The sequence below is a fragment of the Cellulosimicrobium sp. E-16 genome (genome assembly GCF_049913115.1).
GTDB lineage: Bacteria > Actinomycetota > Actinomycetes > Actinomycetales > Cellulomonadaceae > Cellulosimicrobium.
On record NZ_CP183974.1, the window covers coordinates 907354 to 964581 of the forward strand.

Sequence of the window (57228 nt, forward strand, 5' to 3'; positions counted from 1 at the left end):
GTACGCGACCAACTCGTCGGAGGCGTTCCGCGCCGTGAACTGCCTCGACGGCCGCCAGGACGACGACCCCGACGCGATGCAGGCCCAGCTCGAGCGGCTCGAGGAGGCCGCGCCGACCATGGGGTTCTTCTTCGCGTTCGGCGGCCTCACGTGCGACGGCTGGGCGTACCCCGTGGTGGAGCAGGAGTTCGACCTGCACGCCGAGGGCGCCGCGCCGATCGTCGTCATCGGCACGACCAACGACCCCGCGACCCCGTACGTCTGGGCCGAGGGCCTCGCGGACACGCTCGACTCGGGTGTCCTGCTCACCTGGGAGGGTGAGGGGCACACGGCCTACGGCCGCTCCAACGCGTGCCTGGGCGACGCCGTCGACGACTATCTGGTGGACGGGACGGTGCCCGAGGACGGGCTGCGCTGCTGACCCGGGGAGCGTCCGACGGCGGCCCACGAGGCCGCTTTGGAATCTGACCCGGTCGTTGGGTACAGTAGGCGCTCGTTGCCAGCGGTTCGCGGAGCGGACCGGGAGGTAGCACGCCGCCTTAGCTCAGTCGGCAGAGCGATTCACTCGTAATGAATAGGTCAAGGGTTCGATTCCCTTAGGCGGCTCCGACACCGAAGCCCTGACCAGCGGAAACGCTGGTCAGGGCTTCGTCGTTCCCAGGAGGTGGTGCGTCGTCCGGCTCGCCGTGCCGGGTGACCCTCCCGTCGCTGTTCGTCGCCGCGCGTCCTGCGGCAGCACCGCACCTCTGAAGGACACCCGGCCGGCACGGGTCGCGTCGGCCGGGCGCCGTCAGGCAGGAAACGAGCCCGGATTGTTGCCGCCCGGTGGCGAGCCCGCGCAACCGCCAGGGCTCCGCCGACTGTTCGTCTGCTGGACGGACTCTCGTCACCGGCCGGACGCGTTCCCGGGCTTGGCTCGTGCCGATGCCACCCGACGAGACGAGGCCCACGATGGTCGAGAGCCCGGCGACCCTCCGCGAGACCGACACGCCGACCCCGCGTGCCGCCCGTCCGCTGAACGCGCGCGCCGCACGCTTCCCGCGCCCCGCCGTCGCGGCGCACGACCCGGCGGACCCGGACTACACGGCGGGGGACGTCGACGAGCTGGTGCGGTGGCAGCGCCGCGCGGCCAGGAGCTCCGCTCCGCGCACGCGCTGAGCGCTCAGCCGACGCGGCGCAGCAGCAGGATCGCGCCACCCGCTGCCGCGGCGACGAGACCGCCGACGCCGACCACGGCGAGCGTCGGGAACGCCTCGTCTGCGGGCGGGGGAGGCGCCATGCGCTCCGCGGCGGACGTCAGCGGCGTGCGCGACGGCTCCGGACGGGGCGTCGTGGGCGTCTCCGTGGGAGTGGGCTCGACGGGGGCCTCCGTTGTCGGCTCCTCCGTCGGCTCCTCGGTGACCTCCGGCTCAGGCGCGTCCGCCGTCTCCGCCGGTCCCTCGACGACCGGTGCCGGCGCTTCGACCGCCGGTGCCTCGACGGGCGCCTCCGTCGCGGGAGCGGGGGGCGGCGTCGTCGGCGGGGGCGTGGCGGCGGCCGTGCAGACGGCGGCGTCGCCGTTCCACCCGGCGAACTGCCGGTCGATGCCCGTCACGAGGACCCAGCTGACGCAGTACCCGTCGCCGTACGGCCCGCGCTGCGGGACGTCGAGCTCCAGGACGCCGTCGGCCGCGTCCTCCCGGGAGTACCGGTCGCCGAGGTTGCGCGCGTGCGACCCGTCGGGCGCCGTGACGATGTAGCCGAGCCACCCCGAGGAGTCGCGCAGCCGGCTCGCGTCGAACGACACGGAGTCGACGGTGACGGCGAGCCCGCCGCCGCCGTCACGGTCGTCCGCGACCGCCGGGGACGCGGTGAGCGCCGCCGTGACGACCCCCAGGGTCGTGAGGGCGAGCAGTCGGCCAGCGGCGCGCATCATCACCTCCGGGTCGGCTCGGGCGTGCTCCGCGGCACATCGTACGCAGTCCTGGCCCGCCGTCGGAACGTCGCCGGTGAGCCGACGGAGAGGCGACGGAGAGCCGACGGAGAGCCGACGGAGAGACCTGTCACGAGCCCGGACAAATCGCTCGACGACGACGCTCGCGCCGTCCTAGCGTGGCCGCCATGTTCTTCATGACGATGGTGCGTCGTGGCCGGGTCGGCCTCTCGACGCGAGTGGGGATGGCACCCGCTCACCGCTGAGCACGCGGCGCGCGTGGTCGACGACGCGGGCGTGCGTCCCGGTCAGCTCGTCCTCGATCTCGGGGCGGGCGAGGGGGCGCTCACGCGGCACCTCGTCGCCGCGGGCGCGCGGGTCCTCGCCGTCGAGCTGCACCCCCGGCGGGCCCGCGCCCTGCGCGAGCGCTTCGCCGCCGCGGACGTGACGGTCCTCGAGGTCGACCTCGCCGACCTGCGCCTGCCGCGTCGCCCCTTCCGCGTCGTCGCGAACCCGCCGTTCGGGCTGACGTCGCCCCTGCTCGCCCGCGTGCTCGCGCGGGGATCCGCGCTCGTGGCGGCGGACGTCGTCATGCAGCGGCAGGCTGCGCAGCGCATCGCCGCGGGCGAGGGCACGGCGGGGCGCGCCGCGCGGGGCTGGTCGGTCGAGGTCGGGCGGCCCGTGCCGCGCTCGGCGTTCCGGCCGCCGCCGCGTGTCGATGCGGCTGTGCTCCGCGTCCGGCGAGGGCGGCGCTGAGGCGCGCCTACGGGTTCGGTCGGCCGAGCGTCCCGAGCCACGCGACGAGCGCGTCGCAGACCGCGGTGTCCTGGCCCTTGAGGTCGTGCGCGCCCGGGAGCTCGACGCGCGTGACCGGGCCGGGGATCGCGGCGGTGTGCTCGGTGAGCTCGTCGGGCGTCGCGAACGGGTCGGTACGCCCCGACACGAGGAGCACGGGTACGCGGAGGTCGGGGAAGTGCTCGGTGCGCAGGCGCTCGGGCTTGCCCGGCGGGTGCAGCGGATAGCTGACGAGCGCGAGCCCGGCCGCGGGCAGGCCCTCGGCGACGGCCATCGAGCACATGCGTCCGCCGTACGAGCGGCCGCCGAGCACGAGGCGGTCCGTCGTCGTGCCGAGCTCGGCGGCGAACGCCTCGGCCTCGGCGCGCACGTGCGCGATCGCGACGGGCGGACGGTCGGGCATCCGCCTGCCCGCGGTCCGGTACGGGAAGTCGACGCGGCGCACGGGGACGGGCGGGTCGAGCGCGGCGAGCGCGTCGTCGATCGCGACGAGCGCGCGGTGGTCGCGGCTCGCGCCGGCGCCCGGCGTGAGCAGGACGCCGGCGACGGGCCGGTCGGCGGGGGTCGGCGTGGTCACCCGCCCAGTCTCGCAGCGAGCACGACGTTCCTCGCGGTCGAGCACGACGTGGGTGCCGCGAAGGCGCTCAGAGCGACACCCACGTCGTGCTCGGCGGTCAGAGCTCGGCGAGCAGCGAGCGCATCGTGTCGATCTCCTCCTGCTGCGTCGCGACGATCTCCTCCGCGAGGGCGCGCACCTCGGGGTCCTCGCCCTCGGCGAGCACGTCCTGCGCCATCGCGACGGCGCCCTCGTGGTGCTCGACCATGCCCTCGAGGAACAGGCGCTGCGCCTCCTCGGCGGGCGCGGCCTCGAGCGCGGCGAGCGCCTCGTCGTCGAGCATGCCGTCCATGTGGCCGCCGTGGTCGCCGCCGGACGGGTCGGCGCCCCAGCGGTCGAGCATCGCGGTCATCTGCTCGACCTCGGGGGCCTGGGCCGCCTCGATCTGCTCCGCGAGCGCGACGACGCGCTCGTCGACGCCGTCCTTCGCGAGCACGATCGCGGACATCTCCACGGCCTGCTCGTGGTGCGGGATCATCATCTGGGCGAACATCACGTCGGCGTCGGACGCCGTCGTGACGCCCGCGGACGTCTCGCTCGACGAGCCTGCCGCGGGGTGCTTCTCGTGGTCGCCCGTGCCGGCGTCGGAGCAGCCGGCGACGACGAGCGTCGTGCCGAGCGCGAGCGCGGCGAGGGTCGTGCGTGCGGTGCGTGTCATGGTCGATCTCCGTTCGTGGGGTGCAGCGGGCGCACGACGGCGCCCGGGGACGGGGCCGGCGTCGGCCTACGTCCTGCTGATCCCCAGCGCGTGGAGGTCGGGTCGTCGGTTCCGGACCGGGATCCGGAGGTCCTCGGAGGCGCGCGCCGCTGTCCCCGGCGGGTGCCAGGGTGCCCGACGGCGCAGCGCCGCCCGCGCGGCCAGCGTCACCAGCGCGACGAGCACCATGAGGCACAGCGGTCCCGCGCCGCTGTCGTGCGCGTCCGCTCCGGCCGACAGGACGGGACCCGGCCCGGCCTCGGCCGTGCCGTGGCCCCGGCCGAGCCCGGTGCCGGCGTACGCGGGGTCGCCGTGCGCGGAAAGTGTGCCGCCCGCGGACGACGGCCGACCTTCGAGGAGGGTGACCGGACCGCCGTGCCCGGAGCCGGCGTCGGGCAGCACGACGACGTGGTGCGTGCTGCTGCCGGCGAGGACGTGCATCCACAGCACGGCGGCCGCCAGCATCCCCACGAGCGCGACCGCCGACCACGACCCGGCGCGCCCGTGAGCACGAGGGTGCTGTCGTTCTCGCGCGGAGAACGACAGCAGCCTCGTGGTCGACGTGGCGGTCACCGGGAGGCGAGCCGCGCCGGGTCGAGGTCGATGCGGCGCAGGAGCTGCGCGTTGAGCGCCACGATGACCGTCGAGGCGGACATGAGGATCGCGCCCACCGCCATCGGCATGACGAACCCGACCGGGGCGAGCACGCCCGCCGCGAGCGGCACTGCCGCGATGTTGTAGCCCGCGGCCCACCACAGGTTCTGCTGCATCTTGCGGTACGACGCGTGCGACAGCTCGATGATCGACAGCACGGCGCGCGGGTCAGAGCTCGCGAGGATCACCCCGGCCGACGCGATGGCGACGTCCGTGCCGGCGCCGATCGCGATGCCCACGTCCGCCTGCGCGAGGGCAGGGGCGTCGTTGACGCCGTCGCCGACCATCGCGACGACGCGGCCGTCGTGCTGGAGCTCGGCGACCTTCGCGTCCTTGTCCTCGGGGCGCACGCCGGCGAACACCTGGTCGATGCCCAGCTCGCGGCCGACCGCGCGGGCGACGGGCTCGGCGTCGCCCGTGATCATGACGACCCTGATGCCGCGGCGGTGCAGCGCGTCGACGGCCTCGCGCGACTCGGGGCGGATCGCGTCCGCGAGGGCGAACGCGCCCACGACCTCGCCCGTCGCTTGGTCGTGCCCCGCCTCGGGCGCGACCACCACGTGCAGGACGGTCGCGCCGTCGTGCGCCCAGGCCTCGGCGTCGGGCAGGGGGTCGAGCCCTCGCTCGCGCAGGAGCGCAGGCCCGCCGACCGCCACGCGCTGCGCGCCGTGCGGCGTGGGCACGGTCGCCTCGACCCCGACCGCGGTGAGCGACCGGAAGTCGGTCGCCTGGGAGACCTGGACGTCCCGCTCGGCTGCGCGGTCGACGATCGCGCGAGCGAGCGGGTGCTGGCTGTCGGCCTCGGCCGCGGCGGCGAGCGCGAGGAGCTCGTCCTCGGTGGTGCCGCCCGCGGTGGCGAGGTGCGCGACGACCGGCTCGCCCGCGGTGAGCGTCCCGGTCTTGTCGAACAGGACGGTGTCCACCGTGCGCATGCGCTCGAGCGCGAGGCGGTCCTTCACCAGGACGCCGGCCTTCGCGGCCCGCTCGGTCGAGAGCGAGACGACGAGCGGGATCGCGAGGCCCAGGGCGTGGGGGCACGCGATGACGAGCACGGTGATCGCGCGGATCAGCGCCTGCTCGGGCGTGCCGAAGACGAGCCACAGCCCGATCGTCAGGGCGGCCGCACCGAGCGCGTACCAGAACAGCCAGCCGGCGGCGCGGTCGGCGAGGCGCTGCGTCTTGGTCGAGGATGCCTGGGCGTCGGCGACGAGGCGCTGGATGCCCGCGAGCGCGGTGTCCTCGCCGACGGCCGTGATCCGTACGCGCAGCGCGTCGTCCGTCGCGACGGTCCCGGCGACGACGGCGTCCCCGACCGTGCGGCGCACGGGGCGCGACTCGCCGGTGATCATCGACTCGTCGACGTCCGCGGACCCGGCCGTCACCTCGCCGTCCGCGGGCACGCGCCCGCCCGGCCGGACGACGACCAGGTCGCCCACGCCCAGGTCGGTCGGCGCGACCGTGGTCACCGACCCGTCGTCCGCCACGCGCTCCGCCTCGTCCGGGAGGAGCGCGGCGAGCGAGTCGAGCGCCGACGCCGTCTGAGCGAGCGAGCGCATCTCGAGCCAGTGGCCGAGCAGCATGATGACGACGAGGAGCGCGAGCTCCCACCACACGTCGAGCTCGTGCGCGAGCAGCCCGAGGCTCGACCCGAGCGAGGACACGAACGCGACGGTGATCGCGAGCGAGATGAGCGTCATCATCCCGGGCTTGCGCCCGCGGAGCTCGCTCACCGCCCCCGTGAGGAACGGGCGTCCGCCCCAGAAGAAGATGACCGTCCCGAGCACGGGGGAGACCCAGGGCAGCCACGCTGCGTCGGGCAGGTCGTAGCCGAGGAGCATCGCGAACATCGGGCTCAGCGCGACGGTCGGCACCGCGAGCACGAGCATGACCCAGAACAGACGTCGGAACTGCCCGACGTGGTCGCCGTGCCCGCCGTGGCCGGACATGTCGTGCCCGGCGTGGCCGGACGCGTCGTGACCCGGGTGGCCGGACATGTCGTGCCCGGCGTGCGCGTCCGGGCTCGCGTGGCCGTGGCCGGCGTGCGTGGTGTGGCCTGCGTGGTCGTGGCCCTCGTGCCCCGGGGCCGGGCCGGTCACGGTGGGCGCGTGCCCGTCGTGGTGCGCGGGCGACCCGTGGTGCGTGTCGCCGGTGCTCGGACCGGGCTCGTGCCCGTGGTCATGCTCCGTACGGTGGTCCACCGTTTCTCCTCCCAGATACCCCTAGGGGGTATGTTCCGCTCACGATCATGCACCGCCGTGTCCGATTCGTCAACCCCTCGAGGCCGTCGGGGCGCAGGTGCGCGACAGCCCGTACGCCGCTCGGCGGGAGGGGGCCGAGCGGCGCACGGGCTGCTGGGGAGACCGGGTCGTCGTCCGGTCGTGCGGGGGGTTCCGGCGCGGCGGGCGGCGACCGGTCCGAGGTCAGGCCGAGGTCAGGTAGGGCAGGACGTGGCGGGCGTAGCGGTCGGCCACGGTCGCGACGACGGTGCGCGGGTCGTCGTCCCAGATCTCCTGGTGGAAGATCTCGGTCTCGACGTCGCCCGCGTACCCGGCCTCGGCGACCCACCGGGTGATGGTCGCGAAGTCGACGTACCCGTCGCCCACGTAACCGCGCGAGAGGAGGGGGTCGGCGGCGAGCGGGAGGATCCAGTCGCACACCTGGTAGCCGGCGATCCGTCCCTCGGCGCCCGCGCGCGCGACGCCCGACCGCAGGTCGGGGTCCCACCACACGTGGTACGTGTCCACGACCACGCCGACGACCGCCGGGTCGAACGACGCGGCGAGGTCGAGCGCCTGGCCGAGCGTGGAGAGCACCGCGCGGTCGGCCGCGAAGATCGGGTGCAGCGCCTCGAGCACGAGCCGCACGCCGTGGTCCGCGGCGAACGGCGCGAGGTCGGCGAGCCGGTCGGCCACGCGCCCGCGCGCGGCGACGACGTCGCGGTCGGCCGGTGCGGCGTCGGCCCGCGGCCCCTGACCGGGCGTGCCGTTGGCCGGCAGGCCACCCACGACGAGCACGAGCTCGCGCGTCCCGACCGTGGCCGCCTCCTCGATCGCGCGCCGGTTGTCGTCGAGCGCCGCGGCGACGTCGTCCGCGCCGGTCGCGGTGAGGAACCCGCCCCGGCACAGCGACGACACGCGCAGCCCGGCATCGGCGACGACCTTCACGGCCCGCGCGGCGCCGATCTCCTGGACGCGGTCGCGCCACAGCCCGACGGCCCCGTAGCCCGCCTCCGCGGCGAGCGCGACCGCCTCCTCGAGCGTCGCGCGCTTGACCGTCGCGGTGTTGAGCGAGCACCGCGAGAGGTCGGGCGCGGCAGCGGCGGTCACGACGCCGCCCCGTTCGCCTCGAGGAAGGTGCGCGTGCGACGCGCGGCGAGGTCCGGGTCGAGCAGGAGCCCGGCGCGGTCGGCGAGGCGGACGAGCGCGACGAGGTGCGCGACCGAGCGCCCGGACTGGAGCCCGCCGACCATCTGGAACGCGGGCTGGGTGCCGTTGAGCCACGACAGGAACGCGATCCCCGTCTTGTAGTAGTACGTCGGCGCGGCGAACACGTGGCGCCCCAGCGCCTCGGTCGACGCGAGGATCGCGTGCGCGCGGTCGGGGTGCCCGGCGTCGAGCGCGCCGAGCGCCGTCGACGCGGCGGGGTAGATCGCCGCGAAGATGCCGAGCAGCGCGTCCGAGTGCGCGCGGCCGTCACCGACCACGAGCTCCGGGTAGTTGAAGTCGTCGCCCGTGTAGAGGCGCACGGCGCCCCCTGCGGCGGGGTCGAGCGCGGCGAGGCGGGCCCGCAGGTCCTTCTCGTGCGCGGCGTCGAGCAGCGACACCTTGACGCCGTCGACGCGGCCCTGGTGGGCACGGACCAGGTCGACGAACACGTCGGTGGCCGCGGCGACGTCGTCGCCCGTGCCCCAGTACCCGGCGAGCGCGGGGTCGAACATCGTGCCGAGCCAGTGCAGGATCACGGGCGCCTCGGCCTCGGCGAGCACGGCGTCGTAGACGCGCGCGTACTCCTCGGGGGAGCGGGCGACGCGGGCGAGCGCGCGCGACGCCATGACGATCACCTGGGCGCCCGCGGCCTGGACCACGTGCACCTGCTCGCGGTAGGCGTCGGTGACGGCGGCGAGCGCGGCGGGGTCGCCCGGCTCCCAGCCCGCGACGACGGCGGGGTCGAGCTGGTCCGTGCCCGCGCCGCACGCGACGCGACCGCCGACGGTCCGCGCCTCGGCCGCCGAGCGTCGCACGAGCTCCTGGGTCGCGGCCCAGTCGAGGCCCATGCCGCGCTGCGCGGTGTCCATCGCGTCGGCGACGCCGAGCCCGTGCTCCCAGAGCCGGTGCCGGTAGGCGAGCGTCGTGTCCCAGTCGACGACGGCGGGCGCGCCGGGCACGTTCTCCGCACCCACCTGCGGCACGACGTGCGCGGCCGCGAAGGCGACGCGCGAGCGGAACGGCGCGGCCGGCGTCGTCCACGGGCCGGGGACGAGCAGCTCGCGCACCTCGGTCCCGGCGACGCGGCCGTCGTCGGCGAAGCGGGGCAGGCGCACGACGGCGCCGCTGCCGTCCCGGTCGCGCAGCTCGCGCGCGCCGGGAGCCTCGGTCGTCGGCGCGGTCACAGCACGATCTCCGGCACGTCGAGGCGGCGGCCCTCGGCGGACGAGCGGAGCCCGAGCTCGGCGAGCTGCACGCCGCGCGCCGCGGAGAGCAGGTCGTAGCGGTGCGGGCGGCCGGCGGCGACGTCGCGGAGGAACTCCTCCCACTGGGCCTTGAAGCCGTTGTCGAGGTCGGCGTTCGCGGGGACCTCGAGCCACTGGTCGCGGAACGGCTCCGTGACGGGGAGGTCGGGGTTCCACACGGGCTTGGGGGTGTGGGCGCGCTGCTGCGCGACGCACCGGCGCAGCCCGGCGACCGCGGAGCCGTGCGTGCCGTCGACCTGGAACTCGACGAGCTCGTCGCGGTGGACGCGCACGGCCCAGGACGAGTTGATCTGCGCGACGACCGGGTCGCCCCCCGGCGTCTCGACCCCGAAGATCCCGTACGCGGCGTCGTCGGCGGTCGCGGCGTACTCCGCGCCCTGCTCGTCCCAGCGCGTGGGGATGTGGGTCGTGGTCTGCGCGGTGACGGTCTTGACGGACCCGAGGATGCCCTCGAGCACGTAGTTCCAGTGGCAGAACATGTCGGTCGTCATGCCGCCGCCGTCCTCGGCGCGGTAGTTCCACGAGGGGCGCTGGGCGGCCTGGTGGTCGCCCTCGAACACCCAGTAGCCGAACTCGCCGCGCAGGGACAGGATGCGGCCGAAGAAGCCCTCGTCGACGAGCCGGCGGAGCTTGACGAGGCCGGGCAGGTAGAGCTTGTCGTGCACGACGCCGGCGGTCACCCCGGTCTCCTCGCGCAGCCGTGCGAGGTCGATCGCCTCGGCGAGCGTCTCGGCCGTCGGCTTCTCGGTGTACACGTGCTTGCCGGCCTGCATCGCCTTGGTGAGCGTCTTGGCGCGCAGCGCGGTCATCGAGGCGTCGAAGACGACGTCGGTCGCCGGGTCGACGATCACGCCGTCGAGGTCGGTGGTCCAGTGCTCGACGTCGTGCTGCGCGGCGAGCTCGCGGAGCTTGGTCTCGTTGCGCCCGACGAGCACCGGCTCGACCTGGAGGCGCGTGCCGTCGGGGAGGTCGACGCCGCCCTGCTCGCGGATCGGCAGGATCGAGCGGACGAGGTGCTGGCGGTACCCCATGCGGCCGGTCACGCCGTTCATCGCGATCCGCAGGGTTCGGGTGGTGGTCATCGATCGGCTCCGTCGTCGGTCGGGCGCCCGGCGGGCCGCCGAGCGCGGAATGCGCTTTCCGCGAGCGTAGGGGAACCGTTTTCCCGCGTCAACAGGGATCAGAGCCGGGGCGTGGACTCGCGGAGCACGACCTCGCCGCGGACCTCGACCCGCCGGGGCTCGGAGTCGTCGTCGAGCGGCGCGAGCGCCAGCGCGAGGGCCTGCTCCCCGACCTCCGTGAGCGGGATGCGCACCGTCGTCAGGGCGGGCGTGACGTCGCGCAGCGTCACGATGTCGTCGAAGCCCGCCACGGCGACGTCCTCGGGGACGCGCAGCCCCGCCTCGCGCGCCGCGGCCATCGCCCCGACGGCCATGACGTCGTTCACCGCGAAGACGGCGACGGGCGGGGTGCCCGCTTCGGGGCGCTCCGGCCCCAGGCGGTCGAGCAGCGCGCGCATCCCGCCGTGGCCGCCGTCGCGCGTGAACGCGCACTCGACGACCGCCTCGCCGGCGACGGGCGAGCCCAGGGCGGCCAGCGCCTCGGTGAAGCCACGCGCCCGGTCGAGCGCGGTGCGGTGGCCCGCCGGGCCCGCCAGCACGCCGAACGCGCGGTAGCCCAGGCCGTGCAGGGCGCGCGCGAGGTCCGCGGCGCCGTCGGCGTTGGCGATCGCCACCGCGGGCAGGTCGCCGAGCGGCTGGCCCACGAGCGAGACCCCGCCCCCCGACGCGCGGTAGCGCTCGAGCGCGCCCCGCAGCGCGCCGTCGGCGTCGTCCGCGAGCCGCCCGCCGCCCAGCACGACCGCTCGCGCCCGCTGGCGGTCCATGAGCTCGACGAACGCGCGCTCGCGCTCCGGCGAGTGCCGCGTGCTCGTGAGGGTGACGATGAGCCCGTCGCGGTCGGCCGCGTCGGCGACGCCCGCCGCGAGGGACGAGAAGTACGGGTCCGCGATGTCGTGCACCACGAGGCCGACGCTCGTCGTGCGGCCGCGCGCCATGGCCTGCGCGCTCGGGTCCGGCGAGTAGCCCAGCCGACGGGCCGACGCGAGCACCCGCTCCCGGAGGTCAGGGCGCACCGTGCGGTTCGCGCTCCCGTTGATCGCGCGGGAGGCGGTCGCGAGGGAGACGCCGGCGTCGCGCGCAACCTCGCTCAGAGTGGGTCCGGGCACGGACCCAGGCTAGCGGGACCGCTCCCGCAGCCCGGGTGGGCCGCGCCCGGAGCGGTTACGTTCGACGAGACCGCCACCCACCGCACGGCCGACGTGCCGCAGGAGGAACCCATGACGTCTCACGGTGCAGCACCCACGCCCGGCACGACGGCGCTCCTCGCCCGGGCGCTCGCGCTCGGCGTCGCCGCGGGGTCGCGCAGCAGCCTCGGCGCCGCGGCGCCGGTGCTCGGGGGGTGGGTCGGGGGCGGGTCTCGCGGCGGGTCCGGCGGACCCGGCCTGCTCGCGCGGGCCGGCGCCGTCGCCGGGGTCGTGGGCGAGATGGTCGGCGACAAGCTGCCGCGGACACCGAGCCGGCTCGACCCGCCCGGGCCGGTGCTCCGGCTCGGGAGCGGTGCCGCCGGAGGGATCCTCCTGGCCCGGCACCGCACGGGTCCCGCGGGCGTCGTCGCTGCCGCGGTGGCCGGTGCCGCGGGCGCGGCCGTCGGGACGTGGGGCGGTGCGGCGTGGCGGCGCCTCGCCGTCGGTTCACGCCCCGACTGGCCCGGCGCGGTCGCGGAGGACGTCGTCGCGCTCGCGCTCGCGGCGTGGGCCGTGCGGCGCTGAGCCCGCCGCTCAGGCGTTCGGGACGCTCGTCACCGTGGTGAGGAGGAACGCCGAGTCCTCGAGCGCGCCCACCGCGTGGCGCTCGTGCGTGAGGACCCGGAGCTCGCCCGCGCCCAGCTCGACGTCGCCCTCGCCGAGCGCCGTGACGCGGACACGCCCGCGCAGCACCTGGATCGACGCGGCGGGCGGCGAGTTGTGCTCCCCGAGCTCGACGCCCGCGCGCAGCGCGAGGATCGTCTGACGCAGGGGGCCGTCGTGCAGAACGACCTCGGCGCTGCGCCCGTTCGGGGCGGTCCGGGCGTGGGTGAGGTGGGCGTCGGTGAGAAGGTCGACGTTCGTCATCGGGGCTCCGACCTATGGGGGGAGCTCCATCATGCCGCGCCCGGCGACGCGGTGCCCGTCCCGGGGCGCGCCGCGGGTGTGGTGGTGATCCGCGGCACCGTCCGGAAGAGTGGCGGTCATGCAGGTCGTCTCCGGATTCTTCGTCGGTCTCGTCGGCATCGTCTTTACCGTCGTCATGCTCCTTCTCCTCGCGGCGACGGCGCGGCGCGTCATGGGGGCGGCGGTCGGCTGGATCCGTTCCGCCGTGGTGGCGTTCGCCATGCTCTCCGTCACGTCGTGGGTGCTCACCAACGGCCTGCTCGACGTCGGCTGGTCGCGCTCGGACGGGACGCTCACCGTTGCGCCCGGCGTCGCGCTCGTGGCGATCGTGCTCGCGTTCGCCTGGGCGTTCGTGCTCGGGCTGTGCGTGCTCCTCGTGCTCGAGCTGCTGGTGCCGACCGGCTCGGTGCCCGGGCCGTGGCGCGCGCTGCGCGGCCTGCGGCAGGGGCGACGCGAGACCCGGCGGTACGCGCAGATCCTCGCGATCGGCGTCCGGCACGGCCTCGGCGGGGCGCTCACGCGCGGGGCGCGGCAGCCCGACGGGTCGCGGTTGTCGCGCACCGACCAGCGCCGCCAGGCGGCCGCGCTCCGCGACGCCCTCAGCGACGCGGGCGTGACGTTCGTGAAGTTCGGCCAGGTCCTGTCGACACGCCGCGACCTGCTCCCTGCCACGTTCGCCGACGCGCTCGCGACCCTCCAGAGCGAGGTGCCGCCCGCGCCGTGGTCGCAGGTCGAGGCGGCCGTCACGGGCGCGCTCGGGCGGCCGATCGACGAGGCGTTCGCCGAGTTCTCGCCCGAGCCGCTCGCGTCGGCCTCGGTCGGGCAGGTGCACGCGGCGCGCCTGCTCGACGGGCGGGAGGTCGTGGTCAAGGTCCAGCGCCCCGGCGCGCGGGCGCAGGTCGAGACGGACCTGGCGATCCTCGGCCGCCTCGCGCGCCGCATCGAGCGCGACACCGCGTGGGGGAGGTCGCTCGGCGTCGTCGACCTCGCGGACGGCTTCGCGGCGTCGCTGCGCGAGGAGCTCGACTACACGGTCGAGCTCGAGAACACGCTCGCGCTGCGCGCGGCGCTCGCGCGGGGTGCGACGGGGGAGCGGCGTCCTGACGGCGACGGCGCGGCGGTGGGTCCGCGCGTCCGGGTCCCGGAGGTCTACCCCGAGCTGTCCGGCACGACGCTGCTCGTCATGGAGCGGCTCGACGGCGTCCCCGTCGGCCGCGCCGCGGACGTCCTCGCTGGCCTGGACGACGCCGTGCGCGCCGACCTCGCCTCTCAGCTCCTCACCGCGACGCTCGAGCAGGTGCTCGTCGCGGGCACGTTCCACGCCGACCTGCACCCCGGCAACGTGCTCGTCACCGACGACGGCCGCCTCGGCCTCCTCGACATGGGCTCCGTCGGGAGGCTCGGAGAGCCCGAGCGCCTGGCGCTCGCGGCCGTGCTGCTCGCGGTGGACGCCGACGACGCCGTCGCCGCGACCGACGCGTTGCTCGAGCTGCTCGACGCCCCGGCCGACCTCGACGTGCGCCGCCTGGAGCGCGCCGTCGGGCAGGTGATCGTGCGGTTCCGCGGCGCGGGCGCGAGCGGCGCGATGTTCACCGCGCTGTTCTGGCTCGTCACCGACGCCGGGCTCGCCGTCCCCTCGCAAGTCGCCGCCGCGTTCCGCACCTTCACGTCGCTCGAGGGGACGCTGCGTCTCATCGACCCCGGATTCGACCTCGTCGCCGGGGCCCGTGCGACCGCGCAGCCGCTCGTGCGGCGCGTCGTCACGCCGGAAGGCCTGCGCGAGCGCGCGACGAGCCTCTTCCTCGGCCTCGCCCCCGAGCTCGAACGGCTCCCGCGCCGCCTCGCCAAGATCACGAGCGACGTCGAGGCCGGGCGGCTCACGGTCAACGTGCGGTCGTTCGCCCACCACGACGACCGCGCGTTCCTCACCGGCCTCGTGCAGCAGGTCGTGTCCACCGTCATCGCCGCCGCGGCCGTCGTGGCGGCGGTCGTGCTGGTCTCCGCGGACTCCGGCCCCGAGCTCGTCGAGGGCCTGCGCCTCTTCGCCGTCCTCGGCGCGGCGCTCGGGTTCGTGGGGACCGTCCTGGCCGTCCGCGTGCTCGTCTTCGCCTTCCGAGGCGCACCGGTCCAAGATCGGTCACGGCGATGACATCCCACGAACCGAGGCCGCGACCTGGCGAGTGGGCATTGACAGGTTCGGCGACGACGGGCCAGCTCGCGGGGTGGCGCGTGGAGATTCATGCCGCGGAACCGAGCGGTTAGGACGTGTTCTACTGTCCGCCACGCACCCTGAGCGTCGTGTACAACCCGTGGGGCGAGGACTGGGACGCTGCGCTGGACTACGGAGAGCACTATGGGGTCGTCTGGGATGGTGGCTACGCCAGGTAGCGGATCGGGAACGACGAGCGTCCCGCCGAGCCGGAGCTCGGTGCTGCGGCGTTGCCTGGACACTTCGCCATGGTTGTCGTCTCACGCTCTGCGATCGGTGCGGCCGTGATGCTCAATCCAAGCTTTCAGTTTCTGGCTGCCGATCGCTACGGCCCGTACAAGACGGTCGAACTCTCCGCCGAACCGTCATCGGCTGAGCTGAGTGCTCTGGCGCGGCGCGGGATCGACGGCGTCCTGCTGCTACCGCGGGAGCGTTCGGGAGGGGCCCTCGACCTGGGATGGCTGTCGCACCTGAACCTGCGGTTCTTCCAGGTCCAGGCGCGACGTCGACTTGGTGGCATCCCTGCGGAGACTCTGCGCGACCTCGAAGTGCTGTGGGTTGACGGCACGCTCGCTGAAGCTGTGCAACCGACGGAGGCACCCAAACTGCGTTCTCTCGCGATGCCCGGGGGTGCTCTTGGTGGAGACCTCACCGAGCTGCAGTGCCTGGAGTTTCTCGCGCTGGAGAGGCTCGCGCCGTGCCCACCGCGACAGTGGAGCGGCAGCCTCGATTCCTTGCGTGACCTCCGCCTCGGGTTCAAGGCGGGCAGTAGCGACTATGTGGTCGAGCCTCGTCTCGCTGGCAGCCCCCGCCTCGAGAGGGTCGACGTCGAGGGAGCAACCGTGGCGAGCCTGGACGAGTTCGGGCGGTTGCCCCTCCTGCGCCGTCTCAGTGTCCAGCTACCACGCAACCGACGGCAGAGGCGACAGATCAGCCTTGCGCCTTTGATGGGGTGCTCGATGCTCGAGGAACTGCTGATCGCCGACTCTGGTCGACTCCTCGACGCACAGGTCCTTGACGACCTCCCGCACCTTCGAGCCGTCACCGCATACCGGGACGGCTTGGATCCCTGGCCGGGGGATCGCGACTGGTTGCGCGAGCTCTAGATGTACATCTAGACGACCGTCACGGTGGGCCCCTCACCCGGGGGAAGGGCTCGTCTTCGCGTTCGCACCGAGCCTCCCGACGATCTCGACCCCGGCGCCGATCGGTATGCGCTGAGATCGCCTGGAGCATAGGTGACGAGGAGCGGTGATGACGGACGGTTGGGAGATGATGCGGTCGTGAGATATGTGGAGACGGGTTGGGTGGGCGAGCTTCAGGGCTACGCCTTCGATCCCCGCCGGTACCTGGAAGTCCTGCCAGGTCTCATCGGGTCCCTGCCTCCCGGGGCGCGCGACTTCATCGCGGAGGAGACGCACTACGACTTCACGTCCGACCGGTGCGTCAAGGACCTCGTCCTCGGTCGCGTCATCCTGCGGGGTGGCGACGCGACGGTTGTCTTCGACGGGAGCCCGTGGAAGCACCGTGAGGGCCTGACCCTCGATTACTCCGGCGTGCAGAGCTTCGACTACGACCTGGCCACCGCGCGAGAGGACTACTACGGGAACCCCGCGATAATGCTCGACGAGATACTGCCTCTGGATGAGGGGTTCAGCCATGAGATGGCGCTCGGCACGGGAGACCTGATGATCGTGGCGCGCGAGCTCACGTTCTCCTGGCGATCCCCAAAGTCCTAGGCGGCTGGTGCCACGTGCATCTGCGCGTACGTCCCGCCCGCGGCGACGAGCTCGTCATGGCTGCCCACCTCGACGACGCGGCCGTGGTCCATGACGACGATCCTGTCGGCGCCGCGGACGGTCGTGAGCCGGTGCGCGACGACGAACGTGGTGCGACCGCGCATCAGCCGCCCGAGCGCCTCCTGCACGAGCCGTTCGGACATGGTGTCGAGCGCGGACGTCGCCTCGTCGAGGACGAGCACGCGCGGGTCGCGCACGAGAGCGCGGGCGATGGCGAGCCGCTGGCGCTGCCCGCCCGAGAGCCGGCCGCCGCGCTGACCGATCACGGCGTCGAGGCCACCCATCTCGGTGACGAAGTCCCACGCGTTCGCGTCGCGCAGCGCCTGCTCGACGGCGGTGTCGGTGAGGTCGGGGCTGCCGTACGTGACGTTGTCGCGGACAGACCCCTCGAACAGGATCGACTCCTGCGGCACGACGGCGAGGAACCGGCGGTAGGAGCGCAGGTCGACCGTCGCGGTGTCGACGCCGTCGACCAGGACGCGCCCCGACGTCGGCGCGAGGAACCCGATGACCATGTTGAGCACGGTCGACTTGCCCGACCCCGAGGCCCCGACCAGGGCGACGGTCTCGCCGGGCCGGGCCGTCAGGGAGAGGTGGTCGACCGCGAGGGCGGGCTCCTCGCCCGGCGCGGGGACGTCGTCGTACGCGAACGTGACGTCCTCGAACGCGACGCAGCCCTCGACCTGGTCGAGCACGCACTTGCCGGCGTTGCGCTCGACGTCGGGCTCGCCGAGCACCTCGCCCATGGACCGCACGGACTCCAGGCCCTTCGTGATGATCGGCGCGAGGCTCAGCAGCCCCGTCACGGACGCGGTGAGCGTGACGAAGTAGCTCGACAGCATGACGACGTCGCCAGGCGACACCGCGAACGTCTGCGTCCACGCGACCCACGCCGCGCCGACGAGGCCCGCGACGGACAGCACCTGGAACACGATCCACGACAGCGCGCCGAACCGGCCGTTGACGACGTCGAGCCGGATCCCCGCCTCGCGCACGCGGTGCAGCACCGAGCCCATGCGGTCGAGCTCGCGCTCCTCGAGCGCGTGCGCGCGCGTCACGGGGATGAGGTGCGTCATCTCGGCGACGCGCGCGGACATGTTCTCCACCTCGGCGCGGAACGCGGCGTTGCGCGTGGTCATGCGGCGGCGCATCGCGACGACGAGCCAGGCCGCCGCGGGCACCGTGAGGGCGAAGATCACGAGGAACTCCGGGACGCGCACGGCCGTGAGCACGACCGCGCCGACGAGCGTCGTGAGCGCGGCCATGCCCGAGTCGAACGTGGTGCGCGACGCCTCGACGACGTTCTCGACGTCACGGACGATCTTGGCCTGGAGCACGCCCGCGCTCACGCGGCGGTGGTAGCCGATCGAGAGCTCCTGGAGCCGGCGCGAGAGCGCCATGCGCAGCCCGTTCTCGACCGTGCGCACGGCGGTCGAGAGCCACCGCACGTAGAGCGTGTGCAGCGGGAGGTTCTGCGCGACGACGGCGAGCATGATCGCCCCCGTGATCCACAGCTCCCGCAGGGGTCGGTGCTCGACGACGACGTCGATGACCGTCGCGGTGAGCGCCGGAATCACCCACACGGGCGAGTGCTTGACGGCGAACGCGAGCGCCGCCGCGGCGAGCCGCCCGCGCTGGGGCGCGAAGAGCCGGGTGACGGTGCGGACGGGTCGGGAGCCGTCGTAGGTGTCCTCGATCTGCACGTGCCACATCGTCCACCCGCGGTGCGGGCGGCGTCGAATCGTTTCGAGGGGCGAAACCCTCAGTCGTCGTGGGCGCCCGAGGGGTGGGTCGCGTCCGGGGGCCGCACGACGGTCACGGGGCAGTGCGCGTACTCGACGGCGTGCCGGCTCACCGAGCCGAGCAGCAGGCGGTCGAACCCGCCGACGCCGCGGTTGCCGAGCACGAGACGCTCCGCGTGCGACGACGCCTCGATGATCCCCTTCGCGGCGTGCACGTGCTTCACGCTGCGCACGAGGCGGTCGTCGGGAAGGTCGACGCCCGCAGCCTCGAGCGCGGCGTCGAGCTTCTGGGAGGCGAACTTCTCGTAGTCGTCGATCGGCGGCGTCCATCCCCACGAGTCGGGGAGCGGCGCGAGCGAGACGATCTGCCAGCAGAACAGGGCCTCGAGCGTCGCGCCCGTGCGCCGCGCGACGTCCGCGCCGTGCCGCAGCGCCTGGACCGACGTCGACGACCCGTCGACGCCGACCACGACGGGCCGGGCGTGGTCGTGGCGCACGTCGGGCGTGCCGCGCACCACGGTCACGGGGACGGTCGCGTGCTGCACGACGGCGGTCGGGACCGACCCGAGGACCATGCGGCCGAGGCGTCCGCGGCCGCAGCGGCCGAGGACGAGCAGGTCGGCGTCGTCGCCGTCGTCCGGGTCGAGGTGGACGTCGTCCTGGACGGGCTGGGCCGTCCCGGGCTGGGCGAGGGCGAGCAGGACCGCCGCGGGGCTGCCGCGCTCGGCGAGCGCGGTGGCCGTCACCGCGTCCGGGCCGAGGCTCGTGCGGGCGCGCGCGGCGTCCAGCCACTCCTGGACCAGCGCGCGCTTCTCCTCGCCCGCCGCGTCCGGGACGTCGCCCGACGTCTGCCGCGACTCGAACGCGAGCGCTGCCGTGAGCGGCGCGCCCCGGTCCGCCGCCTCGCGCAGCGCCCAGTCGAGCGCGCCGCCGGACTCCTCCGACCCGTCCACACCGACGATCACGCCGCGCATCCCCGCCACCTCCGCCCGGTCGGCCGACCGCGTGCGCCGTCGGCGTGCTGTCCCGGCGCCGTCGCCCGGCACCGGTCGTGACTCGACCCTAGGCCGCGAGGGCGCGATCCGCCCGGGACACCCGTCCCTGATCGACGGCCGAGGGTCACCGGTTTGCGGCCGAACCCGGGGTCGTCGTCCCGGCCGCCGCCGAACCCACCCGTATCCCCGGGCTCGGCGGGCCGGTTGACCGCAACCCCGGGCTCGGCGTCGGGCCGATCAGGGCGTCAGAACCTCGGCTCGGGCTCGTCCTGGAGGATGTTGCGCAGCGGGCGGGTCACGACGTCGACGCGCGCGAGCAGGTCGGCGGGTCCGGAGACGACGAGCGCCCGGTCGTCCAGCGGGACGTACACGGCTGCGTGCTCCCGCACGGTGACGTGCAGGCACGCCCGCGGCTCGCCGTCGACCACGAACGTGGTGCGCGTGACCGTCGCGACGTCGACCTCCTCGACGATCGCGCGCATCGCGGCGCGGTACTCCTGGTAGGAGTCGAGGAAGTCGTCGTCGCCCGGGGTGTCGGAGTGCAGCGGCGCGGCGAGCGCGCCGCTGAGGGCGGTGCGGACGATGTCCTCCGCCTGCTCGTCGTGGGCTGCCAGGACGCGCAGCGTCTCGACGTCCAGCGTCTCGCCGGTGAACGACACGTAGGAGCGCAGGAACCGCTCCTCCGCCGGGTCGTGCGCGCCGTGCCCGGCCCCCGTGAGCGTCTCCTCGTCGAGGTCGAGGCCCCAGGTCAGCGGGTCGTCCACCTCCGCGACGACGCCGTGGAACCGGGCGACGACCTGCTCCCACGTGGCGGGCGCGCTCGTGGACGGCGCGTCACGCTCGTCGGCTCCCGGCGCGGTGGGGTCCTCGGGCTGCTGGTCCGGCTGGTGCATCGCTCTCGCCACCCTTCTGGCCGTCCGTGCGGGGCGCACTCCCGAGCCTGCCCGGGGCGCGCGTCGCGGTCAACGCGCCGCGCGCGTGTCGGGCCGGGTGATCTGCGCCCGACGGCGTCCGGCACGCCCGCAGGTCACGGCCCGACCCCTCTTTCACGCCCCTGGCGAACAACGGCATACGGAGGGGGTGCGGCTCGTTCGAACCGCATAGAGTCAATGCGGTCAGGCTTGTACCCGTCGTCCGGCGGGCAGGTGTACGCCGCTCACGAGGAGCAGCACATGTTCGAGAGATTCACAGACCGAGCCCGTCGGGTCGTCGTCCTTGCCCAAGAAGAGGCACGGATGCTCAACCACAACTACATCGGCACCGAGCACATCCTCCTCGGCCTCATCCACGAGGGCGAGGGTGTCGCGGCCAAGGCGCTGGAGTCCCTCGGGATCTCCCTCGACGGCGTCCGCACCCAGGTGACCGAGATCATCGGCGAGGGCCAGCAGGCCCCGAGCGGGCACATCCCGTTCACGCCGCGCGCCAAGAAGGTGCTCGAGCTGTCGCTGCGCGAGGCGCTCCAGCTCGGCCACAACTACATCGGCACCGAGCACATCCTGCTCGGCCTCATCCGTGAGGGCGAGGGCGTCGCCGCCCAGGTCCTGACGAAGATGGGCGCCGACCTCAACAAGGTGCGCCAGCAGGTCATCCAGCTCCTGTCCGGCTACCAGGGCAAGGAGCCCGTCGCCGCGGGCGGCCCCGCCGAGGGCCAGCCGTCGGGGTCGGCCGTGCTCGACCAGTTCGGGCGCAACCTCACCCAGGCCGCGCGCGAGGGCAAGCTCGACCCGGTCATCGGGCGCAGCCTCGAGATCGAGCGCGTCATGCAGGTGCTCAGCCGTCGCACCAAGAACAACCCGGTGCTGATCGGCGAGCCCGGCGTCGGCAAGACCGCCGTCGTGGAGGGCCTGGCCCAGGACATCGTGCGCGGCGACGTGCCCGAGACGCTCAAGGACAAGCAGCTCTACACGCTCGACCTCGGCGCGCTCGTGGCCGGCTCGCGCTACCGCGGTGACTTCGAGGAGCGCCTCAAGAAGGTGCTCAAGGAGATCCGCACGCGCGGCGACATCATCCTGTTCATCGACGAGATCCACACGCTCGTCGGGGCAGGTGCCGCCGAGGGCGCGATCGACGCCGCGAGCATCCTCAAGCCGATGCTCGCGCGCGGCGAGCTCCAGACCATCGGCGCGACGACGCTCGACGAGTACCGCAAGCACGTCGAGAAGGACCCGGCCCTGGAGCGCCGCTTCCAGCCGATCCAGGTCGCCGAGCCGTCGCTCACGCACGCGATCGAGATCCTCAAGGGCCTGCGCGACCGCTACGAGGCGCACCACCGCGTGTCCATCACGGACTCCGCGCTCGTCTCCGCGGCCACGCTCGCGGACCGGTACATCAACGACCGGTTCCTCCCGGACAAGGCGATCGACCTCATCGACGAGGCGGGCGCGCGCCTGCGCATCCGCCGCATGACGGCCCCGCCGGAGCTCAAGGAGCTCGACGAGGAGATCGCCGAGGCGCGTCGCGAGAAGGAGTCCGCGATCGACGCGCAGGACTTCGAGAAGGCCGCCGGCCTGCGCGACAAGGAGAAGCAGCTCACCGCGAAGCGCGCCGACAAGGAGAAGGCGTGGAAGTCCGGTGACCTGGACACCGTCGCCGAGGTGGACGAGGAGCTGATCGCCGAGGTCCTGGCCATGGCCACGGGCATCCCGGTCTTCAAGCTCACCGAGGAGGAGTCCAGCCGCCTGCTGCACATGGAGGACGAGCTGCACAAGCGCGTCGTCGGCCAGGAGGCCGCGATCAAGGCGCTGTCGCAGGCCATCCGCCGTACGCGTGCGGGCCTCAAGGACCCCAAGCGCCCCGGTGGGTCGTTCATCTTCGCCGGCCCGACCGGCGTCGGGAAGACCGAACTGGCCAAGGCGCTCGCCGAGTTCCTCTTCGGGGACGAGGACGCGCTCATCCAGCTCGACATGTCGGAGTTCTCCGAGAAGCACACCGTCTCGCGGCTGTTCGGCTCGCCCCCCGGCTACGTCGGGTACGACGAGGGTGGACAGCTCACCGAGAAGGTGCGGCGCAAGCCGTTCTCGGTCGTGCTGTTCGACGAGGTGGAGAAGGCCCACGCGGACATCTTCAACTCGCTCCTGCAGATCCTCGAGGACGGTCGCCTGACCGACTCGCAGGGCCGCGTCGTGGACTTCAAGAACACCGTCATCATCATGACGACCAACCTCGGCACGCGGGACATCGCCAAGGGCGTCCAGACCGGCTTCAACGCCGGCGGCGACCTGGTCACGTCCTACGAGCGCATGAAGGCGAAGGTCAACGACGAGCTCAAGCAGCACTTCCGGCCCGAGTTCCTCAACCGCGTCGACGACGTGGTGGTCTTCCCGCAGCTCTCGCAGGCCGAGATCATCCAGATCGTCGACCTGATGATCGCCCGTCTCGACGCCCGCCTGCGGGACAAGGACATGGGCATCGAGCTCACCCCGGCGGCGAAGGTCCTGCTCGCCGAGAAGGGCTACGACCCGGTCCTGGGTGCCCGTCCGCTGCGCCGCGCGATCCAGCGCGACATCGAGGACGTGCTGTCCGAGAAGATCCTGTTCGGCGAGCTCAAGGCCGGCGAGATCGTCCTGGTGGACGCCGACGGCGAGGGCCTGCTCGGGGAGTTCACCTTCCGGGGTGTCTCCAAGGGCGAGCACGACCGCGGTCCGGTGAGCGTGGGCGCGGCTGCCGCGCTCGACGCCCCCACCGGCGTCTCGGTCCGCGACCTGCCCCCGACGGGCGAGCTGCAGGCCGGCGCTGAGTGAGTGGTGTGATCCGCTCCTGAGAGCCTGACGACGTCTGCCCAACGGCAGCGCCTGACACACGGGCCCCGATCCTCCTCCGGGAGGGTCGGGGCCCGTCGTCGTCCCGCCGGGGGAGAGCCGGGGCCCCGCGAGGTAGAACGAGCGGTCGCGAGGTAGAGCTCGGCGCGTCCTACCTCGCGACCGGTGGTTCTACCTCGCCGTCGAGGAGCCGGCGCCGTTGCACGGCGTTACGTTCGTCCTCCTCGTGGGACGGGGCGCGATGCTCCTTTCCGGGTGGTGCGCGTGCTGGCAAAGTCGCCGCATGCAGACGACACCGGGGGGCCTTGTCGCCGTCCCCGCCGCCGACGCCGGGCACGTGCCCGGCCTCGCATGTCGTCGCGCGACCGACTCGCGGGCGTGTCGTCGCGCCGCGTGTCGTCCGACCCCGTGCCGCTGAGCACGTCGACGCACTGACCGACGGCCGCCCCGGCCGCCGTCGGGCCCGTTCACCACCTCACCTCCCGCGCGCGGCTTCCGCATGCCCCCGTGCGCTCTCCCCGAGAGGACTCGCCATGCCCGCACACCCGCTCGTCCGTTCCTCCGCACCGCCCGGCCGTTCGTCGGGCCGTCCGTCGGGTCGTCGCAGCGCGACCGCCGTCGCGCTCGGCCTCGTCGCGCTGCTCGCGACGGGCGCGTGCGGCGCCGCGCAGGCCTCCGGCGGCACGGACCCGGCCGACGGCGCGGCCCTCGCGGCCGACGCCGACCTGCCCACCGACGTGCCCGAGGGCACGGTCCTGCGGATCGGCGACCCGACGACGCAGAAGGCGTTCGAGCTGGCCGGCGACGACCTCGACAGCGACTTCTCGTTCGAGGTCGAGTGGGCCAACATCTCCGGCGGGCCGGCGACGACCGAGGCGTTCCGTGCCGGTTCGCTCGATGTGGGCGCGGTGGCCGAGATCCCGCCGATCCACGCGACGTGGACGGGCCTGGACGTGCAGATCTACGCGTCGATCTACCGCGAGAACTGGGAGGACGCGCCGATCTACGAGTTCGCGGGCGCTCCGGGCGTCGAGCTCGACTCGCTCGAGGACTTCCGCGGCCACCGCATCGCGTTCAGCCCGGGCCAGGCGCAGGGCGCGATCGTGCTCAAGGCGCTCCAGGAGGCGGGCCTCACGCAGGACGACGTCGAGCTGGTCGAGCTGCCGAGCACGGGCGACGTCTACTCGACGGCGCTCGCCGCGGGCGAGGTCGACATCGCCCCGCTGGGCGGGACGCAGCTCTTCCGCTACCTGGCCACGTACGAGGCCGACGGCGCGACCTCGGTCAAGCACCACCTGCGCGACGACGCCTCGCACCTCTACGGCCCGACGGAGGTCGTCGAGGACCCGGCCAAGGCCGCGGCGCTGCGCGAGTACGTCGCCGCGTGGGCGGCGGCGAAGATCTGGATCGACGAGCACCCCGAGGAGTGGAAGCAGGGGTACTACGTCGAGGACCAGGGCCTGAGCGAGGAGGACGCGCAGTACCTCATCGACCACGCGCCGGTCCCGGACATCCCGTCCGACCTCACCGAGGGCATCGAGCGCACCCAGGCGACGATCGACCTGCTCGCGACCGAGCTCGACCAGGAGCCGTTCGACGCCACCGACCTGTTCGACGAGCGCTTCGGCCCGGTCGCGGGCGAGGCCGCGGCCGCGGCGCGCGACGGGGGCACGCAGTGAGCGCGGCGGTCGTCGACCGGGTGGACCTCGCGGTCCCGAGGCTCGACGACGCACCCGCGACTGCCACGGACGTGCGCCCCCGCGGCACGCGCCTGGGGCTGGGACGACCGATCCCGCTCGCCGCGCTCGTCGGCGTGACGCTCCTCGCGGGCGTCTGGTCGGTCGGGTCCGCGACGGGGCTCATCGACCCGCGCGTGCTCTCCGCGCCGTGGACCGTCGTCACGACGGGCGCGGAGCTCGTCGCGAACGGCAAGCTCGGCGCGCACCTCGGGGTGTCCCTCACGCGTGCGGCGCTCGGGCTCGCGTTCGGCATCGTCGCGGGCGTCGTGCTCGCGCTCGCCGCCGGGCTGAGCCGGGTCGGCGACGCCGTGCTCGACGGCCCGATCCAGGTCAAGCGCGCGATCCCCAACCTCGCGCTCCTGCCGCTGCTCATCCTGTGGTTCGGGATCGGCGAGGAGATGAAGGTCATCACGATCGCGCTCGGGGTGTTCATCCCGATCTACCTGCACACGCACAACGGGTTGCGGGCCATCGACAGCCGGTACGTCGAGCTCGCCGAGACGGTGCAGCTCTCGCGCTGGCAGTTCGTGCGCCGCGTGATCCTGCCCGGCGCGCTGCCCGGGTTCTTCCTGGGCCTGCGGTTCGCGGTGACGGGGTCGATGCTCGCGCTCGTCGTCGTCGAGCAGGTGAACGCGACGGCCGGCATCGGCTACATGATGGAGCTCGCGCGGACGTACGGGCAGACGGAGACCATCCTCGTCGGCCTCGTGGTCTACGGCGTGCTGGGCTACTCCGCGGACCTCGCCGTGCGTCTCCTGCAGAGGAGGGTGCTGTCGTGGCGGCGCACGCTGGAGGACTGACCGTCCAGGAGGACCGCCCGACGGCGGTCGGCGCGGCCGTGCGGGTCCGCTCGCTCGTGCGGTCGTACGGGGAGAAGCGGATCCTCGACGACCTCGACCTCACCGTGGACGACGGCGAGTTCGTCGCCATCCTGGGCCGCTCGGGCTCGGGCAAGAGCACGCTCCTGCGCGCGCTCGCCGCGCTCGACCACGGCGTGGCCGGCTCGGGCGAGGTCGTCGTCCCGGACCAGGTGTCCGTCGTCTTCCAGGACTCGCGGCTCCTGCCGTGGGCGCGCGTGCTGGACAACGTGGTGCTCGGTCTCGACGCCGGGGCGCGCGGCCGGAGCGCGGCGCGCGACGCCGGCCGCGCGAGCCTCGCCGAGGTGGGGCTCGCCGGGCGCGAGCGCGCGTGGCCCAACGAGCTCTCGGGCGGCGAGCAGCAGCGCGTGTCGCTCGCCCGTTCGCTCGTGCGCTCGCCGCGGCTCCTGCTCGCCGACGAGCCGTTCGGCGCGCTCGACGCCCTGACCCGCATCCGCATGCACGCGCTGCTGCGCGACCTGTGCGCGCGGCACCGCCCCGGCGTCCTGCTCGTGACGCACGACGTGGACGAGGCGATCGTCCTCGCGGACCGCGTCGTCGTCCTCGACGAGGGACGCATCGCGGCCGAGCGCCGCATCGACCAGAGCTACCGCCCCGGTGAGGCGCGCGACCCCGCCGACCCCCGCTTCTCCCGGCTGCGCACCGAGCTGCTCGACGCGCTCGGCGTGGTCCGGGACGACAGGAAGGACACCGCCGCATGACGCGCTACGACCCCACGGGCCACCGCCCCGGTCGCCTGCACCTCAACGCGTTCCTCATGAGCACGGGCCACCACGAGGCGTCGTGGCGGCTGCCCGAGAGCGACTCGTCGTGGACGTCGACGAACATCGCGCACCTGCAGCGCCTCGCGCAGATCGCGGAGTCCGGGAAGCTCGACTCGATCTTCTTCGCCGACGGGCCGGGGCTGCGGTCCGACGTCGGGCGCCGTCCGGCCGGGTCGCTCGACCCGCTCATCGTCCTCACGGCGATCGCGACCGTGACCGAGCGCATCGGCCTCATCGCGACGGCGTCGACGACGTACAACTCGCCCTACAACCTCGCGCGGCGGTTCGCGTCGATCGACCACGTCTCCGGCGGCCGGGCCGGGTGGAACGTCGTGACCACGGCGGGGCCGGACATCGCGCGCAACTTCGGCCTCGACGACCAGCCCGCGCACGCGGTGCGCTACGAGCGCGCGGCGGAGTTCCTCGACGTCGCGTTCCAGCTGTGGGACTCGTGGGAGGACGACGCGGTGCTCGCGGACAAGGACGCGGGCGTGTGGGCGGACGCGTCGAAGATCCACGCCCCGGCGCACGCGGGGACGCACTTCTCCGTGCACGGCGCGCTCACGACGCCGCGCTCGCCGCAGGCACGGCCGCTCATCGTGCAGGCCGGGTCGTCCGAGGACGGCAAGGGCCTTGCCGCGCGCTACGCGGAGGCCGTGTTCACGGCGCACCAGACGCTCGACGACGCCCGAGCGTTCTACCGCGACCTCAAGGCCCGGGCGGTCGCCGCCGGCCGGGACCCGGGCACGGTGAAGATCCTGCCGGGGATCGTCCCCGTCATCGGGTCGACCGAGGCGGAGGCGCTGGCCCGGGAGCGCGAGCTCGACGAGCTCATCGTCCCCGAGTACGCGCGCGCCCAGCTCGCGAAGACGCTGCGCCTCGCGCCCGAGGACCTGCCGCTCGACCGCGAGCTGCCCGACGACCTGCCCACCGAGGACGAGATCGAGGGCGCCAAGAGCCGCTACACGCTCATCGTCGAGCTCGCGCGGCGCGAGCGGCTCACTGTGCGCCAGCTCATCGGGCGGCTCGGCGGCGGGCGCGGGCACCGCACGTTCGCGGGCACCCCCGAGCAGGTCGCCGACGCGATCCAGGACTGGTACGACGCCGAGGCCGCCGACGGGTTCAACATCATGCCCGCGGTGCTGCCGTCGGGGCTCGAGCAGTTCGTCGAGCACGTGCTGCCCGTGCTGCGGGAGCGCGGCCTGTTCCGCGAGGAGTACGAGGGCCGCACGCTGCGCGAGCACTACGGGCTCGAGCGGCCGGTCAACCGCTACGCGGCCGGCGTGGGCACGACGTCCGACGGCGGCGCGCGCGTCCTCGAGGAGGCCCTCGCATGAGCGCCGAGCACCTCTGGTACATCCCGAACCAGGTCCGTCCGGGCCACCGCGGGGACGACGCGGTGGCAGGCCACAACAGCCTGGACACCCTGACGAGCCACGCGCACGCCCTGGAGCGCCACGGGTTCGCGGGCGCGCTGCTCGGGACGAGCTGGGGGCGTCCCGACACGTTCACGGTCGCGACGGCGCTCGCGGCCCGCACCACGACGTTCGAGCCGCTCGTCGCGATCCGGCCCGGGTTCTGGCGGCCCGCGCACTTCGCGTCCGCCGCCGCGACGCTGGACCACCTCAGCGGCGGCCGGCTGCGCGTCAACATCGTGTCCGGGACCGACGGGCAGGAGGCGTACGGCGACGGGGAGACGGACCCCGCGCACCGGTACGCGCGCACGCGGGAGTTCCTCCAGATCGTGCGCCGCCTGTGGACGGAGGAGGAGGTCACGTACGCGGGCGACCACTTCTCGGTGACGCGCTCGTCGCTCGGGCCGCGCCCGGTCGTACGCGGGGACCGGCAGCACCCGCGGATCTACTTCGGCGGTGCCTCCAAGGCGGCGGAGCGCGTCGCCGCGACCGAGGCCGACGTGCAGCTCTTCTGGGGCGAGCCGCTCGACGGGATCGCCGAGCGCATCGACCGGCTGAAGCGGCTGAGCGCCGAGCTGGGGCGCGAGCACGCCCCGCTCGAGTTCGGGCTGCGGATCACCACGTTCGTGCGCGACACCACCGAGGAGGCGTGGGCCGACGCCGAGGCGAAGGTCGCGGAGCTGGCTGCGCGGTCCCAGGAGGCCGAGGCGTGGTCCGCGCGCGACCGAGGGCGGCGCACCGCCGTCGGGCAGCAGCGGCTGCTCGACCTCGCGGCGCGCGGCGAGGTGCTCGACGACAACCTGTGGACGACGCCCGGCCGGTTCGGTGGCGGGGGCGCGGGCACGACGTGGCTCGTCGGCTCGGCGCAGGACGTCGCGAAGTCACTGCGGCGCTACCAGGACCTCGGCGTCACGCACTTCGTCCTCTCCGACACCCCGTACCTGCGCGAGATCGAGCGCCAGGGCACCCGGCTCCTCCCGCTCCTGCGCGACTGAACGTCCCAGATCGACCCGTGCGTCTGAGATCGGCCCTCAGGAGGCCGATCTCGCGACGCACGGGTCGATCTCGTGGCGGTAGGGCGACCTCGGCGCGGAGGCGGCGCCTCCCGGAGTAGCGTCCGGGAGGTGGACCAGAACCGGCTCGACGACCTCACCGCCCGCCTGCGCGCCGCCGGGTGCGTCTTCGCGGAGGACGAGGCCGCGCACCTCGCCGAGCGGGCCGACGACGACGCGCACCTCGAAGAGCTCGCCGCGCGCCGCGTCGCGGGCGAACCGCTCGAGCACGTGCTCGGGTACGTCGACTTCCACGGGCTCCGCGTCGCCGTCGACCCTGGGGTGTTCGTGCCGCGGCAGCGCACCACGCTCCTCGTCGACGAGGCGGTCGCGCTCGGGCGGCCGGTCGCGCGTGGGGCGGCGACCGGGCTGCCCGACGGCGCAGCGGAGGGTGAGCCCGGCAGGTCGCCCGTCGTCGTGGTGGACCTGTGCTGCGGCGCGGGGGCGCTCGGGCTCGCCACCGCGGCAGGCCTCGGCGGCGCGGACGCGGTGGCGCTGCACGCGAGCGACGTCGACCCGGCCGCCGTCGCGTGCGCCGGGCGGAACGTCGCGGCCGTCGGCGGCACCGCGCACGAGGGCGACCTCTTCGACCCGTTGCCCGACGTCCTCCGCGGGCGCGTGGACCTGCTGCTCGCCAACGTGCCGTACGTCCCGACGGGCGAGATCCCGCTCCTGCCGCGCGAGGCGCGCGACCACGAGGCGCACGTCGCGCTCGACGGCGGGAACGACGGGCTGGACGTGCTGCGCCGCGTCGCGGCCGAGGCGCCGGACTGGCTCGCGCCGGGCGGCCACCTGCTCACGGAGTCCGGCGAGCGGCAGGCGCCGGGCGCCGTCGACGTCCTCGAACGAGCCGGTCTGCGGGCGCGCGTCGTCCGGGACGAGGAGATCGGCGCGACGATCGTCGTCGGGACGCTCCCCGCCGAGCCGTGAGGGATGGCCCTGGCGCTTCCCGCGGTGGGGGCCCCCACGCTCGCCGGACCCGGACGGGCTCCCGCTCCCGTGCAAGGATCCGGCCGCTCGCGACAGGTGCTGGACGAGGGCCGGCGGACGGGCGGAGGGGCGGCGATGACGAGCGACCGGCGGGGACGACGGCGTGGGCACGGACTCGCCGCAGCGCTGCTCGTCGCGGTGCTGCCCGCGTGCGGCGGCCCGGGAGGCCTGGTCACCGCGTGCCCCGCGGTCGGCTACTCGGCGCGCCTCGAGGTCCGGCTCGACGACTCCTGGGCGGACCGGGACGCCTACGGCGTCGCGGTGAGCTGTGTCGGCGTCGAACCCTGCGGGCTGGTCCGCGACGGGACGATCTCGATCGACCCAGAGCCGATCCCTACGACGCTCCCCGTGCACCCGGTCCCGCCGAACCAGCCGGACCAGCCGGAGGCTGTCGAGACCTCGCCCGAGGCGACGGCGGAGGACACGCCGACCGAGCCGTCGCGCGGAGAGTGGACGGGCTCCGCGCTGAACGGCCCCGCCGGGCCGATCGTCGTGCGCGTCGTGGAGCTCGCGTCGGGTGACGTCGTGGTCGAGCAGGAGGTGGATCCGGAATACCTCCCGACGACCGGCGACCTCGGCGCCGGCTGCGGTGGGCCGTCCGTCGCGACGGTCGAGATCGCCGACCCCCTGGCCTGACGGCTACGCCGACGGGCGGACGAGCAGGGCGCGGATCTCCTTCTCCGCCTGCGCGGGCGTCAGCGCACGGCAGCCGAGCGACTCCCAGTGGCGCACGAGCGCGGGCTCGGCGCGCAGGAGTCCCCACCCGCGCCGGAACAGCGTGAGCGGAGGCTTGCGCATCTCCGCGAGGTCGCGGAGCAGGCGGAACCAGAAGGTCACGAGACGCGGCCGGCGCAGGCAGATCGCGTCGGCCAGCACGTCCTGCGCGCGGCACGCCGCGACGATCTCCGCCGCGAAGATCCCCTCGGCCAGCACGACCCGCGCGCCCGTGACGTCGAGATGCGTCGTCCCGGTGCGGCGCGACGTCGGGATGTCGTAGACCGGCACGTCCGCGTGCCCCGTCCGCGCGAGGTCGACGAGCGCCGCGACGGCGCCCGTGGCGTCCCACGAGCGCGGGTCGTCCCAGTCGACGATGCCGAACCGTTGCGGCAGGTCGGGGTGGTCGTGATCGAGGTAGAAGTCGTCGAGCGCGACGACCGGGAGGCCGAGGCGCCGCGTGAGCGACGTCTTGCCGGAGCCGGACGCGCCCGTGAGGAGCACGATGCGCGTCGGCACCTCGCGCGAGCCCGGCGGGAGGTCGAAGAGGCCGGGGTCCGTGGCGGGAGTGTCGTCGTGCTGAGGGTCGCTCACGGGACACCATTCTCGCAGCGCCGCGCGAGGACGGTCGCGCGGCCCGCGTAGCCTTCCCGGGTGACCGCCCTCGACCCCGCCGCGCTGCTCGCCCGCGACGCCCTCGCCCGCCTCGACCGCTGGGAGCCGGTCGACGAGCGGCAGGCGGCGCTCGCGGCCGAGTACCGCGCGTTCGTCCGCGGCGACGACGACTCCGGACCGCGCGCCGACGCCGTGCGTCGCGACGGCGGCCCGCAGCACCTCACGGCGAGCTGCTTCGTGCTCAGCCCGGACCTCGACCGCGTCCTGCTCTGCTTCCACCGCAAGGGTCAGTTCTGGGTCCAGGTGGGCGGCCACACCGAGCCCGGCGACACGACGCTCGCGGGTGCCGCGTACCGGGAGGCACGCGAGGAGAGCGGTCTCGACGACCTCGTCCCCTTCGACCCCGACCCCGGACCGTCCGTCGACCTGGGCGACGGCTCGGGCGACGGGCACCAGGACGTCGTCCTCGCGGCGCCCGTCGACGTGCACCGCCACGATCTCGCCGCCGCGTTCGGCACGTGCCGGACGCACTGGGACGTCGGGTTCGTCGCGTTCGCCGACCCCGACACGCGGACGGCCGTCAGCGACGAGAGCGAGGACGTCGCGTGGTTCCCGGTCGACGCGCTCCCGGCGGGCACGCCGGACGACTTCCCGGTCCGCCTGGCGACCGTCCTCGCCGAGGTGCGCCACCGCCGCCGGGCAGGACTCCTCGCGAGGTAGAACGCGCGGTCGCGGCGTAGAACGTGCAGGTTTCTACCTGGCGACCGCGGGTTCTATCTCGGCGCCAGGATCACGTGGAGCGTGCGCGGGCCGTGGACGCCCTCGACGCGCGAGAGCTCGATGTCGCTCGTCGCGCTAGGGCCGCTGATCCACGTCTGCGGTCGCTCCGGGTGCGCGGCGAGCAGCCGCACGGCCTCGGGGACCGTCCCCACGACCTGGTCGGTGCGCACGACGCACACGTGCAGGTCGGGGACGAGCGTGATCGCGCGGCGGCCCTGGTCGGGCTCGCCGTCGAGCACGATCGTGCCGGTGTCGGCGATCGCGACGCGTGCGGCCGTGACGACGGCGTCCACCCGGTCCAGCTCGTCGGGCGTGCGCGGGTCGTCGCGTGCGTCGGGCACGACGGCGGTCGCGGCGCCCAGCGCGCCCAGCCACGCGTCGTCGAGCCCTGGCGGCACGACGACGGACGTCGCGTCGGCGAGCAGGTCGCCGATGATCGTGGCCACCTCGGCCGGCGTCGCGGCCACGTGCACGTGCGCCCGGTAGTCGACGAGCCGGTCGACGAGGACGTCCACGGCCTCCGGCGACCCCGGCGCGAGGTCGCCGCGCTCGCGGTACGCCCGCGGGACGGAGCCGGACGCCGCCGAGCCGGTCGCCGTCGACCCGCCGAGCGCGGCGCGCACGCGGGCGAGGACGTCGTCGCGCGCGCTCATCGGCCCTCACCCCCGTCGCCGAACCCTGGATCGTTCCCCAGCGAGGGCTCATCCTGAGGAGTGATCCCGGGTTCGGCGAGCCCTGGGTTGTTCCTCTCCGCAGCCCGATCCTGGGGAGGGATCCCGGGGTCGGCGGGTGGGGCGGCCGTGGGGCGGTCGCGCCACCAGTCGCGGAAGGTCTGCTTCGCGGGGGCCGGGAGGTCGCGTGAGCGGGTCCACGCGGACGCCGGCGGCGGGAGGGTCGAGATCCGGCCCTTCGGGCCGGCGACCACGCGCCCCAGACCCGCCGCCTTCTCCGCGAGCTCGAACCGCCGCGCGTCGGACATGACGAACGAGGCCGCCTTCATCGCGGCGCCCCAGCCTGTGGGGCGGCCGCGGTCGGCGTCGACCTCGCGCGCCCGGAGCTCGACGAGGATCGACGGGATGTCGATCTTCACCGGGCACACCTCGTAGCACGCGCCGCACAGCGTGGATGCGTAGGGGAGCGAGGCGTTGGGGTCGTGGTGGCCGGACAGGCCGCCGGAGGACTTGGTGAGCTGCGGCGTGAGGATCGCGCCGATCGGGCCGGGGTACACCGACCCGTACGCGTGGCCGCCCACCCGCTCGTACACCGGGCACACGTTGAGGCACGCGGAGCAGCGGATGCAGTGCAGCGCGGCCCGCCCGACCTCGTCGGCGAGGACGTCGGTGCGCCCGTTGTCGAGCAGGACGAGGTGGAACTCCTGCGGGCCGTCGTCAGGCGTGACGCCCGTCCACAGGGACGTGTACGGGTTCATGCGCTCGCCCGTGGACGACCGCGGCAGGAGCTGGAGGAACACCTCCAGGTCGGTGTACGTGGGCACGACCTTCTCGATCCCCATGACGGTGATGAGCGTCTCGGGGAGCGTGAGGCACATGCGCCCGTTGCCCTCGGACTCGACGACGGTGAGCGTCCCCGTGTCCGCGACGCCGAAGTTCGCGCCGCTGATCGCGACCTTCGCCGAGAGGAACTTGCGGCGCAGGTGGGCGCGCGCGGCCATGGCGAGCTCGCGCGGGACGTCCGACAGGTCGGGCGGGGCGTCGCCCATGCGGGCGAGGAAGATCTCGCGGATCTCGGCGCGGTTGCGGTGGATCGCGGGCACGAGGATGTGCGACGGCATGTCGTCGGCGAGCTGGACGATGAGCTCGGCGAGGTCGGTCTCGTACGCCGCGATCCCCTCCGCGGCGAGCGCCTCGTTGAGCCCGATCTCCTGCGTCGCCATGGACTTCACCTTGACGACCTCGTCGACCCCCTTGGCCCTGACGAGGTCCGCGACGATCCGGTTCGCCTCGTCCGCGTCGCGCGCCCAGTGCACGACGCCGCCCCGCGCCACGACGTTGCGCTCCAGCTCCTCGAGGAGCTCGGGCAGGCGCGCCATGACGTCGGTCTTGATGGCGGAGCCCGCGTCGCGCAGCGCCTCCCAGTCCGGCACCTCGCCGACGACGGCGGCGCGCTTGGCCCGGATGGTCGAGGTCGCGTGCGCGAGGTTGCGGCGGAGCTGGGTGTTCTGCAGCGCCTCGCGCGCGGCGTCGGGGAACGACCCGCCCCAGCGCAGCGGCGCGTTCGGGTGCGGCACGTCGCCGAACGCGTCGGACGCGGCCCGCGCGCCCGCCGAGGTCCCGTGCCCGCCCGGGCGGGCGACGTCGTCGGGCAGGGTGCGCGCGCCGCGACGCACGGGCAGGCCGAGGAACGTGCGGCTCACCGGGCACCCCCGCGCGTCGACGGGCCGGCCCCGGCGGGGGTGGGCGCGTCCTTGGTGGACGCGAGGATCTCCGCGAGGTGCAGCGTGCGGACGCCCGCGCGGATGCGGGAGAGCCCGCCGCCGATGTGCATGAGGCACGACGCGTCGCCCGCGGTGAGGACCTCGGCGCCGGTGGACTTCACATGCGTCATCTTGTCGGCGAGCATCGCGGTCGACGTCTCGGCGTTCTTCAGCGCGAACGTGCCGCCGAACCCGCAGCACGCCTCCGCCGCGGGCAGCTCGACGAGGTCGATGCCCTCGACCGCGCGCAGGAGGCGCAGCGGCTTGTCGCCCACGTGGAGCATGCGCAGCGAGTGGCACGTCGGGTGGTAGGTGACGCGGTGGGGGAAGTAGGCGCCGACGTCGGTCAGGCCCAGCACGTCGACGAGCAGCTCGGAGAGCTCGTACGTCTTCGCGGCGACCGCGTCGGCGGTGCGTGCGAGCTCGTCGAGCCCGGCGCGTCGGCACACCATGCCCTGCTGGTGCCGCACGGACCCGGTGCACGACCCGGACGGGACGACGACGGCGTCCCACTCGCCGTCGAGCACGGGGGAGAAGGCCTCGACGTGGTTGCGCACGACGGGGACGGCCTCGTCGAGGTAGCCGGTGTTGACGTGCATCTGGCCGCAGCACGTCTGGCGCTCGGGGAAGAACACCTCGTGCCCGAGGCGCTCGAGGAGGAGGGCGGTGGCGCGCGGTGCCTGCGGGAACATCACGTCGCCGATGCAGGTCGCGGTGAGGGCTATACGCATCGTTGCTCCGGGGGAGGGCGAGTCGGTCCAGTCTCGCCGGGCCGCGTCCGTGCCGCCTGCCGAGACCTCCGCGGTGAGGCGCCGCGGCTGTGGTCTGACCACAGATCGCCCACTGTAGACCACGCGACCGAATGAGGTCTGACCACAGCGCCGCGGGGTCGCCTACCCTGGGCGGGTGCGCACCCACGAACGCGTCCTCGCCCGCATCGAGGCGGACCTCGCCGCGGGCCGCTGGGCGCTGGGCGAGCGGCTCCCGGCCGAGCGCGCGCTCGCCGAGGAGCTGGGCGTCTCACGCCCCTCGGTCCGCGAGGCGATCCGCGTCCTGGAAGCCCTGGGCATCGTGCGCACGGCCGTGGGGTCCGGGCCCGACGCCGGGGCGACCGTCGTCGACCGGCCCGCCGCGGGCCTCGGGGCGGCCGTGCGGCTGCACGTCGCGTCGGGGGCGCTCGCCGTGCGCGACGTGGTCGAGACGCGCGTGCTCCTCGAGACGTGGGCCGTCCGCGCGGCGGCCGAGCGGGTCCTCGACGCCGGGGGCACCCGCGAGCAGGGGCCCGACCCGGTGCCGGGCGCACGAGAGGTCGCCGAGGCGCTCGCCGCGGCGGGCGCGCTGCTCGACCGCATGGACGACCCGGCGCTCGCGGCCGACGGGTTCCGCGAGCTCGACGCGTCGTTCCACGTGCTGCTCGTGCGGCTCGCGGGCAACCCGCTCGTCGAGGCGGTCATGACCGGGCTGCGCGGCGCGATCGAGTCGTACGTCGCCGCGGGGAGCGCGACCCTGCCCTCGTGGGAGCGGACGGCGGCGCGCCTGCGCGCCGAGCACCGCTCGGTCCTGGAGGCCGTGGCCGCGGGCGACGGCGAGCGCGCGGTGCGCGCGGTCCGCGCCCACATCGAGGGCTTCTACGCGGAGACGGGTCTCTGAGCCGAGCCCGCTCTCCGCGTGCGCGCCGGGGTCAGGCCGAGGGCGGTGCCGTGCTCTCGCGCACGACGAGCTCGGTCGCGAGGTCGAGGCGCTGGTTCATGGGCCGGCCGCCCCTCGCGAGGTCGAGCAGCATGCGCGTCGCCGTGCCCGCCATCTCGTGCAGCGGCTGGTGCACGGTCGTCAGCTCGGGGCCGATCCAGCCCGCGAGCGGGAGGTCGTCGTAGCCGACGACCGACAGGTCCTCGGGGATCCGCAGGCCGAGCTCGCGCGCGGCGCGCAGGACGCCGAGCGCCTGCATGTCCGACCCGGCGAAGATCGCCGTCGGGCGGTCGGGGAGCGAGAGCAGCGCCTTGCCGTGCTCGTACCCGCCGTCCACGTAGAAGTCGCCGTAGCGCACGAGCCCGGGGTCGACGGCGATCCCCGCCTCGTCGTGCGCGCTGCGGTAGCCGTCGATGCGGGCACGGCTGCACAGCACGTCCGACGGGCCCGAGATGATCGCGACGCGGCGATGGCCGAGGCCCAGGAGGTGCCGCGTCGCCGAGAGGCCGCCGCTCCAGTTGTTCGACCCCACGGTCGGGACGCCCGCGGGCTGCTCGCCCTCCGTGTCGACCACGACGAACGGGATGGACCGGGTCTCGAGCTGGTGCCGCTGGGCCTGGTCGAGGCTCGACAGGACGAGGAGGACGCCGAGCGGGCGGCGCGCGAGGACGCCGTCGAGCCAGTCCTGGGGCGGCCGGTGCTCGCCGCCGAGCTCGGAGAGGACCACGCCCACCTTGGCGGCGGCCGCCGCCTCCTCGACGCCCCGGATGATCTCGATGGACCACGCGGAGTCGAGCTGGTGGAACACGAGGTCGAGGAGGGGGGTCGGCGTCGCGGGTGCCGACCGACGACGCCGGTACTGGTGCCGTTCGAGCGCGGCCTCGACGCGCGCGCGGGTGGCGGCCGCGACGTCGGGCCGGCCGTTGAGCACCTTGGACACCGTCGGCACGGACACCCCGGCCTCCGCGGCGATGGACGCGATGGTCGCGGGGCCGCCCGTGGCGGCTCCCCGGTCCTGCGCTGGCATGGCGCTCCTCGTGCTGGTCGCAACTTTCGACTCGAACCGTAGCACTTGTGCGCGGCGCTCGTCCGGAGGTGGGACGGGTGATCGTCGCTGGTATCCCGGGCGCCGTGGCGTCGAGGCCGCCGTGGGGCCGTCGTCACCGAACTGTGACCGGGGTCTCGCTTGACGACGCGTCCGTCGCCGGTCTAGCGTCCCGGACCAACGGGTATCGGAACCGATACCGATACTTTCGAAGCCACGATGCCGTGGACGCCCGGGTCACCGGGCGAGGCACGACGACGTGACCGACCCGAGGACCACGATTGACGACGCAGACGACCCCGGCCGCCGCCGAGCGGCACGAGGCCACGACCACGGAGCCGTGGCGCGACGTGCGGCGGAGCGCCGCCGAGCGCGCCCGGGCGCTCGCCGCCGCGATGACGCTCGAGGAGAAGCTCGCCCAGCTCGTCGGCGTGTGGGTCGGCGCGGACGCCTCCGGCGGGGGCGTCGCGCCGCACCAGGCCGACATGACGGGCCGCGTCCCCACGTGGGAGTCCGTCATCGAGCACGGGCTCGGTCAGCTCACGCGCCCCTACGGCACCGTGCCCGTCACGCCGGAGGCCGGGGCGCGTTCCCTGGAGCGGTCGCAGCGCGACCTCGTCGCCGCCAGCCGGTTCGGCATCCCCGCCCAGGTGCACGAGGAGTGCCTCGCCGGGTTCGCCGCCTGGCGCGCGACCGCCTACCCGGTCCCGCTGTCGTGGGGCGCGAGCTTCGACCCCGAGCTCGTCGAGGCGATGGCCGCGCGCATCGGCGCGAGCATGCGGGCCGCGGGCGTGCACCAGGGGCTCGCGCCCGTGCTCGACGTGACGCGCGACCACCGCTGGGGCCGCACCGAGGAGACCATCGGCGAGGACCCGTACCTCGTCGGGACGGTCGGCGCCGCCTACGTGCGCGGGCTCGAGTCGTCCGGGGTCGTCGCGACGCTCAAGCACTTCGCCGGCTACTCGGCGTCCCGGGCGGGCCGCAACCTCGCCCCCGTCGCGATGGGTCCGCGCGAGTACGCAGACGTCATCCTGCCGCCGTTCGAGACCGCCGTGCGCCACGGCCGGCCCCGCTCCGTCATGCACGCCTACACGGACGTCGACGGGATGCCGTCGGCCGCCGACCGGAGCCTCCTCACGGGCCTGCTCCGCGAGACGTGGGGCTTCGACGGCACGGTCGTCGCCGACTACTTCGGGGTCCGCTTCCTCGAGACGCTGCACAAGGTCGCCGCCGACGGCACGGACGCCGCACGCCTCGCGCTGCGCGCCGGCGTCGACGTCGAGCTTCCCACCGTCGACGCGTTCGGCCCGGCGCTCGCCGAGGCCGTGCGCCGCGGCGACGTCGAGGAGTCCCTCGTCGACGAGGCGCTGCACCGCGTGCTCCGGCAGAAGGTCGAGCTCGGGCTCCTCGACCCCGGCTGGGAGCCCGTGCCCGACGGCGGCGCCGGCCTCGATCTCGACGACGCGGCGGGGCGCGACCTCGCGCTGCGCCTCGCGCGCGAGGCGGTCGTGCTGCTCGCGGACGACGGCGGCGCGCTGCCGCTCGCGTCCGGGGCGCGCGTCGCCGTCGTCGGCCCCCTCGCGGACGACCCGATGGCGATGCTCGGCTGCTACTCCTTCCCCGCGCACGTCGGCGCCCAGCACCCCGAGGTCGAGACCGGGATCGACATCCCGACGGTCCTCGCCGAGCTCGGGTCGCGCTTCGACGTCGAGCACGCGCGCGGCTGCGACGTGACCGGGTCGGACACGAGCGGGTTCGCGGCGGCCGTCGCCGCGGCGCGGGGCGCGGACGTGTGCGTCGTGGCTGTGGGCGACCGGGCCGGGCTGTTCGGGCGCGGGACCTCCGGCGAGGGCTGCGACGCCGCCGACCTGCGGCTGCCCGGCGTCCAGGAGCACCTCGTGCGCGCGGTGCTCGCCACCGGTACGCCCGTCGTCCTGCTGCTCCTGACCGGCCGGCCCTACGCGCTGGGCGCGCTCCTCGACGAGCCGACGCCGCCCGCGGCGGTCGTGCAGGCGTTCTTCCCCGGCCAGCTCGGCGGTCGGGCGGTGGCCGAGGTGCTCGCGGGCGAGGTGTCGCCGTCGGGCCGCCTGCCCGTGAGCGTCCCGCGCGACCCTGGTGGCCAGCCCGCGACCTACCTGTCCGCGCCGCTCGGCCTGCGCTCCGGCGTCTCCAGCGTCGACCCGACGCCCGCCTTCCCGTTCGGCCACGGCCTGTCCTACGCGACCTTCGCGTGGGAGGACGCGCAGGTCGTCGGTGCCGCGGCGGGCGGACCCGCCCCCTGGCCGTCCGACGGCGACGCCCGGGTCGAGGTCACCGTGCGCAACACCGGGAGCGTCCCGGGCGCCGACGTCGTGCAGCTCTACCTGCACGACGCCGTCGCCCAGGTGACGCGGCCCGTCGTGCGCCTCGTCGGGTACGCGCGCGTCGCGCTCGACCCCGGCCAGGCGGCGACCGTGTCGTTCGTCGTGCCGGCCGACGTCACGTCCTTCACCGGGGCGCACGGGCGCCGGGTCGTGGAGCCGGGCGACGTCGAGCTGCGCGTCTCGCGGTCCAGCGCCGACGTCGTCGCGACGCTCCCGCTGCGCCTCGTGGGGCCCGAGCGCGAGGTCGACCACACGCGCCGCCTCGTCACCGACGTGCGGGTCTCCGGACCCGAGAGCGTCCCGGCCGTGCCGGGCACGCACCGCGAGAACGATCACGAGGAGGTGAGCGTGGGATGACCCTGGACCAGGGCCCCGTCGACGTCGGCGAGGCCACCACCGTCGCGAGCGCCGTCGCAGCGGCCGAGCACGCGCGGCCCGGCGAGCCCGCGGGCGACGGCGGCGGCCGCGCGCGCCGGGCCGCCCGGCGCCGCAGGGCCGGCAGCGTCCCGTGGCGCGTCGCGCTGCGCAAGGACTGGCGGCTGTACACGTTCCTCGTGGTGCCCGTGCTGTTCCTGCTGGTCTTCCGCTACCTCCCGATGCTGGGGAACGTCATCGCGTTCCGCCGGTTCCGCCCCGGGGGGAGCGTGTTCGGCGACGAGTGGGTCGGCTTCCGCTACTTCGAGATGTTCATCCAGAACGCACAGTTCTGGCAGGTGTTCTGGAACACCGTCATCCTCGGGCTCCTCACGCTGCTGATCTGCTTCCCGCTGCCGATCGTCTTCGCGCTCCTGCTCAACGAGCTGCGGTCGCGCCGGTTCAAGAAGATCGTGCAGACGGTCTCCTACCTCCCGCACTTCATGTCGATCGTCATCGTCGCGGGCCTCGTGCTGCAGCTCACGTCGGTCAACGGGACGGTCAACCAGATCGTCGAGGCGTTCGGGGGAGACCCGGTCGCGTTCATGCAGCAGCCGGAGTGGTTCCGCACCATCTACGTGTCGTCCGAGGTCTGGCAGACGGTGGGGTGGGGCACGATCCTCTACCTCGCAGCCCTGACGACGATCGACGACCAGCTCTACGAGGCGTCGCGCATCGACGGCGCGAACCGGTGGCAGCAGACGTGGCACATCACCCTGCCGGGCATCCGCCCCACGATGATGGTGCTCCTCATCCTCAACATCGGCTCCTTCATGGCGGTCGGGTTCGAGAAGGTCCTGCTGCTCCAGAACCCCCTGGTCTACTCCACGGGCGACGTCATCTCGACGTACCTGTACCGCGTCGGCATCCAGTCCGCGCAGTTCTCCTACGGGACCGCGATCGGGCTGTTCGAGGCCCTCATCGGGCTCGTGCTCGTCCTCTCCGCGAACGCCGTCTCGCGCCGCCTGACTGGAGCCTCGCTGTGGTGACCGACCCCCTGTCCGCGACGCCGGACCTCACCGCCGTCCGCCGCGAGGGCGGCACGATCAAGGACACGGGCGGCTACCGCGCGTTCCGCGTGGTCAATGGCCTAATCCTCGCGGTCGTGTGCGTCGTGACGCTCTACCCGTTCGTCAACCTCGTCGCGAAGGCGTTCTCGTCGGAGGGCCAGATCGCGGCGGGCAACGTCAACCTCGTGCCGCGCGGGTTCAACGTCCAGACGCTCCAGTACGTGCTCTCCGACGCCATGTTCTGGACGAACTACAAGAACACGGTCGTCTACACGGTCGTCGGCACGCTCATCGCCATGGCGCTCACCACGACGTACGCCTACGCGATCAGCCGCCGCCACCTCAAGGGGCGCAACGCGTTCATCGGCATCGCGGTCTTCACCATGTTCTTCGGCGGCGGCCTGATCCCCAACTACATCCTCGTCGCGGACGTGCTCGGCATGCGCAACACCATGTGGGCCGTCGTGCTCCCGGGCGCCATCTCCGTCTTCAACCTGCTCGTCATGAAGTCGTTCTTCGAGAACTTCCCGACCGAGCTCGAGGAGGCGGCCGCGATCGACGGCCTGTCGACGTACGGGATCTTCGGCCGCATCGTGCTGCCGCTGTCCAAGGCGGTCATCGCGACCATGACGCTCTTCTACGCGGTGGGCATCTGGAACTCGTGGTTCGGCGCGTTCCTGTACCTCGACAAGAAGGAGCTCTTCCCCGTCACGGTCTACCTGCGCAACCTCATCGCCGCCGCGACCGGCCCGGGCTCGCAGGAGGCGGTCCAGATCGGCTCGAACATCCAGTCCGTGACGATGCTGCTCACCGTGCTGCCCATCGTCTGCCTGTACCCGTTCGTGCAGAAGTACTTCGTCTCCGGCGTGATGCTCGGCTCCGTCAAGGGCTGAGCCGCCGCGCGCCATCAGCGCACCGCACCACCCGCACACCACACAGCACCACCCGCACCTCAGCGACGTCAGAGCGACGAAGCTCGAACCCGAGGAGAGAGATGAGAACGATCCGGATCCCGGTCGCCACCGTGGCGACCGCGACCACCCTGGCCCTGGTCCTGACCGCGTGCAGCGGCGGGGGCGGCGACACGCCCGAGCCCGAGGAGGGCGGTGGCGCGGTCACGATCGACGCCGAGCACTCCGTCGGCGCGATGGAGGACTTCGAGGTCGGCACGACCTTCCAGGCCACGGAGCCGGTCGACTTCTCGCTGATGTACCGCGACCACCCGAACTACCCGGTGAAGGAGGACTGGTCGATCTTCCAGAACCTCGAGGCGAACCAGAACGTCACCTTCACGCGGACCGACGTCCCGCTGGCCGACTGGGACAACAAGAAGGCGCTGCTCATCGGCGCCGGCGACGCCTCCGACCTCATCCCGGTGACCTACCCCGGCCAGGAGGTCCAGTTCGTCTCGGGCGGGGCGATCCTGCCCGTCTCGGACTACCTCGAGTACATGCCGAACTTCGCCGACAAGGTGGAGCAGTGGGGCCTCGGCGAGGAGCTCGACTCCAAGCGCCAGGCAGACGGCAAGTACTACATCCTCCCGGGCCTGCGGGAGATCCCGGACGTGCAGTACTCGGTCGTCGTCAACGACGACCTGTTCCAGAAGGCCGGCATCACCGAGGAGCCGGAGACCTGGGACGAGTTCGCGGAGCAGCTCGCGACCGTCAAGGCGGCGAACCCCGAGCTGTCGTACGCGATGACCGACCGCTGGACCGACACGCAGCCGCTCGGGGCGATGCTCCAGTACATCGCCCCGAACTACGGCACCGAGGGCGGCTGGGGCTACTCCAACACGTGGTTCGACGAGGAGTCCGGCGAGTTCCAGCTCACCGGCACGACCGACGCGTACAAGGACATGATCACGTACGTCGCCGGCCTGACCTCCGACGGCCTGCTCGACCCCGAGATCACGCAGAACGACGACCAGGCGATCCAGAAGTTCGTCAACGGCGAGGCCGCCGCGATCTCCGGCAACACGCAGGAGATCACGAACTACCGCAGCAAGCTGGCCGAGGCGGGCAAGGACGTCACGCTGCGCATGATCGTGCTGCCCGACGGTCCGTTCGGCGGCAAGCTCGCGGGCAGCCGCCTGTCCTCCGGTCTGATGATCTCGAGCGAGGCGGCCGAGAAGCCGTACTTCAAGGCCCTGCTCCAGTTCGTCGACTGGCTGTACTACTCCGACGAGGGCATCGAGTTCGCCCAGTGGGGCGTCGAGGGCGAGACCTACACCAACGAGGGCGGCACCCGCACGCTCCCGGCCGACATCGGCTGGAACGCGCTCAACCCCGACGCGCCGAAGAAGCTCAACGCCGACTTCGGCTACAGCAACGGCGTCTTCCTGCTCGCCAACGGCTCCTCGAAGGAGCTGCTCCAGTCCGTCATGACCGACGAGACGAAGGCGTGGACGGACGCCGTCCTCGAGCGCAAGGAGATGCTCCCGGTCAAGCCGGCCGCGAGCCTCGACGAGATCGAGCTCGAGCAGGCGTCGCTCCTGGACACGCAGGTCAAGGACGCCGTGATGGCCGCCACCGCGGCGTTCGTGACCGGGCAGCGCCCGCTGAGCGAGTGGGACGCCTACGTGTCCGAGATCGACGGTCTCGGTGGCACGCAGCTCATCGACACCTACAACGGGGCGCTCGCCCGCTCCGCGGGCTGATGCCCTCCGGCGGGTGCCTCCGGCGCCCGCCACCCCGGCCCCGCCGTCGCCCGGTCGCCCCACCGGGCGACGGCGGTCGCCGCCCGCAGCACCCACCGCACCACCCCTCCCCGCTGGAGCATGACCCGTGACACCCACCGTCGTCCCGTCCGAGCCCGTCGCCGTCCTGTCCGACGCGTGGCGCACGTGCGTGGGCACGGGCCGCTTCAACCTCGCGCTGCGCCAGGACTACCAGGAGTCGCTCGCCCTCGCGCAGGCCGAGATCGGCTTCCGGTACATCCGAGGCCACGGCCTGCTGTCCGACGACGTCGGGGTCCACCGCCCGTACGACGTCGCGGGGCACCAGGGCACCCGGTACGCGTTCACCTACGTCGACCAGGTGGTCGACGCCTACCTCGCGCTCGGGGTCAAGCCGTTCCTCGAGCTCGGCTTCATGCCGTCCGGCCTCGCGTCCGGCGACCAGACGGTGTTCTGGTGGAAGGGCAACGTCACGCCGCCGCGCGACCACCGCGAGTGGGCGGCCCTCGTGACCGCGGTGCTGCGCCACCTGGTCGATCGCTACGGGATCGACGAGGTCCGGACGTGGCCCGTCGAGGTGTGGAACGAGCCCAACCTCGTGAACTTCTGGGAGGGCGCCGACCAGGAGGCGTACCTCCGGCTCTACGAGGCGACCGCGCACGCCGTGAAGGACGTCGACGCCGACCTCCAGGTGGGAGGCCCGGCGATCTCGCCCGGCGCCGACGACTGGTGGGCGCCGTTCGCCGACGCTGTCGCCGCGCGCGACCTGCCGTGCGACTTCGTGTCCTTCCACGCGTACACGACCGGCCCCGCGCAGCACGTCCCGTTCGGCGTGTACCAGACCCTGCGCCACCCGACCGACCTGCTCGACCAGTTCGCACGCCCCCGTGAGCTCCTCGCCGGGACCCGGCTGGACGGTCTGCCCGCGCACGTCACCGAGTTCAACACGAGCTACCGCCCCGACAACCCGGTGCACGACACCGCGTACAACGCCGCGTCGCTCGCGCCCGTGCTCGCTGCCGGCGGGGACGTGGTGGACTCGTTCTCCTACTGGACGTTCTGCGACGTCTTCGAGGAGGAGAACATCCCCACCGCGATCTTCCACGGCGGGTTCGGCATGCTCGCCCACCGCCAGGTGCGCAAGCCCACCTACCACCTGTACACGTTCATGGCGCGCATGGGTCCCGACGTGCTCGCGCGCGGCGCCGACCACCTCGTGACGCGCGACGCGACGGGCCGGGTCACCGTGCTCGCGTGGCAGCCCGTCGGCGGGACCGACGACCCGACGGAGCCCGAGCGGCACGCGCTGCGGCTGTCCGTCCCGGTCGGGGTACCGGGTCGCGGGGGCGCGCCGCAGCGTGCGTCGGTGCACCGCAGCGTCGTCAACGAGACCGACGGCAACGCGTTCACCGCGTGGCAGCACCTCGGCCGCCCCGCGTCGCCGACCGCGCGCCAGCTCGACCTCCTCCACGAGGCCGCGGAACCCGCCCGCTCGACCACGTCGCTCCCCGTCGCGGACGGCCGCGTCGACCTCACCCTCACGCTCGCGCGGCACGAGGTCACGCTCGTCGAGATCGACCCCGTCCGCGACGAGACCCCCGCGTGGCTCGACGACGACCGGATCCTCGGCCGGGACGGCGGCCGGGTCCTCGGCGGGGAGAGCGCACGGTGAGCGACGTGAGTCGGCCCACGCCGCCGTCGGGCACGGCGAGGAGCACGGGGTCGCCGCTGCCGGGCGCGCTCGGCCAGGGGACGCTCGGGCGCGCGACCGCGCTCGTCTACTGGTACGTCGTCGTCACGGCCCTGCTCGCGCTCGCGGCGCTGCCGACGCTCGTCCTGCTCCTGCTGCTCGACCGCGCGGCGTCCAACGTGCCGCTCGCGGCGCTCGCGGGCCTCCCGCTCGGGCCCGCGCTCTCGGCGGCGCTGTACGCCGTCCGGGCGCGCGAGTCCGACGATGAGGTCGCGCCCGCCCGTACGTTCGTGCGCGGCTACCGCCGCGGGGCGCTCGACGCGCTGCGCGTGTGGGCACCCGCGCTCGGGGTGCTCGCGGTCGTCGGGGTCGTGCTCGCGAACGCCTCGGCCGCCGGCGTCGGCCCGACGTACGCGGCCGTGCTCGTCGTGATCGCCGCCCTCGCGCTCGTGTGGGGCCTGCACGCGGTCGCGATCGCGACCTTCTACTCCTTCCGCACGCGCGACGTCGCGCGCCTCGCCGCCCACTACCTCGGCCGGATGCCGCTCGTGAGCCTCGGCGTCGTCTCGCTGCTCGTCGCCGCGGCCGGCGTCGCGTGGTTCGCCACGGACGGCGTCCTCGCGCTCGTCGGCGGGGTGTGGGTGTGGTGCTGGTACCGCAACGACCGGCGGATGCTCGACGACGTCCGCGCCCGCTTCACGACCGACTCACCCCAAGCCCGCCCACCCGAGGAGCCGTCCCCGTCATGACCCCCGCCCGTCTGCCCGCGACCGAGAAGATCCTCTACGGGGGCGACTACAACCCCGAGCAGTGGCCGCGCGCCGTGTGGGAGGACGACTACGCCGCGTTCGACGAGGCGTCGATCGACACGGTGACCCTCGCCGTCTTCGGGTGGTCGTACCTCCAGCCCGCCGAGGACACGTACGACTTCTCGCGCCTCGACGAGATCGTGGCGCGCGCGGTCGAGGGCGGGCGCCGGATCGTGCTCGCGACGTCGACCGGGGCGCTGCCGCCGTGGCTCGCGCACGCGTATCCCGAGGTGAACCGGACCGACTTCGAGGGCCGCGCGCACGCGTACGGGCAGCGGCACAACGCGTGCCCCAGCTCGCCCGTCTACCGCCGCCTGTCCGCCGAGCTCGCGGGGCGCATCGCCGAGCGCTACGCCGGCACGCCCGGGCTCGTCGCGTGGCACGTGGGCAACGAGTACGGCGGGTACGACGGCGGCTGCTGGTGCGAGCGCTGCGCCGTCGCCTTCCGGGGGTGGCTGCGCGAGCGGTACGGCACGATCGAGCGCCTCAACGAGGCGTGGAACGCGACGTTCTGGTCGCACCTGTTCTCCGACTGGGACCAGGTCGTCCCCCCGAACAAGCTCACCGAGCACTGGCGCGGACCCGACCACACCGCGTTCCAGGGCATCACGCTCGACTACCGCCGCTTCATGACCGACGCGATGCGCCAGAACTTCCGCGACGAGAAGGCGCGCATCCGCGAGCACGACGCGGCGACGCCCGTCACGACGAACTTCATGGGCATGTTCCGGCCCCTCGACTACCACCGCTGGGCCGACGACCTCGACTTCGCGTCGTGGGACAACTACCCGCCCGGGCAGCGCGAGCACGCGCGCATGGCGCTCGCGCACGACCTCATGCGCGGGCTCAAGGACGGCGCGCCGTTCTGGGTCATGGAGCAGACGCCGACCATCACCGCCTCCCGGGACGTGAACCCGGTCAAGCGCCCGGGCGTCCTGCGCCTGTGGTCGTGGCAGGCCGTCGCGCACGGGGCCGACGCCGTCCTGTACTTCCAGATGCGGCAGTCGAAGGGCGCGTGCGAGAAGTACCACGGCGCCGTGCTGGACCACGCGGGCCGTCGCGACACGCGCAGCTTCCGCGAGATCGCCGCGCTCGGCGGCGAGCTGCGCGGTCTCGGCGACGCCGTCCTCGGCGCGCGGACCCCGGCGCGCGTCGCGCTGCTGTTCGACTGGGACTCCTGGTGGGCGGCCGAGATGACGGACGGCTTCAACCGGCACGCGCGCTACGTCGACACGGTGCTCGCGTACTACCGCGCGCTGTGGCAGGCGAACGCCGACGTGGACGTCGTGCCCGTGACCGCCGACCTGTCTCGCTACGACGTCGTCGTCGCCCCGATGCTGCACCTCCTCAAGGGCGACGTCGCCACGCGACTGGAGGGTGTGGCCGCCCGCGGCGGGACCGTGCTGTCGTCGTTCTGGGCAGGCCGCGTCGACGAGGACGACAACGCGTTCCTCATGGACGCGCCCGGTCCGCTCGGCCCGCTGTTCGGGATCCGTGTCGAGGAGACGGACTCCGCCGAGCCGGGTGTCGTCAACCCGGTGGCGCTGCACGACCCCGACCTCGACGACGTCGCGGGCGCCGCCGGGACGCCGGGGAGCGCCGAGGCCCCGCTCGTCGTGGGCGGCGAGCTCGTGTTCGAGATCCTGGTGCCGCAGGGGGCCGAGGTGGTCGGGACGTACGGGGCCGAGTTCTACGCCGGGACGCCTGCCGTGACGCGCCACCGGGTCGGGGGGACCGACGGCGTCCCCGGCGAGGCCTGGTACGTCGCGACGGCGCTCGACGACACAGGTGTCGCGTGGGTCGTGCGTCGCGTGCTCGACCGCCACGGCCTCGTCGGGCCGTACGCCGACGTCCCCGACCTCGAGCTCGCCGTGCGCGAGCGCGACGGCGAGCGCACCGCGTTCCTGCTCAACCACGCCCAGGAGACGGTCGAGGTCACGGCACACGCGTCGGGCACCGACCTCCTCACGGGCCGTCGCGTCGAGCGCGGCGAGCGTCTTCGCCTCGCCCCGACCGACGTCGTCGTGCTGCGGGAGGACCTCCCCTGACCCGCGAGATCGGCCCGAGCGTCCCGACGTCGACCCTCCGAGGGTCGATCTCGGACGCCCGGGTCGATCTCGCGTCGCGGGCGTACGTCACGCGGGCAGAGGCAAGGTCCGCCCCTGTGGCTCACGTACCGGGTTCGGCACGCGTGATGTGAAGACGGGCAGGCTCGGGAAGCTCGGTCGGATCGCCCCCACCGGAGACCCATTCGATGCCTCCTAGGTGGCCGTCGAGCGAGTAGAGGAAGAGCCCGTCGAAAGAACCGACGACTCCGCCGTTCACCAGGATCTCCATGCCGCCGCCCTGGCGGAAGTCGATCGAAGGACACCCGCAGGCACAGCGGCCGACGACACGGGCTGACCTCGCCTCGTCGCGCAGCGTCTCGACACCCTCGAAGTCGATCGACAAGAGTGCGTCGAGGACCTCGCGTTCCCGGTACGTCAGCGATCGATCCACGCGATGATCCTGGCACCAGCTGCCGTCAGACGGCTCCTCGTGCCTCCATGAGGGCGAACCCCAAGAGGTTCGTTCCCGGCCAACGGTGAGGGAGTGCAGCGTCCGGTGAGTTCGCGGTGAGCCCGATTCCCCAGATCGTGTCCACCGGCGAAGCTTCCGCCAGCACCCGTTCGCGGGTGGAGCGCAGATAGGCGCCGATGGCGTCGGCGGCGCGGAACTTCGCCACCGAACCGGCGACGACGATCTCCCAGCGATGCTCCAGCCAGACGTCATCGTCGAAGTCGCGAACCCCGCGGCCCAGGGCCTTGGCGTGGGCCGCAGACCGCGCCTCCAGGATGGCCCGGGCTGAGACGTCATCGCCGAAGAGCCGGGCCTTGCGCCACATCATGTACTGCTCCGCGGAACCGAACGACTCGCCATCGACATCGAACCGCACGGGCCACCACTGGCTCAGGCAGGAGTGGTCCACCTGCCCGTCACGCCGGGGGCGCTGACTCCAGAAGTGCACGTACCGAGGTGCTTCTCCGGCAGAGCAGGCCGCCCGGAGATCGTCGACGGTACGAGCGCGGAGCGACATGGGCGTGTGCACCTGCGGATCTTCGCGCACCGATCGCGCAGACGTCACCTGCATCGACCATTCGACCTGACGGAGACCGGACGGGTTACGGTGCCAACAGGTCCGCCAGGCGGCGTTCCAGGAGGCGGCGGTCGCCCTCGCGGTCGACGAGCGCCAGGGCGCGGCGCAGGTCGACGGCGGCGTCCGCGGGCCGTCCCGCGCGGACGAGCAGCTCCGCCCGGACGGCGGGCAGCAGGTGGTACCCCGCGAGCGCGGGCTCGGCAGCGACGGCGTCGACCGCGGTGAGCCCGGCGTCCACGCCGTGCACCTCGGCGACGGCGACGGCGCGGTTGAGCGCGACGACCGGGGAGCCGGTGAGTTCGAGCAGCACGTCGTACAGGCCGAGGATCTGGGGCCAGTCGGTCGTGTCGGCGTCGGGGGCCTCGTCGTGCAGCGCTGCGACGGCGGCCTGCACCTGGTAGGGCCCGGGGCGCCCGACGGCGAGCGCCGCCTCGAGCTCGGCCACGCCCTCGGCGATCTCGTCGTGCCGCCAGCGCGCGCGGTCCTGCTCGGCGAGGGTGCGCGTCGAGCCGTCCGGACCGGCGCGCTCGTCCCGGCGGGCGTGCTGGAGCAGCAGGAGGGCGAGCAGCCCGCGGGCCTCGGGCTCGTCGTCGAGCAGCCGCGCGGCGAGGCGCGCGAGCCGGACGGCGACGTCGGCGAGCGCCCGCCGTTCGGCCGATCCCTCGACCACGTCGGCGGGCTCCGCCCAGGCGTCGTAGCCCTCCGTGAAGAGCACGTACAGGACGGCGAGGACGCCGTCGACGCGCTCTGCCCGGAGCGAGGCGGGCGGCACCCGGAACGTGATCCCGGTCGCGCGGATACGTCGCTTGGCCCGGACGAGACGCTGCGCCATGGTCGCCTCGGGGACGAGGAAGGCCCGCGCCACCTGGGCCGTCGTCATGCCGGTCAGCGACCGCAGGGTGAGGGCGACCCGGGCCTCGGCGGGCAGCGCCGGGTGGCAGCACGTGAACAGCAGGCGCAGGAGGTCGCCGTCGGGGTCGTCGAGGTTCCACCCGCCGTCGTCAAGGCCGACGGCGACCTGCTCGACGACGGGGTCGGCGGTGGCGCTGCCGGTCCGCGGCCCCGGATCGACGCGCTCGCCCAGACGGCCCGACGCGGCGACCCGCTCCGCCTCGACCCGGCGCCGTCGCAGGACGTCGATCGCGTGCCGGCGGGCCGTCGTCGTGAGCCAGGCGCCGGGCCGCTCGGGGACGCCGTCGCGGCCCCACGTGCGCAGCGCGGTCGCGAACGCCTCCTGCGCAGACTCCTCGGCGAGGTCGAGGTCGCCCGTGCTGCGCGCGACCGCGCCGAGGACGCGTCCCCACTCGGTGCGGAACGCGTCCTCGACGGCGGGGCCCGGATCCGTCACGACCGACGAGTCACGACCCGTCGAGGTCGAGCGGCCAGGCCGGGTGCAGCTCGATCGCCCCGCCGTACGCCATCGGGTGCTCGGACGCGATGGCGATCGCGGTGTCCAGGTCGGGCGCCTCGAGGACGTCGAACCCGGCGATCGTCTCCTTGGTCTCGGAGAACGGGCCGTCGGTGACGAGCACCTTGCCGCCGCGCACCCGCACGCCGACAGCGTCCTCCGCCGGTCGCAGCCGGTCGCCGACCACGGCGGCGCCGCTGCCGTAGTGGCGCCCGACCCACTCCTCGATCGGGGGAGCGGCCTCGGCTTCCTCGGGGCGCAGGTCGGGGTCGTGGGGCGTGCCGAGCACGAGCATCAGGTAGCGCATCAGAGGTCCTCCGCCCTCGTCGTCGCGGGCCGACGGAACGCCGTCGGCCCGTAGAGCACCACGTCGGCGACGTCGATGCCGTCGCCGACGCTGCGCCGTCCGTCACGGTAGCGCGCGAGGTCCGGCGGCTGCTCCCGGTTCGCGGCGAGGATCGTCTCCAGAAATCGCATCGTGCCTCCTTGGTCGTGCGGCCCGTGCGGCCGCTCACCAGGACGACGAAGCCCGGGTGGCGAGATCGACACGATGCGGCGACGAGTTTCGGGGGGACTCGTCGAGGCGGCGGCAATGCGGGTCGGCACGGCTCCGCGAGATCGACCCGAGAGTCCGAGATCGACCCTCGGAAGGCCGATCTGGTGACGGGCGGGTCGATCTCGCGTCAGGGGAACGTCGCGGCGTGGGCGGCCGGGACGACGAGCGTCGACAAGCTCGGGTGCCACAGCGGCGTCGTGTGCCAGGCGAGGGCCAGGCGCTCCCCGGGGCGGCCCGTCGCGACGAGGCGGTGTGGCGACGTCGGGACCACCACCTGCACCTCGACGGTGCCGTCGGGCAGGGCCCGGCCGCGCGTCGAGACGACCAGCACAGGGTCGAGGACCGGGCCCGCGGCGGGCCCGGAGCCCTCGGCGGCGTGGGGCCAGGGCAGGACGCGCGTCGTCCAGCGGTCCTCGGCGACGGGGACCGGCTGCCCGCCGACGTCGAGGCGCCAGGTGTGCGGCGACCCGGCCCGGACGGCGTGGAGCGTCCACGGCACCGGGCTGATCACGTCCTGCATCGTCGACTCCGGGTCGAGCTCCCGGCCGAGGATCCCCGGCCACGCGTCGAGCGTCGCGAGCCGATCGGCGAGGCGGGCGGCGGAGTCCGGGTCCGCCGGCAGCGGGGTGCTGGCGTCGCCCGTGCGCTCGACGAACGCCCAGATCGCGTCGAGGGTGGGCTGGGCGCCGCGCGTCGCGCCGCGGTAGCCGATCGCGAGCCCGCGCTCGGGGACGGCGATCGCGAACTGCCCGTACGCGCCGTCGGCCCGGAACCCGTGCCGGCTCGTCCACACCTGATAGCCGTAGCCGCGCGACCAGTCCGGCGGCTCGCCGCCGGCCACCCCGGGGGCGCCGCCGTGCTCCGCCGTGTCCGACCACGGCTCGCGCATCGCGGCCATCCACGCGGGCGGGATCACCGTGACGCCCGCGTAGCGGCCGCCGTCGGCCATCGCGACGGCGAGGCGCGCCATCTCGGCCGTCGTCACGTGCAGCCCCGAGAAGCCCTGGTCGAGTCCGTCGATCTCGACCCACCACGGGTGCGCGACCCCGAGCGGGTCGAGCACGCGCGGGCGCAGGTAGGCGAGCAGCCGCTCACCGGTCACCGCCGTGACGACCGACGACAGCGCGCGCGACGCGGGCGAGCTGTACGCGAAGTGCGTGCCTGGGGCGTGCTCGGGCGGGGTCGCGAGCAGGCGGGGGAGGTCGAACCCGATCTCGGCGAGCTGCGGGGACGTGTGACCGGTGTTCATCGTCAGCAGGTGCCGCACGGTGAGGCCGGTCGGGTCGGGCAGGCCGAGCACGTCACCGACGAGGTCGTCGACGGCGAGGCGCCCCTCGGCCACGAGGTGTCCCACGGCGAGCGCCGTGAACGTCTTCGAGACGGAGTAGACGAGGCCCGGCAGTGGCGCGTCGTGCGGCGCCCACGACGCCTCGACCACCGGGACGCCGCCGCGCGCGACCACGAGGCCGTGCGGGTCGAGCCCGCCGCCCTCGAGCGCGTCGAGCAGGTCGAGGAGCGCGGCGGACGGGATCCCGTGCGCCTCGGGGGCGGGCGCGCTCGTGCTGGGCCGGGTCACGGCCGCGGTCACGGCTGCGGTCACGGCTGCGGTCACCGGCTCGGTCGCTGGCTCTGTCACGTGCTCAGTAGATCGTCCGGCCGCGCGCGTCGGCCACCCCGGACGCGCGCAGGAAGTAGGTGCACACCTGGTCGCGCCACTCGCGCGCCGAGCGGAGCTGCTCCGCGAGGCGCTCGGTGACGCGCGAGAACACCGCGTCGTCGACGACCCCGCGCAGCCCCTCCCACGTGCGGACGTACTCCTCGACGCGCTCGACGCCGGCGAAGTGGGTGTCGTACACGTGCTGGACGACGCTCGTCCCGTCGTGCAGCACGTGCCCGTACGGCACGTGGTGGAAGAAGAGGAGCAGCTCGTCCGGGCACGTGTCGAGCGACTCGTAGACGTCGCGCCACGGTGGGAGGTACTGGCCGGTGTAGCCGGTACCGGTCGCGCGCGTGCGGTCGACGCCGATGCCGTCGCGGTCGGCGAAGTGGTACGTGCCCCACGGCGAGTACTCGTAGCCGTCGACCGACGGCCCGTAGTGGTGCCCTGGATTCACCATGAAGCCCACGCCGAGCGGCGCGGTGTACGCCTCGTAGGTGCGCCACGAGTCGTCGAGGACGGCGTGGAGCGCCGCCCGGACGTCCGGGTCGGTGGCGCGGTCGCCCGCGACCGAGGGGGACCCGAACGTCAGCGACACCCATTCGTCGAGCACGTCGGTCGGGTCGAGCGTCGGGTCCCACGCGAGGCGTCCGAACGCGTAGAGGTTCGCCTGGGCGAGCGGGTGGCCCGTCCAGAACGCGTCGTCGCCGACGTTGGACACCGCGGCGATCCCGCCGCCCCGCGCGGCCGCGACCTGGGGCGAGGCCCCCGGGTCGGCGCCGCCGACGACGTCGGACACCGTGGGGGAGCCGTCGTCGCCCTCGACCGGGCCCCACGGCCGGAACCGCAGGATCTCGCCCCACCACGGGCCCAGGTAGCACGCGTGCCGCTGCTGGCCCGTGTACTCCTGCGTCACCTGGAGCTCGACGGCGAGGCGCGTGCGCGGCATCGCGGCGAGCACGGGGGACACGGGCTCGCGCGTCTGGAAGTCCATGGGGCCGTGCTTGACCTGCACGATCACGTTCTCGTCGAACCGCCCGTCGAGCGGCGCGAAGTGGTCGTAGGCGGCGCGTGCCCGGTCGGTCGACCGGTCGCGCCAGTCCTGCGTGTGGTCGTACACGAACGCGCGCCAGTGCACCGTCCCGCCGTACGGGGCCAGTGCGCGGGCGAGGAGGTTCGCGCCGTCGGCGTGGTCCCGCCCGTACGCGAACGGCCCCGGCTGGCCCTCGGAGTCCGCCTTGACGACGAACCCGCCGAAGTCCGGGATCACCTCGTACACGTGGGCGACGGCGTCCGCCCACCACGCCCGGACGTCCGGGTCGAGCGGGTCCGACGTCGCGAGCCCGCCGAGGGTGATCGGCGCCGCGAAGCTCACCGACAGGTGCGTGCGGATGCCCCACGGCCGGAACGCGGCGGCGACGCGCGCGACGTCGGGCAGGTCGTCCGTGAGCAGCCGCGCCTCGCGCGCGTGCACGTTGACGTTGTTGATCGCGACGCGGTTCACGCCCGTCGCCGCGAGCAGGCGCGCGTACTGCTCGACGCGCGACAGGTCCTCGCGCACGCGCCCGTCCGCGTAGAAGATCGAGCCGCCGGAGTACCCGCGCTCCACCTGGCCCATGACCGGGTGGACGTCGACGTTGTCCCAGTGGTCGAGCATGCGCAGCGCGTGCGCGGGCTCGTGGCGACCTGCGGTGTGGCCGGCCGGGTCTGTCGTCCCGGTACGCACGACGTGGAACCACGCGTGGAGGAGGGCGGCGTCGTCGTCCGCCGCGACGTCCAGGCGGCCGTCCCGGCCCGCGACGGCGAACCCCTCGCCGTCGGGGACGGCGCGGACGTCGCGCAGGACGAGGTCGGCGTCGTCGTCGTCGACGAGGGTCGCGCCCGCGCGCCGGGCCTCACCGCGGACGGTGTCGGCGAGGGGTCCGTCGCCGACGACGCGGACTGTCCGGCCGCGCAGGAAGGCGGTCGCGGCGTCGGGCAGCCAGGCGGGATGCACGGACGGCTGATCCGGGGTGGTCAAGGGTTCTCTCCTGGGGAACAGTGCGAACGTGAGTGCGTGAAATAGTCGCGAGATCGGGCCTCCGCGGCGACTAATTCATGCACTCAGCGGGGGGTAGGACGCCCTCGGGAGGTGGTAGGCGAGGTCGACGGCGGTCTCCAAGGCCTCGTCCTGGTCGAGGCGGTGCTCGGCGACGAGACGGGCGAGGTGGCCGGCGTCGATGCGGCGCGCGAGGTCGTGGCGGGCCGGGATGGAGCAGAACGCACGGGTGTCGTCGACGAACCCGCTCGTGTTGTAGAAGCCCGCGGAGTCGGTCGCGGCCTCGCGGAAGCGGCGCATGCCGTCGGGGGTGTCGAGGAACCACCACGGGGCGCCGAGCCGCAGCGCCGGGTAGACGCCGGCGAGCGGCGCGAGCTCGCGCGAGAACGTGTCCTCGTCGACCGTGAACGCGATCATGCGGAAGCCCGGGTGGTGGCCGAAGGCCTCCAGGACGGGGCGCAGCGCGTGCACGTACTCGGTGCGCTCGGGGATGTCGTAGCCCTTGTCGGGCCCGTAGGCCTGCGCGACGCCGGCGCAGTGGTCGCGCAGGACGCCGGGGTGGAGCTGCAGGACGAGCCCGTCCTCGGCCGACATCGCGGCCATCTGGAAGAGCATGTGCGCGGAGAACGCCCGCGCCTCGGCCGCGGTGACCTCGCCGCGCAGCGCGCGGTCGAGGATGCGGGCCGCGTCGGCGTCGTCGAGCGGGGTGGTGTCGGCGGTCAGGTGGCCGTGGTCGGTCGCGCGGGCTCCCGCTGCGACGAACGCGGCACGGCGGGCGCGGAGCGCGTCGAGGTAGGACCGGTAGTCGACGACGTCCGTCCCCGCGGCCGCGCCGAGCTCGGCCACCTGCGCGGCCCAGTCGGCACGGTCGACGTGCAGCAGCGGGTCGGGGCGGAACGTGGGCACGACGCGCTCGCCCCAGCCGTCGGCGGCGAGGCGCGCATGGTCGGCGAGGGGGGACTGCGCGGGGTCGGTCGTCGCGAGGAGCTCGAGGCCGAACCGCTCGAACAACGCACGCGGACGGTATTCGGGACGCGCGAGCCGGTCGACCAGGTGGTCGTACAGCGCGTCCGCGGTCTCGGCCGACGGCTTCACGGGGGCGCCGAAGACCTCGACGAGCGCGTGCTCGGTCCAGTAGCGCGTCGGGGTGCCGCGGAACAGGTGCCACCCGGCGCAGAACCGGCGCCAGATCTCGCGCGGGTCGGTCTCGGCGGGGGCGGTGCCGGCGGGAGCGCCAGGCACGGGCGCGACGCCGAGGTCCTGGATGCCCCGGACGCCCGGCGACCCGTGCGGTGACGTGCTCTGGGCGACGAGCATGCGCACGAGGTAGTGGTCGGGCGTCACGAACAGCGCGGCCGGGTCGCCGAACGGGGTGTCGTCGGCGAACAGCGCGACGTCGACGTGGCCGTGCATCGAGACGATCGGCAGGTCGCGCGTCGCGGCGTAGACCTCGCGGGCGAGCGGGCGCAGCACCGGGTCGGCGGGCAGGGCGCGGTCGGGGTGCAGGGACCACGGCGCCGTCGCGGTGGTCGGGTCCAGGTGGGCCGTGCTCGTCACGGGTTCCTCCAGAGGCGTCGTTGCGAACGTTTGCATCCTACGTCATCGGCACTCCGATGGTGTTCCGTCGCCGAGCGCTACAATCGTTCGCAGCCCCGGTTCTCCCCGCGGGGTCCCGAGCGCCGAGGAGGCAGCCGTGGTCACCGTCCGTGACGTCGCCCGCGAGAGCGGGGTGTCGATCTCCACGGTCTCGCGCGCACTTGCCGAGCCCGAGCGGGTCGCCCCCGAGACCCGTGACCGCGTCGTCGCCGTCGCCAACCGCCTCGGCTACCGGCCCAACCGCGCCGCGAGCGGGCTGCGCGCCGGGCGCACCGGAGCCCTCGGGCTCGTGGTGCCCGACCTGGAGAACCCGTACTTCGCGTCGGTGACCAAGGGCGTGCAGGCGCGGGCGCGCCAGACCGGCCACGCCGTCTTCGTCGTCGACGCGGGGGAGGACCCCGCGCTCGAGACCGAGCTCGTGACCGGGCTGCGGTCCCAGACGGACGGGCTCGTGCTGTGCTCCCCGCGCGCCGCCGAGGCGGACCTCGAGGCCGCGCGCGACGCTCCCGTCGTCCTCGTCAACCTCCGGCACGAGGGCGTCCCCTCCGTCTCCTCCGACGACGCGCACGGCGTCGTCCTCGCCGTCGAGCACCTGCGCGCGCTGGGCCACCGCCGCGTCGCGTACGTCGGCGGGCCCGACCGGTCGTGGTCGGACGCGCGGCGCCGCGCGGGCCTCGACGCCGC

At 74.0% G+C, this 57228-nt stretch carries 51 protein-coding genes and 1 tRNA gene (2 of these 52 cut by a window edge); 26 read left to right on the top strand and 26 right to left on the bottom strand.

Annotated features, from left to right (window positions below):
• The 3 genes from ACN9MS_RS04035 to ACN9MS_RS04045 form a co-directional block, all read left to right on the top strand.
• Positions 1-421 carry the 3' portion of an alpha/beta hydrolase gene (locus ACN9MS_RS04035; RefSeq protein WP_426310830.1) on the top strand. 1127 nt of this gene lie to the left of the window's left edge, so only the last 421 of its 1548 coding nucleotides appear in the window; its start codon lies off the left edge, out of view; the stop codon is at positions 419-421.
• 112 nt (positions 422-533) lie between these two features.
• Positions 534-606, top strand: a tRNA-Thr gene (locus ACN9MS_RS04040).
• Positions 607-951: 345 nt separating this feature from the next.
• Positions 952-1158 carry a hypothetical protein gene (locus ACN9MS_RS04045; RefSeq protein WP_426310831.1) on the top strand — a complete coding sequence of 69 codons (207 nt, stop codon included), beginning with the start codon at positions 952-954 and terminating at the stop codon, positions 1156-1158.
• Between the two features lie 4 nt (positions 1159-1162).
• Here ACN9MS_RS04045 and ACN9MS_RS04050 read toward each other — a convergent pair whose 3' ends face one another.
• Positions 1163-1915, bottom strand: coding sequence for a hypothetical protein (locus tag ACN9MS_RS04050; RefSeq protein WP_426310832.1), 753 nt, complete (start codon positions 1913-1915; stop codon positions 1163-1165).
• 210 nt (positions 1916-2125) lie between these two features.
• On the opposite strand from ACN9MS_RS04050, the gene ACN9MS_RS04055 reads away from it, so the two are divergent.
• On the top strand, positions 2126-2668 hold the full coding sequence (locus tag ACN9MS_RS04055; RefSeq protein ID WP_426310833.1) for an rRNA adenine N(6)-methyltransferase family protein: 543 nt from the start codon (positions 2126-2128) through the stop codon (positions 2666-2668).
• A 7-nt stretch (positions 2669-2675) separates the two neighbouring features.
• Here the strand turns inward: ACN9MS_RS04055 and ACN9MS_RS04060 are convergent, their stop codons facing one another.
• From ACN9MS_RS04060 to ACN9MS_RS04095, 8 genes are all read right to left on the bottom strand, one after another.
• Positions 2676-3284 carry an alpha/beta family hydrolase gene (locus ACN9MS_RS04060; protein ID WP_426310834.1) on the bottom strand — a complete coding sequence of 203 codons (609 nt, stop codon included), beginning with the start codon at positions 3282-3284 and terminating at the stop codon, positions 2676-2678.
• A 97-nt stretch (positions 3285-3381) separates the two neighbouring features.
• Positions 3382-3981, bottom strand: coding sequence for a DUF305 domain-containing protein (locus tag ACN9MS_RS04065; RefSeq protein WP_426310835.1), 600 nt, complete (start codon positions 3979-3981; stop codon positions 3382-3384).
• Between the two features lie 66 nt (positions 3982-4047).
• A complete protein-coding gene (locus ACN9MS_RS04070) occupies positions 4048-4593 on the bottom strand; it encodes a hypothetical protein (RefSeq protein ID WP_426310836.1) in 546 nt (181 codons plus the stop codon).
• Entirely contained in the window at positions 4590-6872 is a 2283-nt protein-coding gene (locus ACN9MS_RS04075) for a heavy metal translocating P-type ATPase (protein ID WP_426310837.1), read from the bottom strand. Before ACN9MS_RS04075 ends, ACN9MS_RS04070 begins: the two co-directional genes overlap by 4 nt.
• Positions 6873-7094: 222 nt before the next feature.
• A complete protein-coding gene (locus ACN9MS_RS04080; RefSeq protein WP_426310838.1) occupies positions 7095-8000 on the bottom strand; it encodes a sugar phosphate isomerase/epimerase family protein in 906 nt (301 codons plus the stop codon).
• The gene (locus ACN9MS_RS04085) at positions 7997-9208 is read right to left on the bottom strand and encodes a dihydrodipicolinate synthase family protein (protein ID WP_426311820.1); all 1212 of its coding nucleotides are present in this window, start codon (positions 9206-9208) and stop codon (positions 7997-7999) included. The genes ACN9MS_RS04080 and ACN9MS_RS04085 overlap by 4 nt, the downstream gene beginning before the upstream one ends.
• Before the next feature lie 71 nt (positions 9209-9279).
• Complete coding sequence (locus tag ACN9MS_RS04090; RefSeq protein WP_426310839.1) at positions 9280-10446, bottom strand: Gfo/Idh/MocA family protein; 1167 nt, start codon at positions 10444-10446, stop codon at positions 9280-9282.
• A gap of 98 nt (positions 10447-10544) precedes the next feature.
• Complete coding sequence (locus ACN9MS_RS04095; RefSeq protein ID WP_426310840.1) at positions 10545-11591, bottom strand: LacI family DNA-binding transcriptional regulator; 1047 nt, start codon at positions 11589-11591, stop codon at positions 10545-10547.
• A 111-nt stretch (positions 11592-11702) separates the two neighbouring features.
• Here ACN9MS_RS04095 and ACN9MS_RS04100 point away from each other — a divergent pair, with 111 nt between their 5' ends.
• Positions 11703-12194: a hypothetical protein gene (locus ACN9MS_RS04100; RefSeq protein ID WP_053369478.1), complete on the top strand. Its 492-nt coding sequence runs from the start codon at positions 11703-11705 to the stop codon at positions 12192-12194.
• Positions 12195-12203: 9 nt separating this feature from the next.
• On the opposite strand, the gene ACN9MS_RS04105 is transcribed toward ACN9MS_RS04100, so the two are convergent.
• Entirely contained in the window at positions 12204-12536 is a 333-nt protein-coding gene (locus tag ACN9MS_RS04105; RefSeq protein WP_047231440.1) for a cupin, read from the bottom strand.
• A 118-nt stretch (positions 12537-12654) separates the two neighbouring features.
• On the opposite strand from ACN9MS_RS04105, the gene ACN9MS_RS04110 reads away from it, so the two are divergent.
• From ACN9MS_RS04110 to ACN9MS_RS04120, 3 genes are all read left to right on the top strand, one after another.
• Positions 12655-14724: an ABC1 kinase family protein gene (locus tag ACN9MS_RS04110; protein WP_426310841.1), complete on the top strand. Its 2070-nt coding sequence runs from the start codon at positions 12655-12657 to the stop codon at positions 14722-14724.
• Between the two features lie 308 nt (positions 14725-15032).
• The gene (locus ACN9MS_RS04115; RefSeq protein ID WP_426310842.1) at positions 15033-15890 is read left to right on the top strand and encodes a hypothetical protein; all 858 of its coding nucleotides are present in this window, start codon (positions 15033-15035) and stop codon (positions 15888-15890) included.
• Between the two features lie 201 nt (positions 15891-16091).
• A complete protein-coding gene (locus ACN9MS_RS04120; protein ID WP_426310843.1) occupies positions 16092-16523 on the top strand; it encodes a hypothetical protein in 432 nt (143 codons plus the stop codon).
• Here the strand turns inward: ACN9MS_RS04120 and ACN9MS_RS04125 are convergent.
• The 3 genes from ACN9MS_RS04125 to ACN9MS_RS04135 form a co-directional block, all read right to left on the bottom strand.
• Entirely contained in the window at positions 16520-18295 is a 1776-nt protein-coding gene (locus ACN9MS_RS04125) for an ABC transporter ATP-binding protein (protein ID WP_426310844.1), read from the bottom strand. The genes ACN9MS_RS04120 and ACN9MS_RS04125 overlap by 4 nt on opposite strands.
• A gap of 50 nt (positions 18296-18345) precedes the next feature.
• Complete coding sequence (locus tag ACN9MS_RS04130; RefSeq protein ID WP_426310845.1) at positions 18346-19299, bottom strand: universal stress protein; 954 nt, start codon at positions 19297-19299, stop codon at positions 18346-18348.
• Positions 19300-19565: 266 nt separating this feature from the next.
• Positions 19566-20213: a hypothetical protein gene (locus ACN9MS_RS04135; RefSeq protein ID WP_426310846.1), complete on the bottom strand. Its 648-nt coding sequence runs from the start codon at positions 20211-20213 to the stop codon at positions 19566-19568.
• 279 nt (positions 20214-20492) lie between these two features.
• Between ACN9MS_RS04135 and ACN9MS_RS04140 the strand changes: the two genes are divergently transcribed.
• The 8 genes from ACN9MS_RS04140 to ACN9MS_RS04175 all read left to right on the top strand — a co-directional run bounded on the left by ACN9MS_RS04140 (position 20493) and on the right by ACN9MS_RS04175 (position 30552).
• The gene (locus tag ACN9MS_RS04140) at positions 20493-23060 is read left to right on the top strand and encodes an ATP-dependent Clp protease ATP-binding subunit (protein ID WP_426310847.1); all 2568 of its coding nucleotides are present in this window, start codon (positions 20493-20495) and stop codon (positions 23058-23060) included.
• Between the two features lie 551 nt (positions 23061-23611).
• A complete protein-coding gene (locus tag ACN9MS_RS04145) occupies positions 23612-24757 on the top strand; it encodes an ABC transporter substrate-binding protein (RefSeq protein ID WP_426310848.1) in 1146 nt (381 codons plus the stop codon).
• Positions 24754-25617: an ABC transporter permease gene (locus tag ACN9MS_RS04150; RefSeq protein ID WP_426310849.1), complete on the top strand. Its 864-nt coding sequence runs from the start codon at positions 24754-24756 to the stop codon at positions 25615-25617. Before ACN9MS_RS04145 ends, ACN9MS_RS04150 begins: the two co-directional genes overlap by 4 nt.
• Positions 25593-26396 carry an ABC transporter ATP-binding protein gene (locus ACN9MS_RS04155; protein WP_426310850.1) on the top strand — a complete coding sequence of 268 codons (804 nt, stop codon included), beginning with the start codon at positions 25593-25595 and terminating at the stop codon, positions 26394-26396. Before ACN9MS_RS04150 ends, ACN9MS_RS04155 begins: the two co-directional genes overlap by 25 nt.
• On the top strand, positions 26393-27796 hold the full coding sequence (locus ACN9MS_RS04160; RefSeq protein WP_426310851.1) for an LLM class flavin-dependent oxidoreductase: 1404 nt from the start codon (positions 26393-26395) through the stop codon (positions 27794-27796). The genes ACN9MS_RS04155 and ACN9MS_RS04160 overlap by 4 nt, the downstream gene beginning before the upstream one ends.
• Positions 27793-28869, top strand: coding sequence for an LLM class flavin-dependent oxidoreductase (locus tag ACN9MS_RS04165; RefSeq protein WP_426310852.1), 1077 nt, complete (start codon positions 27793-27795; stop codon positions 28867-28869). The genes ACN9MS_RS04160 and ACN9MS_RS04165 overlap by 4 nt, the downstream gene beginning before the upstream one ends.
• A 129-nt stretch (positions 28870-28998) precedes the next feature.
• Entirely contained in the window at positions 28999-29856 is an 858-nt protein-coding gene (locus ACN9MS_RS04170) for a putative protein N(5)-glutamine methyltransferase (RefSeq protein WP_426310853.1), read from the top strand.
• Positions 29857-29991: 135 nt separating this feature from the next.
• The gene (locus ACN9MS_RS04175) at positions 29992-30552 is read left to right on the top strand and encodes a hypothetical protein (RefSeq protein ID WP_426310854.1); all 561 of its coding nucleotides are present in this window, start codon (positions 29992-29994) and stop codon (positions 30550-30552) included.
• 3 nt (positions 30553-30555) lie between these two features.
• On the opposite strand, the gene ACN9MS_RS04180 is transcribed toward ACN9MS_RS04175, so the two are convergent.
• Positions 30556-31224 carry an ATP-binding protein gene (locus ACN9MS_RS04180; protein ID WP_426310855.1) on the bottom strand — a complete coding sequence of 223 codons (669 nt, stop codon included), beginning with the start codon at positions 31222-31224 and terminating at the stop codon, positions 30556-30558.
• 60 nt (positions 31225-31284) lie between these two features.
• Between ACN9MS_RS04180 and ACN9MS_RS04185 the strand changes: the two genes are divergently transcribed.
• A complete protein-coding gene (locus tag ACN9MS_RS04185) occupies positions 31285-31965 on the top strand; it encodes an NUDIX hydrolase (protein WP_426310856.1) in 681 nt (226 codons plus the stop codon).
• Between the two features lie 53 nt (positions 31966-32018).
• Here ACN9MS_RS04185 and ACN9MS_RS04190 read toward each other — a convergent pair whose 3' ends face one another.
• The 3 genes from ACN9MS_RS04190 to ACN9MS_RS04200 form a co-directional block, all read right to left on the bottom strand.
• A complete protein-coding gene (locus ACN9MS_RS04190) occupies positions 32019-32678 on the bottom strand; it encodes a LutC/YkgG family protein (protein ID WP_426310857.1) in 660 nt (219 codons plus the stop codon).
• Complete coding sequence (locus ACN9MS_RS04195) at positions 32675-34273, bottom strand: LutB/LldF family L-lactate oxidation iron-sulfur protein (protein ID WP_426311821.1); 1599 nt, start codon at positions 34271-34273, stop codon at positions 32675-32677. The genes ACN9MS_RS04190 and ACN9MS_RS04195 overlap by 4 nt, the downstream gene beginning before the upstream one ends.
• A gap of 122 nt (positions 34274-34395) precedes the next feature.
• Positions 34396-35190 carry a (Fe-S)-binding protein gene (locus ACN9MS_RS04200; RefSeq protein WP_426310858.1) on the bottom strand — a complete coding sequence of 265 codons (795 nt, stop codon included), beginning with the start codon at positions 35188-35190 and terminating at the stop codon, positions 34396-34398.
• 175 nt (positions 35191-35365) lie between these two features.
• Here ACN9MS_RS04200 and ACN9MS_RS04205 point away from each other — a divergent pair, with 175 nt between their 5' ends.
• On the top strand, positions 35366-36109 hold the full coding sequence (locus ACN9MS_RS04205; protein WP_426310859.1) for a FadR/GntR family transcriptional regulator: 744 nt from the start codon (positions 35366-35368) through the stop codon (positions 36107-36109).
• Positions 36110-36140: 31 nt separating this feature from the next.
• On the opposite strand, the gene ACN9MS_RS04210 is transcribed toward ACN9MS_RS04205, so the two are convergent.
• Positions 36141-37175, bottom strand: a complete 1035-nt coding sequence (locus ACN9MS_RS04210; RefSeq protein ID WP_426310860.1) for a LacI family DNA-binding transcriptional regulator — start codon at positions 37173-37175, stop codon at positions 36141-36143.
• A 299-nt stretch (positions 37176-37474) separates the two neighbouring features.
• Here ACN9MS_RS04210 and ACN9MS_RS04215 point away from each other — a divergent pair, with 299 nt between their 5' ends.
• From ACN9MS_RS04215 to ACN9MS_RS04245, 7 genes are all read left to right on the top strand, one after another.
• On the top strand, positions 37475-39913 hold the full coding sequence (locus ACN9MS_RS04215) for a glycoside hydrolase family 3 N-terminal domain-containing protein (protein ID WP_426310861.1): 2439 nt from the start codon (positions 37475-37477) through the stop codon (positions 39911-39913).
• Complete coding sequence (locus tag ACN9MS_RS04220) at positions 39910-40959, top strand: ABC transporter permease (RefSeq protein WP_426310862.1); 1050 nt, start codon at positions 39910-39912, stop codon at positions 40957-40959. Before ACN9MS_RS04215 ends, ACN9MS_RS04220 begins: the two co-directional genes overlap by 4 nt.
• Positions 40953-41873 (top strand): carbohydrate ABC transporter permease, encoded by a 921-nt coding sequence (locus tag ACN9MS_RS04225; protein ID WP_426310863.1) that lies wholly within the window; start codon positions 40953-40955, stop codon positions 41871-41873. The genes ACN9MS_RS04220 and ACN9MS_RS04225 overlap by 7 nt, the downstream gene beginning before the upstream one ends.
• A 101-nt stretch (positions 41874-41974) precedes the next feature.
• A complete protein-coding gene (locus ACN9MS_RS04230) occupies positions 41975-43636 on the top strand; it encodes an extracellular solute-binding protein (RefSeq protein WP_426310864.1) in 1662 nt (553 codons plus the stop codon).
• Positions 43637-43763: 127 nt separating this feature from the next.
• Positions 43764-45326, top strand: coding sequence for a GH39 family glycosyl hydrolase (locus ACN9MS_RS04235; RefSeq protein ID WP_426310865.1), 1563 nt, complete (start codon positions 43764-43766; stop codon positions 45324-45326).
• Positions 45323-46093 carry a DUF624 domain-containing protein gene (locus ACN9MS_RS04240; protein ID WP_426310866.1) on the top strand — a complete coding sequence of 257 codons (771 nt, stop codon included), beginning with the start codon at positions 45323-45325 and terminating at the stop codon, positions 46091-46093. The genes ACN9MS_RS04235 and ACN9MS_RS04240 overlap by 4 nt, the downstream gene beginning before the upstream one ends.
• A complete protein-coding gene (locus ACN9MS_RS04245; protein ID WP_426310867.1) occupies positions 46090-48201 on the top strand; it encodes a beta-galactosidase in 2112 nt (703 codons plus the stop codon). Before ACN9MS_RS04240 ends, ACN9MS_RS04245 begins: the two co-directional genes overlap by 4 nt.
• Positions 48202-48322: 121 nt before the next feature.
• Here the strand turns inward: ACN9MS_RS04245 and ACN9MS_RS04250 are convergent, their stop codons facing one another.
• The 8 genes from ACN9MS_RS04250 to uxaC form a co-directional block, all read right to left on the bottom strand.
• Positions 48323-48652: a hypothetical protein gene (locus ACN9MS_RS04250; protein WP_378230725.1), complete on the bottom strand. Its 330-nt coding sequence runs from the start codon at positions 48650-48652 to the stop codon at positions 48323-48325.
• Between the two features lie 25 nt (positions 48653-48677).
• Positions 48678-49283, bottom strand: coding sequence for an NADAR family protein (locus tag ACN9MS_RS04255; RefSeq protein WP_426310868.1), 606 nt, complete (start codon positions 49281-49283; stop codon positions 48678-48680).
• A 31-nt stretch (positions 49284-49314) separates the two neighbouring features.
• Positions 49315-50637, bottom strand: coding sequence for an RNA polymerase sigma factor (locus ACN9MS_RS04260; RefSeq protein ID WP_426310869.1), 1323 nt, complete (start codon positions 50635-50637; stop codon positions 49315-49317).
• 10 nt (positions 50638-50647) lie between these two features.
• Positions 50648-51004 (bottom strand): YciI family protein, encoded by a 357-nt coding sequence (locus ACN9MS_RS04265; protein WP_378218861.1) that lies wholly within the window; start codon positions 51002-51004, stop codon positions 50648-50650.
• A complete protein-coding gene (locus tag ACN9MS_RS04270; protein WP_426310870.1) occupies positions 51004-51174 on the bottom strand; it encodes a hypothetical protein in 171 nt (56 codons plus the stop codon). The genes ACN9MS_RS04265 and ACN9MS_RS04270 overlap by 1 nt, the downstream gene beginning before the upstream one ends.
• Before the next feature lie 206 nt (positions 51175-51380).
• Positions 51381-52889 (bottom strand): serine hydrolase domain-containing protein, encoded by a 1509-nt coding sequence (locus ACN9MS_RS04275; RefSeq protein WP_426310871.1) that lies wholly within the window; start codon positions 52887-52889, stop codon positions 51381-51383.
• 4 nt (positions 52890-52893) lie between these two features.
• Complete coding sequence (locus ACN9MS_RS04280; RefSeq protein WP_426310872.1) at positions 52894-54930, bottom strand: alpha-glucuronidase; 2037 nt, start codon at positions 54928-54930, stop codon at positions 52894-52896.
• 75 nt (positions 54931-55005) lie between these two features.
• The gene (gene uxaC / locus ACN9MS_RS04285; RefSeq protein WP_426310873.1) at positions 55006-56505 is read right to left on the bottom strand and encodes a glucuronate isomerase; all 1500 of its coding nucleotides are present in this window, start codon (positions 56503-56505) and stop codon (positions 55006-55008) included.
• Positions 56506-56641: 136 nt separating this feature from the next.
• Here uxaC and ACN9MS_RS04290 point away from each other — a divergent pair, with 136 nt between their 5' ends.
• On the top strand, positions 56642-57228 hold the 5' portion of the coding sequence (locus ACN9MS_RS04290; protein WP_426310874.1) for a LacI family DNA-binding transcriptional regulator. Its footprint extends 448 nt past the window's final position; the window shows 587 of its 1035 coding nt (coding positions 1-587); it begins with the start codon at positions 56642-56644; its stop codon lies beyond the right edge, outside the window.

Bases quoted from the DNA above. Each gene is read 5' to 3' on its own strand.
- ACN9MS_RS04230 (WP_426310864.1), top strand. From the start codon at position 41,975: ATGAGAACGATCCGGATCCCGGTCGCCACCGTGGCGACCGCGACCACC.
- ACN9MS_RS04220 (WP_426310862.1), top strand. From the start codon at position 39,910: ATGACCCTGGACCAGGGCCCCGTCGACGTCGGCGAGGCCACCACCGTC.
- ACN9MS_RS04175 (WP_426310854.1), top strand. From the start codon at position 29,992: ATGACGAGCGACCGGCGGGGACGACGGCGTGGGCACGGACTCGCCGCA.
- ACN9MS_RS04110 (WP_426310841.1), top strand. From the start codon at position 12,655: ATGCAGGTCGTCTCCGGATTCTTCGTCGGTCTCGTCGGCATCGTCTTT.
- ACN9MS_RS04065 (WP_426310835.1), bottom strand. From the start codon at position 3,981: ATGACACGCACCGCACGCACGACCCTCGCCGCGCTCGCGCTCGGCACG.
- ACN9MS_RS04130 (WP_426310845.1), bottom strand. From the start codon at position 19,299: ATGCGCGGCGTGATCGTCGGTGTGGACGGGTCGGAGGAGTCCGGCGGC.
- ACN9MS_RS04210 (WP_426310860.1), bottom strand. From the start codon at position 37,175: ATGCCAGCGCAGGACCGGGGAGCCGCCACGGGCGGCCCCGCGACCATC.
- ACN9MS_RS04200 (WP_426310858.1), bottom strand. From the start codon at position 35,190: ATGCGTATAGCCCTCACCGCGACCTGCATCGGCGACGTGATGTTCCCG.
- ACN9MS_RS04125 (WP_426310844.1), bottom strand. From the start codon at position 18,295: ATGTGGCACGTGCAGATCGAGGACACCTACGACGGCTCCCGACCCGTC.
- ACN9MS_RS04265 (WP_378218861.1), bottom strand. From the start codon at position 51,004: ATGCGCTACCTGATGCTCGTGCTCGGCACGCCCCACGACCCCGACCTG.
- ACN9MS_RS04105 (WP_047231440.1), bottom strand. From the start codon at position 12,536: ATGACGAACGTCGACCTTCTCACCGACGCCCACCTCACCCACGCCCGG.
- ACN9MS_RS04255 (WP_426310868.1), bottom strand. From the start codon at position 49,283: ATGCAGGTGACGTCTGCGCGATCGGTGCGCGAAGATCCGCAGGTGCAC.
- ACN9MS_RS04140 (WP_426310847.1), top strand. From the start codon at position 20,493: ATGTTCGAGAGATTCACAGACCGAGCCCGTCGGGTCGTCGTCCTTGCC.
- ACN9MS_RS04160 (WP_426310851.1), top strand. From the start codon at position 26,393: ATGACGCGCTACGACCCCACGGGCCACCGCCCCGGTCGCCTGCACCTC.
- ACN9MS_RS04145 (WP_426310848.1), top strand. From the start codon at position 23,612: ATGCCCGCACACCCGCTCGTCCGTTCCTCCGCACCGCCCGGCCGTTCG.
- ACN9MS_RS04165 (WP_426310852.1), top strand. From the start codon at position 27,793: ATGAGCGCCGAGCACCTCTGGTACATCCCGAACCAGGTCCGTCCGGGC.
- ACN9MS_RS04245 (WP_426310867.1), top strand. From the start codon at position 46,090: ATGACCCCCGCCCGTCTGCCCGCGACCGAGAAGATCCTCTACGGGGGC.
- ACN9MS_RS04115 (WP_426310842.1), top strand. From the start codon at position 15,033: ATGGTTGTCGTCTCACGCTCTGCGATCGGTGCGGCCGTGATGCTCAAT.
- ACN9MS_RS04050 (WP_426310832.1), bottom strand. From the start codon at position 1,915: ATGATGCGCGCCGCTGGCCGACTGCTCGCCCTCACGACCCTGGGGGTC.
- ACN9MS_RS04135 (WP_426310846.1), bottom strand. From the start codon at position 20,213: ATGCACCAGCCGGACCAGCAGCCCGAGGACCCCACCGCGCCGGGAGCC.
- ACN9MS_RS04045 (WP_426310831.1), top strand. From the start codon at position 952: ATGGTCGAGAGCCCGGCGACCCTCCGCGAGACCGACACGCCGACCCCG.
- ACN9MS_RS04100 (WP_053369478.1), top strand. From the start codon at position 11,703: ATGACGTCTCACGGTGCAGCACCCACGCCCGGCACGACGGCGCTCCTC.
- ACN9MS_RS04190 (WP_426310857.1), bottom strand. From the start codon at position 32,678: ATGAGCGCGCGCGACGACGTCCTCGCCCGCGTGCGCGCCGCGCTCGGC.
- ACN9MS_RS04090 (WP_426310839.1), bottom strand. From the start codon at position 10,446: ATGACCACCACCCGAACCCTGCGGATCGCGATGAACGGCGTGACCGGC.
- ACN9MS_RS04270 (WP_426310870.1), bottom strand. From the start codon at position 51,174: ATGCGATTTCTGGAGACGATCCTCGCCGCGAACCGGGAGCAGCCGCCG.